Below are 55,013 nucleotides of genomic sequence, written 5' to 3'. Positions count from 1 at the left end.
TCGCGGACCACGACGGCGTCGCCGCCGTCCCGGGAGAGCCGCACCAGGGCCCGGTCGTACGCGGGGCGGCGCACCCGGGCCCCGTCCCACACCCACTTCTCGCCCTCCGCGGCGGCGAGCGCGTCGACGTCGAGGAGGACCTCCCAGGCGGGTTCGTCCTTGCGGTACTGCTCCAGGGTCGTGCGCCGCCACACCCCGCGGACGTGCTCGGCGTCGCGCCAGAAGTTGTAGAGGTACGCGCCGCGCCGCACGGTGTACGGGATGCGGTCCGAGGCGTCGAGCACCTCCCTCAGGCGTGCCTTCAGCGGGGCGAACCCGTCGTCGGCGGCCAGCACGTCCGCCGTCTCGGCGTTCCGCTCGGCCACCCACGCGAGGGCGGCCTCGCCGGAGATGTCTTCCAGCCACAGGTACGGGTCGTCATCGGTCATCCCCGTATTGTGCAGGTCCGGCCGGGCCGGGGTCCGGCGCGCCCCTCAGGACGGTCCGGAGCACCACGGCGGCGAGGACCCCGGCCGCCAGGCCGCAGGTCAGGGCGGCCGGGATGCCGTTGCCGAGGCCGGCGGAGAAGTACGGAAGGCCTTGCTCGGGGCCCGCCTGGACCACCGCGATCCGCAGGACCTGGCCCGCGAGGAGGCCGAGGACGGTGGCGCAGACCGCGCCGGCCGCCATGGCCGGGAGCGTGGCCCGGGTCAGGAGCCCGGGGAGCCGGCGCAGGGTCCACCAGACGACGGCGAGGAGGAGGACGTCGGAGGCCCGGTGGAGGAGCCATTCGAGGACCGGGCCGCCCGCCGGGACGTCCCAGGCGCCGAGCAGCAGCCACTGGCGCAGCAGGTCGCCGGGTTCGGAGAGGAGGCCGCCGGCCGGGGAGTACGCCTGGAGGGCGGCGGCGACCGGCTGGTACGAGAGGACCACCACGGACAGCGCGATCACGGCGGTCCCCGCGGTGGCGGCCAGGCGCGCGGCGCGGACCGGAACGTCCGTGCGGGGCGGCGGTTCCGCGCCCTCGGCGGTGATCCGTGCGACGAGGACGGACGCTCCCGCCGCGACGAGTCCGACGGCCACCGGGAGCTGCCGTCCGCCGGCGATCACGTTCGCCAGCTGCGGCAGGAAGCGGTAGCTCCCGTGCCCCGACGAGGCGATGAACCAGGGCGCGGACACGGTGACCGCCAGGGTCCCGGCCACCGCGCCCCACGCCCACAGGGCGAGGAACGCAGCGGTGGCGCGTCCGCGCACCGGCGGGAGCCTGCGGATCAGGAGGAGGGTGCCGAGGACGAAGAACACGAACACGGCTCCGTACCGGATCTGGAGCCCGGTCGTGTACAGGCCGTTGTAGCGGTCGCGGTCGTCGCCGCCGTCGAGGGGCACGTAGCCGGAGACCTGCGCGCCGGAGTCGAGGAAGACGGGCGGGTCGTACGCCCAGGGGGCCAGCCAGCGCTGGAGCTCGGCGACCGGATCGGTGCCGAGCGTCCCGCCGCTGCCCGGCAGGTGCAGCGCGTCGGCGCTCGCCCCCGCCCACCACAGGAGTGCGGTGAGCAGCAGCCCGCCGATCAGTGCGGGTATCGCCGCGCGCCGGTACGTCATGTCCTGTCCCCCGTCGTGAACGTGCTGTCCGAGTGCCCCCGTCGCAGCCTAGGATCCGCCGATCACGCGCCGGCCACGGGGACGCGTCGGTTCGACGGGCGGGACGGTCCGGGGACCGCGCGTCCAGGGGCCGAGACGCCGTTGACCCGGGGCGTGTCGGCCGCTACGTTCACGCCATGTTGCGTACAGCCCTGCTCACCACGCGCGGTCACATCGACCTGCTGCGGGTGGCCTCCGCCGCGTGTCGCCGCGGCCGCTGACGCCCTTTCACCCCCATCACACCTCTGACGCCCTGATCGTCGTGCGCGCGTGCCCGCTCCGCGCCCACGGCCGCTGAGGCGTACCTTCCCCTCCCTCTCCCCCGGAGTCCGTCATGACGGTCGACCATGCCCCTCCCGCTTCCCCGCCCGACATATCGCCTTTGCCGGATGTCGAGGCCCTGACTCCCGCCCGGAGGCCGGGCCGTGGCCCGGCCGTCCCGCGCTGGCTGCGCCGGGCCGTGGGCCCGGTGCTGCTGCTCGTCCTCTGGCAGTCGTGCAGCGCGACGGGGGTGCTGCCGGCGGACGTACTGGCCTCGCCGGGGACCATCGCCCGGGCCGCCGGCGAGCTGGTCGGCGACGGGACGCTGCCGACCGCGATGGGCGTCTCGCTGCGCCGGGTCGCCGTGGGGCTGCTGCTCGGCGGGGTGGTGGGGATCTCGCTCGCCCTGCTGTCCGGGCTCTCGCGGCTCGGCGAGGACCTGGTCGACGCTCCCGTGCAGATGCTGCGGACGGTGCCGTGGGTGGGACTCATCCCGCTGTTCATCATCTGGCTGGGGATCGGCGAGGCGCCCAAGGTGGCGCTGATCGCCCTCGGCGTCGCCTTCCACCTGTACCTGAACGTGTACGCCGGGATCCGGGGCGTCGACGCGGGGCTCGTCGAGGCGGGCGAGTCCCTGGGGCTCGGCCGGTGGGGGCTGGTCCGGCACGTCGTCCTGCCGGGCGCGCTGCCCGGGGCGATGACCGGGCTGCGCTACTCCCTGGCCACGGCCTGGCTCGCGCTGGTCTTCGGCGAGTCCATCAACGCCGACGCCGGGATCGGCTTCCTGATGAACCAGGCGCGGGAGTTCTTCCGCACAGACGTGATCGTCGTCTGCCTGGTCGTCTACGCCTTCCTCGGCCTGCTCGCCGACGCCCTCGTCCGTACTCTCGAAAGGCTGCTGCTGCAATGGCGACCGACCTTCACGGGGCAGTGACCGTCCAGGGGCTCACCCGCTCCTTCGACGGGCGCCCCGTCGTCGACGGGCTCGACCTGACCCTGCGTGCGGGTCAGTTCACCGCACTGCTCGGGCACAGCGGCTGCGGCAAGTCGACCCTCCTGCGGATCCTCGCCGGCCTCGACCGGGAGGTCTCCGGCACGGTCCTCGTGCCGCGCCGCCGCGCGGTCGCCTTCCAGGCGCCGCGCCTGATGCCCTGGAAGAAGGTCTGGCGGAACGTGCTGCTCGGGCTGCCGGGCAGGCCGGACCGGGCGGTGGCGGAGAGGGCGCTCGCGGAGGTGGGGCTCGCCCACCGCTCGGGGGCGTGGCCGAAGACCCTGTCGGGCGGCGAGGCCCAACGCGCCTCGCTCGCAAGGGCGTTGGTACGGGATCCGGATCTGCTGCTGCTCGACGAGCCGTTCGGCGCGCTCGACGCGCTGACCCGGATCAAGGCCCAGCGGCTCGTGGCCGAGCTGTGGCAGCGGCGCGGCTGCACGGTCCTGCTCGTCACGCACGACGTCGACGAGGCGCTGCTGCTCGCGGACCGGGCGCTGGTGATGCGGGACGGCGCGATCGCGTACGACACCGCCGTCGACCTCGACCGCCCCCGCTCCCCCGGCGATCCCGCGCTCGCCGCGCTCCGCACCCGACTGCTCGCCGAACTCGGCGTCACCGACGGTGGGTTCGCCGTAAGCACGACGGCGTGATCACCCCTACCCCTGAGGAGAAAACCGTGAAGTCCTTCCGTCTGTCCGCCGCGGCGCTGCTCGTGCCGCTCGCCCTGCTCGCCTCCGCCTGCTCCGGCGCCTCCGCCGCCGGTGACGTCTCGAACTCCGACGGCAAGGGCTCCCTGGTCCTGAACGTCGGCGACCAGAAGGGCGGTTCCGAGGCCCTGCTGCGTGCCGCCGGTGAGCTCGACGACCTCCCGTACCGGATCAAGTGGTCGACGTTCACCTCCGGTCCACCGCTCCTGGAGGCGATCAACGCCAAGGCCGTCGACTTCGGCTCCGTCGGCAACACCCCGCCCGTCTTCGCGGCCGGCGCCGGCTCGAAGATCACCGTGGTCGCGTCGACGCACGGCGACTCCGCGGGCGAGGCCGTCCTCGTGCCGAAAGACTCGCCGCTGCACACCGCGCGGGACCTGAAGGGGAAGCGGATCGCCGTCGCCCAGGGGAGCTCCGCCCACTTCCAGCTGATCTCCTCGCTCCGGCAGGCCGGCCTGGGGCTGGACGACGTCCAGGTCAGCCTGCTGCAGCCGGCCGACGCCCTGGCCGCGTTCACCAGCGGCAAGGTCGACGCCTGGGCGGTCTGGGACCCGTACACCTCCCAGGTCCTGCTGAGCGGCAAGGGCCGGGTGCTGACCGACGGGCGCGGCCTCGTCAACGGCCTCGGCTTCCAGGTCGCGGCCCCCTCGGCGCTGGCCGACCGGGAGAAGGCGAAGGCGATCGGCGACCTCGTCGAGCGGCTGCGCCGCGCCCAGGGCTGGGTGTTCGACCACCCCGAGGACTGGGCGAAGGCCTGGGCGAAGGAGACCGGGCTGCCGTACGAGGTGGCGCTGGCCGCCGTGAAGCGCAGCAACGGGACCCGTATCCCCGTCGCCCTCGACGACGCGGCGATCGCCTCCGAGCAGAAGATCGCCGACACCTTCGCCGAACTCAAGCTGATCCCCCGCACGTTCCGCTTCGCCGACTACGTCGACACCCGCTTCAACAAGGACCTGCCGCCGTCCACGACCCCGGCGCGCAGCTTCGGAAAGGCCTCCTGATGACCGTCCATCTGCACTGGTTCCTGCCGACCGGCGGTGACGGCCGGACCCTCGTCGACCGGCACGCCTACACGGACGGCGGGATCACCCGGGACCGGGCCGTGTCCGGGGTGCGCGCGCCCGACATCGACTATCTCGCCCAGATCGTCAAGGCGGCCGAACGGCTCGGCTTCGAGGCCGTGCTGACCCCGACCGGCACGTGGTGCGAGGACGCCTGGCTGACGACGGTCGCGCTGGCCCAGCACACCGAGCGGCTGAAGTTCCTGGTGGCGTTCCGGCCGGGGGTGGTCTCGCCGGTGCTCGCGGCGCAGATGGCGGCCACGTACCAGCGGATCACCCGGGGCCGGCTGCTGCTCAACGTCGTGACCGGCGGCGATTCGGCCGAGCAGCGCCGCTTCGGCGACCATCTCGACCACGACCGGCGGTACGCGCGCACGGCCGAGTTCCTCTCGGTGGTGCGGGGCGTGTGGGGCGGGCGGCCGTTCGACTTCGACGGCGAGCACTTCCGGATCGAGGGCGGGCTCACCGCGCTGCCGCCGGACCCGCTGCCCGAGATCTTCTTCGGCGGCTCGTCCGCGGCGGCCGGTCCGGTCGCCGCGGAGCACGCGGACGTGTACCTGACGTGGGGCGAGCCCCCGTGGCAGGTGAAGGAGAAGATCGACTGGATCCGACGGCTGGCGGAGGAGCGCGGCCGGCGTGTCCGGTTCGGGATCCGGCTGCACACGATCTCGCGGGACTCGGCGCGCGAGGCCTGGGCGACGGCCGACCGGCTGCTCTCGGACCTCGACGCGGAGACCGTGGCCGCGGCGCAGAAGGCGCTCGGCCGGAGCGAGTCGGTCGGCCAGCAGCGGATGCTGGCGCTGCACGGCGGCGGCTCGCTCGACCGCGACCGGCTGGAGATCTCGCCGAACCTGTGGGCGGGCGTCGGCCTGGTACGGGGCGGGGCGGGGACCGCGCTGGTCGGCAGCCACGCCGATGTGGCGGACCGGATCGAGGAGTACCACGACCTGGGGGTGGAGCACTTCGTGCTGTCGGGCTACCCGCACCTGGAGGAGGCGTACTGGTTCGGCGAGGGCGTGACGCCCGAGCTGGCGGCGCGCGGGCTGCTGCCGTCGGTGCCCGCCTCCCCGCTGCTCGGCGTCCCGGCGGCGAACGGGCGGCCCGCCTCGGCCCCGGGCGGTGCGCCGCTGCTGGTGTCCGGCGGGCGGTAGACGCCACCGCGGGGCGGGGGACGCGCGGGAAGAACCCCGCCCCCGCCCCGGTTGGTGGAAGCGTGAACGGTTTCGGGTTCGAAGAGGTCAGGACGGTGGACGTCGTCGTCATCGGCGCCGGACAGGCGGGGCTCTCCGCCGCCTTCCACCTGCGGCGCACCGGCCTGGAGCCGGACCGGGACTTCGTCGTCCTGGACCACGCCCCCGCCCCGGGCGGCGCCTGGCAGTTCCGGTGGCCCTCGCTCACCTACGGCAAGGTGCACGGGATGCACGCGCTGCCCGGCATGGAGCTGACCGGGGCCGATCCCTCGCGCCCCTCCTCGGAGGTGATCGGCGCGTACTTCGACACGTACGAGCGGACGTTCGACCTGCGGATCCACCGGCCCGTCGACGTCACGGCCGTCCGGGAGGGCGAGGGCGGCCGGCTCCGGGTCGAGACCTCGGAGGGCGTGTACGCGGCCCGGGCCCTGATCAACGCGACGGGCACCTGGGACCGTCCGTTCTGGCCGCGCTACCCCGGGCAGGAGACCTTCCGGGGCCGTCAGCTGCACACCTCCGGCTATCCGGGTCCCGGGGAGTTCGCCGGGAAGCGGGTGCTGGTCGTGGGCGGCGGGGCCTCCGGCACCCAGCACCTCATGGAGATCGCCGAGGTCGCCGCGGAGACGTTCTGGGTGACCCGGCGCGAGCCCGTCTGGCGCGAGGGCCCCTTCGGCGAGGCGGAGGGCCGCGCGGCCGTCGCGCTGGTCGAGGACCGGGTACGGCGCGGGCTGCCGCCGCAGAGCGTGGTCTCGGTCACCGGGCTTCCGCTCAACGACGCGATCCGCGACGCACGCGCGCGCGGGATCCTGGACCGGCTGCCGATGTTCGACCGGATCACCCCGACCGGGGTGGCCTGGGGCGACGGCCGGACCGTCGACGTGGACGTCATCCTGTGGGCGACCGGGTTCCGGGCGGCGATCGACCATCTGGCGCCGCTGCGGCTGCGTGAGCCGGGCGGCGGCATCCAGGTGGAGGGCACGCGCGCGGTCCGCGACGCACGCGTCCACCTCGTCGGCTACGGCCCCTCTGCTTCGACGATCGGCGCCAACCGGGCCGGCCGCGCGGCCGTCTCCGACATCCGCCGCCTCCTCGACCGCGACCGGGTCGCCGCGCCGACCGCCTGAACCGCGCGGCATCCCTTCCCCGCGCACGCGGCGGCGCCGCCGACCCCCTGGGACGGGGGGCCGACGGCGCCGGGCACTGCGATCGTCAGACGAGCCAGCCCAGGAAGTGGAGGACGCCGGCGAGCAGGTTGGTGATGACGTTCATGGTGGTGCTTCTCCTCGTACAGGTACATCAGTGGGACGTGTGCGGTCGCGGTCTGCAGCCCGTCGCTCGCACTCCGTAATCATCCGGTGCCGTAAGGGAGTTGAGCAACGAATCCCGGAACGATCACACGTTCTGGGGAACAACCGCTCCCACGTTCGCCTGTTCGGTACGGGCGTCCCGGCGGACCAGGGCCGCGTACCGCCCGTCCCGGGCGAGCAGCTCCTCGTGCGTCCCGCGCTCGGCGATCCCGCCCGCCTCCAGGACGACGATCTGGTCGGCGTCGCGGACGGTGGAGAGCCGGTGCGCGATGGTGATGGTGGTGCGTCCGGCCGACAGGGCGTCGATGGCGCGCTGCACCGCGTGCTCGGTCCGGGTGTCGAGGGCGCTGGTCGCCTCGTCGAGGATGAGCACCGGCGGATCGCGCAGGATGGTGCGCGCGATGGCGAGGCGCTGCTTCTCGCCGCCCGAGAAGCGGTAGCCGCGCTCGCCGACGAGGGTGTCGTACCCCTCGGGGAGCGAGGCGATGTGCTCGTGGATCTGGGCGGCGCGCGCGGCCGCCTCTATCTCCTCGTCGGTGGCGTCCGGCTTGGCGAAGCGGAGGTTGTCGGCGACGGAGGCGTGGAAGAGGTACGTCTCCTGGGAGACGACGCCGACGGCGCGGGCGAGGGTGTCGAAGTCCAGGTCCCGCACGTCGACCCCGTCGAGGGTGACGCGGCCGCCGGTGACGTCGTACAGCCGGGGCACCAGGTAGCTGAGGGTGGACTTGCCGGAGCCGGTGGGGCCGACGACGGCGAGGCTGCCGCCGGCGGGGACGGTCAGGTCGATGCCGGCCAGGGTCGGGCGCTCCTGGCCCTCGGGGTCGTAGTGGAACTCGACCTTCTCGAAGGAGACCTCGCCCCGGATCTCCGGGAGCCGGACCGGCTCGTCGGGCTCGGTGATGTCGACGGGCAGGTCGAGGTACTCGAAGATGCGCTGGAAGAGCGCGAGGGAGGTCTGCACCTGCACGCCGGTGGAGAGCAGGCTGACGGCGGGCCGGAAGAGGCCCTGCTGGAGCGAGACGAAGGCGACGAGCGTGCCGAGCGAGATCTCCGAGCCGCCCGAGCCGAGGGCGATGCCGGCGGCCCAGTAGATCAGGGCGGGCATGGCGGCCATGACGATGCCGATGGTGGACATCCGCCACCGTCCGGCCATGGAGGAGCGCACTTCGAGGTCGACGAGGCGCTCGGACTCCTCGGCGAAGGACCGGGTGAGCGAGTCGGCGCGGCCCATGGTGCGGCCGAGCAGGATGCCGCTGACCGAGAGGGACTCGGTGACGGTCGCGGCCATGGCGGCCATCTGCTTCTGGCGCTGGGTGGTGATCTTCTTCCGCTCGCGGCCGACGCGCCGGCTGATCCAGACGAAGACCGGCAGCAGGAGCAGCGAGACGAGGGTGAGGCGCCAGTCGAGGGCGAGCATGGCGACGACGGTCGCGACGACGGCGGTGAGGTTGGAGACCAGGGAGGTGGCCGTGGAGGTCACGGTCGCCTGCATGCCGCCGATGTCGTTGGCGATGCGGGACTGGACCTCGCCGGTGCGGGTGCGCGTGAAGAAGGCGAGCGGCATCCGCTGGAGCTGCTCGTAGACCCCGGTGCGCAGGTCGTGCATGACGCGCTGGCCGACGGTGGTCGAGATGAGGGTCTGGAGCACGCCGAAGACGCTGGTCAGGACGGCGGTGGCGATCATGCCGAGGGCGAGCAGGCTGAGCAGCCCGGTGCGCCCCTGGGGGATCGCGGTGTCCAGGATCTCCCGGAGGAGGAACGGCGAGGCGACCGACACGAGCGAGGCGGCGCCGACCAGGAGGCCGACGAGCGCGAGGCGCGCGCGGTAGGGACGGAAGAGCCGCAGGATCCGCCGCACCTGGGCGGGCTCCCTGGGCTGGCCGGGGTCGCGGGGCGGGGGCGTCCAGTCGGACTGGTCGTGGGGGCGCATAGGCTCCTTCGAAGAGGGGTGATCCATCGGAGCATAGCTCACTGTTACCTATACTCACAATGAAGATGGTCCTGATATTGTTCCCCCATGAGCACCCCCGGCCGTCCGAGCACCTCCGAGCGCCCGAGCACCCCCGACCGCCCGGGCGGGGCCGACGCCGACGGGCTCCTCGCCGAGCAGCTGCTGCGGCTCACCCGGCGCCTGCACCGCATCCAGAAGCGCCATCTGGAGCCGGTGGGCATCACCCCCGCCCAGTCGCGGCTCCTGCGCACGGTCGCGCACTTCGGGGAGCCGCCCCGGATGGCGGACCTCGCGGCCCGCCTGGAGGTCGTCCCGAGGGCCGTGACCAGTCTCGTCGACGGCCTGGAGGCGGGCGACCGGGTGCGCCGGGTGCCCGACCCGAGCAACCGCCGGGTGGTGCGGATCGAGCTCACCGACGCGGGGCGCGCCACGCTGCGCGAGCTGCGCAGCGCGCGCCGGGCCGCCGCAGAGGACATCCTTGCTCCATTGACCGTCGAACAGCGCGAGGTGCTCGAGGGTCTGCTGTCCGCCCTGGTCGACCCCGGTCCGGAGCGCGGCTGCTGACCCGCCGGGCGCGGGGCCGCGCCGAAGGGGAGCCGTGACATGCCGCTGCTTGAGCCGAACCCGCAGGCCCTGCGTCCCGGTACGAAGCGGACCCCCGCCCCGGACCGCGTGCCGGAGCTCCAGGCGCGGGGCACACCGCGGCGGCTGCGCGAGGAGCTCACCGAGCTCCTGGGGCCGGGGAAGGTCCTGTCGAAGATCTCCGACCTGGTGCGCTACGCCTCGGACGCGAGCCCGTACCGCTTCGTCCCCCAGGTCGTCGTGGTCGCCGAGGACCTCGACGACATCTCCGCCGTCCTGTCGTACGCCCACGGCAAGGGCCGCGAGGTGGTCTTCCGGGCCGCCGGGACCAGCCTCAACGGACAGGCGCAGGGCGAGGACGTCCTCGTCGACGTGCGCCGCCACTGGGCGGGCGTCGAGGTCCTGGACGACGGGGCCCGGGCGCGGATCCGGCCCGGCACCACGGTGGTCCGGGCGAACGCCGCGCTCGCCCCGTACGGGCGGGTCCTGGGGCCCGATCCGGCCAGCGCGGTCGCCTGCACGATCGGCGGCGTCGTCGCCAACAACGCCTCGGGGATGACGGCCGGCACCACCCGGAACTCGTACCGGACCGTCGCCTCCCTGACCGTGGTGCTGCCGAGCGGGACCGTGGTCGACACGGCGGCCCCGGACGCCGACGAGGAGCTCGCGCGGGCCGAGCCGAGGCTGTGCGCGGAGCTGATGGCGCTGAAGGCGGAGATCGAGGCGGACCCCGAGCTGACCGCGCGGATCCGCGCCAAGCACACCCTCAAGAACACCAACGGCTACCGGCTCGACGCCTTCCTCGACGGCGACACGCCGGTGCGGATCCTGCGCGGCCTGATGGTCGGCTCCGAGGGCACCCTCGGCTTCATCTCCGAGGTCGTCTTCGACACCCTGCCGCTGGACCGGGAGGTGTCCACGGCCCTGCTGTTCTTCCCCTCGCTGCCGGCCGCCGCCGCGGCCGTGCCCCTGTTCGACGAGGCCGGGGCGCTCGCCGTCGAGCTGATGGACGGCAACACGCTGCGGGCCTCGGTGCGGGTGGCGGGCGTGCCCGCCGACTGGGCGGAGCTGCCGAAGGAGACGGCGGCGCTCCTGGTCGAGTTCCGGGCCCCGGACACGTCGGCCCTGGAGGCGTACGAGCGGGCGGCGCGGGCCGTGCTCGCCGGTCTCGACCCGGTCGCCCCGGTGGCCTCCGTGGAGAACGCCTTCACCCGGGACCCGAAGCGGATCTCCGGCTACTGGAGGGCCCGGAGGGCCTTCGTGACGGCGGTCGGCGGCTCCCGCCCCTCCGGCACGACCCTGGTCACGGAGGACTTCGCGGTGCCGCCGGAGCGGCTCGCGGAGGCCTGCGAGTCGCTGCTCGGCCTCCAGGCCCGGCACGGCTTCGACGCGGCCGTGGCCGGCCACGCGGCCCACGGCAACCTCCACTTCCTGCTCGCCTTCGACGCGGCCGACCCCGCCGACGTCCAGCGGTACGCGGCCTTCATGGACGAGTTCTGCAAGCTGACCGTGGAGCGCTTCGACGGCTCGCTGAAGGCGGAGCACGCCACCGGCCGCAACATCGCGCCCTTCCTGGAGCTGGAGTGGGGGACGCGGGCGACCGATCTGATGTGGCGGGTCAAGGAGGCCCTCGACCCGGCCGGGGTGCTCGCCCCGCGGATCGTCCTGGACCGCGACCCGCAGGCCCATCTGCGCGGCCTGAAGACGATCCCCACCGTGGAGCGGACCGCCGACCCCTGCATCGAGTGCGGCTTCTGCGAACCGACCTGCCCCAGCAACGACCTGACGACCACTCCGCGCCAGCGGATCGTGCTGCGCCGGGAGATGATGCGCCAGTCCGACGGCTCCCCCGTCGAGGCCCGGCTCCTGGAGTCGTACGGCTACGACGCCGTGGACACCTGTGCCGGCGACTCCACCTGCGGGCTGGCCTGCCCGGTCGGGATCGACACGGGGGCACTCATGAAGGACTTCCGGCACGAACGGCACTCGGCGCGCGAGGAGCGGATCGCCGCCCTGGCTGCGCGGAACTTCCGGGCGGTGGAGGCCTCCGCGCGGCTCGCGGTCGCCGCCGCGGACCGGATCGGCGACCGGGTCCTGGGCTCGCTGACGGGCCTCGCCCGTCGGGCCGTCCGCCCCGACCTCGTACCGGAGTGGCTGCCGGAGATCCCAGGCGCGGCGGCGCGGCGGCTGCCCCGCACCCACCGGCCGGCGGCGGTCGCCGTCTACTACCCGGCCTGTGTGAACCGCGTCTTCGGCGGTCCGGAGGGCGAGCGCGGGCCCTCGCTCCCGGAGGCGGTCGTCGCGGTGTCGGCGCGGGCCGGGCGGCCGGTGTGGATCCCGGACGACGTGGCGGGCACGTGCTGCGCGACGATCTGGCACTCCAAGGGGTACGAGCGGGGCAACGTGGTGATGGCGAACCGGATCGTCGAGGCCGCCTGGGGGTGGACGGCCGGCGGGCGGCTGCCGCTCGTGGTGGACGCCTCCTCGTGCGCCCTCGGGATCGCGCACGAGGTGGTGCCGTACCTGACGGAGGACAACCGGGCGCTGCACGCCGAACTGACCGTCCTCGACTCGGTCGTGTGGGCGGCCGACGAGCTGCTCCCCCGGCTGGAGGTGCGGCGGCGCGTCGCCTCGGCCGTGGTCCATCCGACGTGCTCGATGCGGCACCTGGGCGACGCGGAGAAGCTCACCGAACTCGCCGGGGCCTGCGCGGAGGAGGTCGTCGTCCCGGCCGACGCGGGCTGCTGCGCCTTCGCCGGGGACCGGGGCATGCTGCATCCGGAGCTGACGGCCTCGGCGACGGCCCGCGAGGCGGCCGAGGTCACGGCCAGGCCGTTCGACGCGCACCTCTCGGCCAACCGGATGTGCGAGATCGGGATGGACCGGGCGACGGGCCGCAGCTACGGATCGGTGCTCCTCGCACTGGAACGCGCCACTCGACCCTGACTATCCGTCAATCTTCCCGCGGCCCCGGGCGGCCAGGGCCCCTCACCCCGTACGGTGAGGGGCCCTTCGTATGTTCGGGTGATCATCCGCGGCCGGTGCGGCTCGACGGAGGAGCCCGAACAGTACAGTCCAACCACCCGTCAGCAGGGAGGTTCCATGGACGACCAGACACCTCGCCCCCCGAGCCGTCGCACGGTCCTCAGGACCACCGCGGGAGCGGCCGGGGCCGGGCTCGGCATCGCCGCCGTGGGCGGGCAGACCGCCCGGGCCGCCACCGGATCCGCTCCCGCCGCCCGACCGGAGGCCCCGGCCGTGCCACGGCGCCGGGGCGCCACCATGGCCGGGGTCCCGTTCCAGCGCCGTTCCACCGTCCGGGTCGCCCTCGTCGGGCTCGGCAACCGGGGCGGCAGCATGATCCGCCTGTACCTCGCCCTCCCCTGGGTCCGGGTGACCGCCGTCTGCGACCCGGTGCGCGAGAAGGCCGAGCGGGCCGCCGCGGCCGTCGTCGCCGCCGGACAGCCCGCCCCCGCCCTGTACACCCACGGCGAGGACGACTACGAGAACCTCCTCGCCCGCACGGACATCGACTTCGTGCACGTGGCGACCCCCTGGGACAGCCACTTCGCGATCGCCAGGTCGGCGATGCTGAACGGCAAGCACGTCGGCGTGGAGTGCCCGGTCGCGATGGAGCTCGCCGAGCTGTGGGAGCTGGTCGACCTGTCGGAGCAGACCCGCCGCCACTGCATGCAGTTGGAGAACTGCTGCTACGGGCGGAACGAGATGCGGGTGCTGCGGATGGCGCACGCCGGCAAGTTCGGGGAGCTGCTGCACGGCGCGGGGGCGTACAACCACGACCTGCGCGCCCTGATGTTCTCGCCGACGTACTACGAGGGGCCCTGGCGCCGGCTGTGGCACACGCGGCTGCGCGGGGACCTCTACCCGAACCACGGCTTCGGCCCGGTCGCCAACTACATGGACGTCAACCGGGGCGACCGGGCGGTGAGCATCAGCAGCTTCGGCACCCCGGCGCTCGGCCTCGCCGAGTACCGCGCGGCGCACATGCCGCCCGGCGACCCGAGCTGGAAGGAGACGTACGTCGAGAGCGACCGGACGGTCAGCATGGTCCGGACGGCCAAGGGGCGGCTGATCCGCCTGGAGCACGACGTCTCCACCCCGCACCCGTACAGCAGGATCAACAGCCTGGGCGGCACGCGGGGGGTCTTCGAGGACTACCCGGCCCGGATCTACCTGGAGCCGGACCACAAGGACGACGTGTGGGGCGACTTCTCGGCGTACGCGGCCGAGTTCGACCACTGGCTGTGGAAGGAGCACGCCAATCCGCCGGGCGGCCACGGCGGCATGGACTACATCATGGTCCACCGCCTGATGCAGTGTCTCCAGCTGGGGCTTCCCCCGGACTTCGACGTGTACGACGCCGCCACCTGGACGGCTCCGGTACCGCTGAGCCACGCCTCGATCAAGGCGAACGGCGCGCCGCAGGAGATCCCCGACTTCACGCGCGGCGAGTGGCGCAGGGCCCGCCCGGGCGTGGACTCCGCGAAGCCGGCCTGACCGGCCGGTGCCCGGCCCCGGTGCCTCCGGGGCCGGGCACCGTCGTGTTCAGCAGCGGCGCAGGTCCTCGGTGACCGTGCCCTGGACGGACGTCAGGCTGCGGTCGTAGCAGCCGTCGGAGCCGTACAGGCGGTAGCGCTCGGTGCCGGTGCCGAGCGCGTGCCGCTGTTCGCGCGGGACGCCGAGGTTGAAGGAGGCGTCGCCGGTGTACGTGTCGTCCAGGCGCGACCAGGAGAGTCGCTTGCCTCCCCGGACGACGTCGACGGCGGCGCGGTCGCCGACGGTGAGGACGGTCCGCAGCCGGTTCGCGGCGTCGACGGAGATCTCGCCATCCATGGTGTACGTGCGCCGGGTGTGGGTCGCGGTCCGGCCGACGGTCACGGTCTCGTCGTCGGTCCAGCGGGCGGTCAGCCCGTCGGGGTTCTCGTCGGCGCCCCAGCGGTGGGTGGAGCGGTGGTCGACGGTGCGGGTGACGGTGGTCGCGACGCGGCCGTGCGAGGTGTTCAGATGACCGGCGACGGTGAGCGTGTCGCCGCCCGTGGTCTCCAGGACGTCCGGCGAGCCGGCGGTGTACACGGCGGAGTTGCGCGGGGTGCCGAGCTCGTGCCGGTCCAGGGCGCCGGTGACGACCTCGCTGCCCTCGTCCTGCCAGAGGAGCACGTTGGTGGGGACGCTCCAGCCGGACTGCCCGGCGGGGACGCCGGCGACGGAGACCTCGACGCGATGGGCCGCGCCGTCGTTGAGCAGGGCCGCGAACGGCGTGAGGTCGTAGGTGATCGGCTGCACGTCGAAGGCGCGCGGCGCGGGCGTCACGTACCAGAGGAAGGGGTTGGACCAGCCGCCGGTCCACACGTGCGGGAAGGGGGCCGCGATGCCGGCGGGCTTCCCGTCGACGGAGATCCGCACCTCCCGGTAGGGGCCGTCGGCGGCCTTGCAGGAGTAGGGGGCGGCATCGGGGACGGTGAGGTACCAGAACTCCTCGCAGCCGCCGCCGGAGCCGGTGGCGTACACCTCGGCGAGGACGCGCTCGGTGTTGCGCGGGGTGGTGAGGGTGGCGCCGGTGAGCGGCACGACCCGGTCGGGGGTGTCGGCGGCGGGCTTCACCCGGCCCTCGGCGGTGTGGAAGGTGAGGGTCACGCGGACGTCGATGACACCGGTGTACGTCTCGTTGACGACGTTGCCGATGAGCATCTCGACGGGCTGCGGACGGCTGAGGGTGTCGCGGTAGCGGGTGACGTCCTTCTCGACGGACCAGGTGATGCCGTCGGGAGAGGGCTCGGGGGTGGAGGTCCGCAGGAGCTCGACGCCGCCGAGGGTGAGGTACCCGAGGCGGTCGTACTGGCGGCCCTTGACCTGTCCGTCGAGGCGCAGGACGACCCTGTTCCAGCGGGTGTCCTTGCCGCACTCCTTCGGCGGGGCGTAGCTCCCGCGGTACGGGGTGAAGTCGCGGAACCGCGCGGCGGCGAGGGTGACCTCGCAGGTGCGGGTGCCGGGGGTGGCGACGGGCGGGGCGGCGGTGACCGGGTCGTGCCAGTCGGTGGTGAACTCGGCCGGGGGCGTCGGGCCGGTCGGGCCGTCGGCGGCGGCCGGGTGGGCGGTGAACAGCGCGCCGGCGGCGAGCACCAGACCGCCGATCACGCTCGTGATCTTGAGTGATCTCATGGGGCGGAAGTGAAGCGCGGTCCCGCAGCGCGGTCCAGAGGGCGATGAGCGGACATGGCGCGATCTGTTCCCCGATGGGAGAAATCGATGACGCGCCCGGGCGCTCCCCCGCCGGACGCCGCCCGGGACGCGTACCGGAAACGGATCCGGGGCCCTCCCGACGCTCGTGCGGACGGGGCCCGGTGGCGGCGCCTGTCGCGCGGTTCCCGGCGCGATCAGGTAATCAGGAAGGGTGAACGAGGACGCGACCGACCCCTTCGTGCACGTCCGGGGCGCCGGCGAGAACAACCTGCGGAACGTCGATGTCGACGTTCCGCGGAACGCGATGGTCGCCTTCACCGGCGTCTCCGGTTCGGGCAAGTCCTCACTCGCGTTCGGCACCCTCTACGCGGAGGCCCAGCGACGCTACTTCGAGTCCGTGGCACCGTACGCCCGAAGACTGCTGCAACAGGTCGGCGCACCGCACGTGCGGGAGATCACCGGCCTGCCGCCGGCCGTGGCCCTGCAGCAGCGGCGCGGGTCGCCCGGCTCGCGCTCGACGGTCGGCACCCTCACCACGCTGTCCAATCTGCTGCGCATGCTGTACTCCCGCGCCGGCACCTATCCGCCCCGGGCCGCACGGCTGGAAGCCGAGTCGTTCTCGCCCAACACCGCGGCCGGCGCCTGCCCGGAATGCCACGGGCTGGGCATCGTGCACGACGTCGCCGAGGACCTGCTCGTCCCGGATCCCTCCCTGAGCATCCGCGAGGGGGCGATCGCCGCCTGGCCGGGCGCCTGGCAGGGCGCCAACCTGCGCAGTGTCGTGAACGCCCTGGGGATCGACATCGACCGGCCGTGGCGCAGGCTCAGGAAGAAGGACCGGGACTGGCTGCTGTACACGGACGAGCAGCCCTCCGTGTACATCGAGCCGGAGGAGGACCGCGTCGACTACGGCTACCAGGGCAGGTTCTGGAGCGCCCGCAAGCACGTCATGCACGTCCTCGCCGACTCCAAGAGCGAGAGGATGCGAGAACGGGCGCTCCGGTTCGTCAGGAGCGTGCCCTGCCCCGAGTGCCACGGCAGCGGACTGCGGCCCGAGGCGCTCGCCGTGACCTTCGCCGGACGTTCCATCGCCGAGGTCAACGCCATGCCGCTCACCGAGGTCGTGACGCTGCTGCGGCCCGTCGCGGGGCGGTCCGAGGCCGACGCCACCACGTCGACCGCCCGATCCGGGGAGACGACCGAGGTCGCGGTCCGCATCTGCGGCGATCTGGTCGCGCGGATCGACGTCCTGCTCGACCTGGGCCTCGGATATCTCGGCCTCGGGCGCCGCTCGACGACCCTGTCGCCGGGCGAGGCGCAGCGCCTGCGGATCGCCACCCAGCTGCGCTCGGGGCTGTTCGGCGTCGTCTACGTCCTCGACGAACCCTCCGCGGGCCTGCACCCGGCTGACGCGGAACCGCTGCTGGACGTACTGGACCGCCTCAAGGCGGCGGGCAACTCGCTGTTCGTCGTGGAGCACGACATGGACGTCGTACGGCGGGCGGACTGGGTGGTCGACATCGGTCCCGGTGCGGGCGAGGGCGGCGGACGCGTGCTGTACAGCGGCCCGGCCGCCGGTCTCGAGCGGGTCGGGGAGTCGGCCACGAGCCGGCACCTGTTCGGGCGCGCCCGGCCGCTCGAACACCGCCCGCGCGCGCCGCAGGGCTGGCTGCGCCTGCGCGGCGTCTCCCGCCACAATCTGCGCGACGTGTCCGTCGACGTACCGCTCCGCGTCCTGACGGCGGTGACGGGCGTGTCCGGTTCCGGAAAGTCGACGCTGGTGACGCAGGTGCTCGCCGAGGTCGTCCGCGGCCACCTCGGACTCGTGCCCGAGGAACCCGACGAGGCGCAGCTGGAGGTCGACGTCCAGGGCGCGTCGGGGGTCGAGTCGTTCGACCGGCTGGTCCGGGTCGACCAACGGCCCATCGGCCGGACTCCCCGGTCCAACCTGGCCACGTACACCGGGATGTTCGACGCGGTGCGCAAGCTGTACGCGGCGACGGACGAAGCCAGGGCGCGCGGCTACTCGGCCGGGCGGTTCTCCTTCAACGTGCCCGAAGGCCGGTGCGAGACCTGCCAGGGCGAAGGGTTCGTCGCGGTGGAACTGCTGTTCCTGCCCGGCACCTACGCGCCGTGCCCGACCTGCGAAGGCGCCCGGTACAACGCCGAGACGCTGGAGGTCACCTACCGCGGCAAGAACGTCGCGGAAGTACTGGCGCTGTCCGTCGACGCCGCCGCCGAGTTCCTGTCGGCCGTCCCGGCCGCCTCCCGCAGTCTGGAGACGTTGCGCGAGGTGGGACTGGGGTACCTGCGGCTGGGCCAGCCCGCGACGGAACTCAGCGGCGGCGAGGCGCAACGCATCAAACTGGCCACCGAACTGCAGCGGGCCCGGCGCGGGCACGCGCTCTACCTGCTCGACGAGCCGACGGCGGGGCTGCACCCCTCGGACATCGCGCTGCTGCTGCGACAGTTGCACCGGCTCGTCGACGCCGGCAACACAGTCGTCCTCGTCGAGCACGACCTGGACACGATCGCCACCGCCGACTGGGTCGTCGACCTCGGCCCGGGCGGCGGCGACGCGGGCGGACGAGTGGTCGCGGCGGGCCCGCCGGCCAAGGTGGCGAGGGCCCGCCGCAGCGCCACCGCGCCCTATCTCAGGGCCCGGCTCGCACGCTCCTGACGGCAGCGCGGGGGGACTCGACGTGCGGTTCCCCCCGTGATCGCGCCCCTCGCGCCGGTCGCCGCCTACTGCCGACGAATCTCTGACTCAGATCACTAGCCGGCGACCGGCTGCTGCTGCGTGTTGACCTGGGGGGCGGCGACGTGCTGCTGCGGGTCGGCCTGCTGTTGGGCGGCGGTCCGCTCCGTCTCGCTGTGGACGAGCAGGGACAGGAGGGAGGCCAGCGGAAGGTTGGCTTCCGCGGGATGACGCAGAGCCTTGCCCGGCGCTATGCGGTACGTGTTCGTCCGCCCCTCCCGCGTATGGGAGAGATAGCCGTCCTGTTCGAGGTCGGCGATGATCCGCGACACGGCCCGCTCGGTCAGCCGGCAGCGGGCGGCGATGTCACGGATGCGGGCGTTCGGATTGTCCGCAATAGAAGCCAGGACGCGGGCGTGGTTCGTGATGAACGTCCATCCGGTGTGGGACTCAGGAGCTTCCAGCATGGTCCCGCATTCTACGTGACCCGGTTTGCCGGAACGGAAAACCATGACATAGTTTTCCTGCATTCGACGTCGCTTCCCCCTCGCGCGAGGGGCGCCGGAGGGAGTACACGCATGCCCAGGGACGATGCCGCCATCCTCGATCTCCCGTCCAGGTCCGAAGGCGAGCCGCCGCCGGTGGAGCGAGCCGAGGGCGCGGCGCCGCGCCCGGCCCAGGACGCGACGCTGCAGAACGCGGTCCTCCGGTACGAATACCGCGGGGCACAAGTCGTCGAGGCCCAGGGCGAGTACGACCTCCACTCCGTCGGGCCCCTGGCCGACGCGCTGTGGGGGGCGGTCGAGACGCACCCGATGGTGATTCTGGACGCCTCCCGGATCACCTTCGCGGACTCGTCCGCCCTGAACCTGATGCTCCTCGTCCACCGGACGGGAAAGCTGCGCGTGACGGCGCCGTCAGCGCAGGTCCAGCGCCTGTGCGCGATCACCGGCGCCGACGGCGTCCTCCAGATCCGGGACACGATCGCCGACGCCGTCGCCGGCTAGGACTTGTCCGGCCGATCATGCGGCTACTGCGCAGCCGTGTCGTTGATGTGGACATGGGGCGGGGCGATCTGACGGATGCCGAGTGGGAACGGCTGCGGCCGTTCCTTCCGGTCAGCAACGGGCGTTGTGGCCGGTGGCGGGACCACCGGCAGGTGATCGACGGCATTCTGCACCGGGTGCGGACCGGGGTGCAGGGCGTGACCTGCCCGAAAGGTTCGGCTCGTGGAAGACCGTCTACGAACGCCACCGCCTGTGGTCGGCGGACGGTACCTGGGAGCGCCTGCTCCAGCAGGTCCAGGCCGCGGCCGACGCCGCAGGCGAGATCGCCTGGGACATCTCGGTCGACTCCACCCTCGTGCGGGCCCATCGACACGCCGCCGGCGCCCGCACCGAACCGCCACCGGCGCCCGCCCCAAAGGGGGACGCAGCGGCAGAACACCAGGGCGAAGCACCGTGGCAGAGCCTCGTCGCCCGCCTCGACAAGCGCCGCTACGTCTACTTGGGCACTGCCACCGCCGCGGCTCTCGCCGTCTGGCTCCGCACATGATCGGTCGGACAAGTCCTAGAGGAAGCCCAGCGCCGAGGCCCCGCCGACGCCGCCCAGGACCATGAAGGCGGGCATCAGGACCTTGAGCTCGACCCAGCTGCCGGCCCGGAAGCGCATGCCCTTGGGCGGGCCGAGCGGGTACCAGCGCTTGCGGCCGACGGGGATGGGCCACAGGATCGGGCAGCCCGAGACGGTCAGGGCGTCGCCGACGTCGTGCACGAGGGCACCGAGGACGATGGGCAGGCCCAGCCACAGGTACTCCTGGCCGGATCCGGTGAAGAGCCAGGCCGCGCCGTTGCCGGGCTGGTCGAGGACGCCCGCCAGGATCCAGGCGCCGGCGGCGCCGAGCAGCCAGACCAGGACGTCGCTGGACATCCGGGCGGCCCGCCACAGCAGGCCTTCCACGGCGAGGACCAGGTGCACGAAGAGGATCGCGAGGACGGCCCAGCGGCCGCCGGTGACCGCCGCGGCGGAGGCCCCGGCGCCGATCAGGACCGCCCAGAGCCAGGTGTGGGTCAGGGTCCGGTGCCCGCCGGACCTGCGCGGGTCGGCGGAGGAGCGGGTCGCCTTGTAGACGGCGTACGACAGCTTGTCGACGATCTCGCAGAGGCCCCGGGAGACCGGTCCGAAGGCGCGGGAGATGGTCGCCGACTTGTGGTCGAGGTCGGGTGCGAGGGCCGCGCCCGCGCAGATGAGCGCGCCGGCGACGAGAACGGGCCAGGGCATCGGGTGGTCGAAGGCGGCCGCGGCCGCTCCGACGCCCAGCCAGGCCGCCGCTCCGGACAGCGAGTGCGCCGGTCCCATCATGGTTGACCCGCCCCGTTTCTCCCCTGCCGGTGCTCAGTTGACGACCGGTCGACGGACGAGCCTACCGTCCGTGATCAAGGCAGCTGACGGCCGGTTCCCTCATCCGAGCGGAATGCGGGCAAGATGGGGGCGTGACCCTTATCGATCAGCTGCCGCCGACCGCCGACCCCGACGCCCTCTTCGAGGCCTTCTCCTCCTGGGCCGAGGACCGGGGCATCACGCTCTACCCGGCCCAGGAAGAGGCGCTGATCGAGGTCGTCTCCGGGGCCAACGTGATCCTCTCCACCCCCACCGGATCGGGAAAGTCGCTGGTCGCGGCGGGGGCGCACTTCACCGCGCTCGCCCATGACCAGGTGACCTTCTACACCGCGCCGATCAAGGCGCTGGTGTCGGAGAAGTTCTTCGACCTGTGCAAGCTCTTCGGCACCGAGAACGTCGGCATGCTGACCGGCGACGCCTCCGTGAACGCGGACGCGCCGGTGATCTGCTGCACGGCGGAGGTGCTCGCCTCGATCGCGCTGCGGGACGGCAAGGACGCCGACATCGGCCAGGTCGTCATGGACGAGTTCCACTTCTACGCCGAGCAGGACCGCGGCTGGGCCTGGCAGATCCCGCTGCTCGAACTGCCCCAGGCGCAGTTCGTCCTGATGTCGGCGACGCTCGGCGACGTGTCGATGTTCGAGAAGGACCTGACCCGGCGGACCGGGCGGCCGACCTCGGTGGTCCGTTCGGCGACCCGGCCGGTGCCACTGTCGTACGAGTACCGGCTCACGCCCATCACGGACACCCTGACCGAGCTCCTGGAGACCAAGCAGGCGCCCGTCTACATCGTGCACTTCACGCAGGCGCAGGCCGTCGAGCGCGCGCAGTCGCTGATGAGCATCAACATGTGCACGCGCGAGGAGAAGGACCGGATCGCCGAACTGATCGGCAACTTCCGCTTCACCACCAAGTTCGGCCAGAACCTCTCCCGGTACGTGCGGCACGGCATCGGCGTGCACCACGCGGGCATGCTGCCGAAGTACCGGCGGCTCGTGGAGAAGCTGGCCCAGGCGGGCCTCCTGAAGGTGATCTGCGGGACCGACACCCTCGGCGTCGGCGTGAACGTGCCGATCCGCACGGTGCTCTTCACGGCCCTCACCAAGTACGACGGCAACCGGGTGCGCACGCTGCGTGCCCGTGAGTTCCACCAGATCGCGGGCCGGGCCGGCCGGGCCGGCTTCGACACGGCCGGCCTCGTGGTGGCGCAGGCCCCCGAGCACGTCATCGAGAACGAGAAGGCGCTCGCGAAGGCCGGCGACGACCCGAAGAAGCGCCGCAAGGTGGTCCGCAAGAAGGCCCCCGAGGGCTTCGTCGCCTGGAGCGAGACCACCTTCGAGAAGCTGATCGAGGCCGAGCCGGAGCCGCTGACCTCCCGCTTCAAGGTCACCAACATCATGCTGCTCTCGGTGATCGCCCGGCCGGGCAACGCCTTCGAGGCGATGCGCAAGCTCCTGGAGGACAACCACGAGCCGCGCAAGGCGCAGCTGCGGCACATCCGCCGGGCCATCGCGATCTACCGCTCGCTGCTCGACGGCGGTGTGGTGGAGCAGCTGGACGAGCCGGACGCCGAGGGCCGCACGATCCGGCTGACGGTCGACCTCCAGCAGGACTTCGCGCTCAACCAGCCGCTGTCGACGTTCGCGCTGGCCGCGTTCGACCTGCTGGACCCGGAGTCCCCCTCGTACGCCCTGGACATGGTGTCCGTCGTGGAGTCGACGCTGGACGACCCGCGTCAGATCCTCGCCGCGATGCAGAACAAGGCGCGCGGGGAGGCCGTCGGGCGGATGAAGGCGGACGGCGTCGAGTACGAGGAGCGGATGGAGCGGCTCCAGGACATCTCGTACCCGAAGCCGCTGGAGGAGCTGCTCTGGCACGCGTACAACGTCTACCGGAAGTCGCACCCGTGGGTCGGCGACCACCCGGTGTCGCCGAAGTCGGTCATCCGCGACATGTACGAACGGGCGCTGACCTTCACGGAGTTCACCTCCTGGTACGAGCTGGCGCGGACCGAGGGCATCGTGCTGCGGTACCTGGCGAGCGCGTACAAGGCGCTGGACCACACGATCCCGGACGACCTGAAGACCGAGGACCTGGAGGACCTGATCGCCTGGCTGGGCGAGATGGTGCGGCAGGTGGACTCCTCGCTGCTCGACGAGTGGGAGCAGCTGGCCAATCCGGAGGTCCAGACGGCCGAGGAGGCCCAGGAGAAGGCCGACCAGGTCAAGCCGGTCACGTCGAACGCCCGCGCGTTCCGGGTTCTGGTGCGCAACGCCATGTTCCGCCGGGTGGAGCTGGCCGCCCTCGACAACGTCGACGCGCTCGGCGAGCTGGACGCCGAGTCCGGCTGGGACGCGGACGCGTGGGGCGAGGCGATGGACGCGTACTGGGACGAGTACGACGACCTGGGGACGGGCCCGGACGCGCGCGGTCCGAAGCTGCTCGCGATCGAGGAGGACGCGGCGCACGGGCTGTGGCGCGTCCGGCAGACCTTCGCCGACCCGAACGGCGACCATGACTGGGGCATCAGCGCGGAGGTGGACCTCGCGGCCTCCGACGAGGAGGGCCGTGCGGTGGTCCGCGTGACGTCCGTCGGACAGCTGTAGAGGAGACCTGTGGTGACCAACCCCGCCGAGAGGCTCGTGGATCTGCTCGACCTGGAGCGGATCGAGGTGAACATCTTCCGCGGGTGCAGCCCGCAGGAGTCGCTGCAACGGGTCTTCGGCGGCCAGGTCGCCGGGCAGGCCCTGGTGGCGGCCGGCCGCACCACGGAGGGCGACCGGCCGGTGCACTCGCTGCACGCCTATTTCCTGCGGCCGGGCAGGCCCGGGGTGCCGATCGTGTACCAGGTGGAGCGGGTGCGGGACGGCCGGTCGTTCACGACCCGCCGGGTCACCGCGGTCCAGGAGGGCCGGACGATCTTCAACCTCACCGCCTCCTTCCACAAGCCGGAGGAGGGCGCCTTCGAGCACCAGCTGCCGCCGAGGCACCTGACGGATCCGGAGACCCTGCCGAACCTGGCGGACGAGGTCCGCGAACACCTGGGGGAGCTGCCGGAGGCCCTGGACCGGATGGCCCGCCGGATGCCCTTCGACATCAGGTACGTGGACCGGCTGCGCTGGACCCGGGACGAGGTCAAGGACGCGGACCCGCGCTCCGCGGTGTGGATGCGGGCCGTCGGTCCGCTGGGCGACGACCCGCTGGTCCACACCTGCGCCCTGACGTACGCCTCGGACATGACCCTCCTGGACGCGGTCCGGATCCCGGTCGAGCCGCTGTGGGGTCCGCGCGGCTTCGACATGGCCTCGCTGGACCACGCGATGTGGTTCCACCGGCCCTTCCGGGCGGACGAGTGGTTCCTGTACGACCAGGAGTCCCCGGTCGCCACGGGCGGCCGGGGACTCGCGCGGGGCCGGATCTACGACCGCGAGGGCCGGCTCCTGGTGTCGGTGGTCCAGGAGGGCCTGTTCAGGAAGCTCTGATCCTCGTGGGGCACGGGTGGCTCCGGCCCTCCCCAGGTCACTCGAACTCGGTGCCGCCCTTGCGCGTGAGGTAGGCCGGGCTGACCGCCTTGGCGATGGCCCGGCCGCCGGTGACCGGGCTGTACCGCTCGGTCGCGGGCCGGATGACGACGCCCTCCCGCAGATGGGCCTCCCGGCCGGAGACGGTCTCCCGGCCGCTCGCGTGCGCGAGGACGGTGTCGAGGTCGTACGGCCCGGAGTACAGCCGCGGTACGAGCGGGACCTCGCCGGCCTCCAGGACCTCGGCCGGGTCCAGCCAGCGGACCTCTCCCCCGATCTCGGCGGACACGTCGAAGAGGGCGTAGCCGACGGTCTCGGAGCGGGCGTCGGCGCCGTAGGCGAGGTCCTGCACCCCGGAGCCGTACACCTCGCCGAAGAGCCCGACCCTGCGGGCGCCGAGCCGTTCGGCCAGCCGCTCGGCGACGCCGGCCAGCCCGTGCCCGTGGACGGCGCGCCAGTACAGGTTGCGCGGGTCCTCCTGGAGGGCGAGGCCCTTGGCCCCGAACCCCTTGGAGGAGACCTGCGTGCGGCCCTCCTCGGCGTGGAAGGTCAGCAGGCACGCGGTCCCGTGGAGCTTCTCCGTCAGGACGACGGGCTCACCGGGCGCGAACAGGTCCGGGTAGCGCTGGAGGTTCTCGATGTCGACCCACGGCAGCAGGTCGGGCGCCGCCTCCACGTCCCCGCTCATCGTCGGCGGTATCGGCGGCACCCACTTGGTGATCCCGAGCGCCTCCGCGAAGTCGGTCCCCTCGGCCGCGGCCCGCGCCAGGTCGACGCCGGCGAGCGCGGCGGGGCGGCACACGATCCCCTGCGACAGCTCCCCGCGCAGCCGTACGGCCTTCACCCGGTCCGCGTTCCCTCCGGCGAGCCGCCCGGTCAGCCCCAGCTCATCGACGAGCGCGAGGGGGAGCACGGCCTGCTCGGGGATGTACACGGCGGCGTCGCCCGTCCGGTAGGCCCCCTTGGCGACGACGGCCCGGTAGAGCCCGACCTGGGCGAGTTCCAGGGCGTCGGCGTTCGGATGCGGATGGACGGTGAGGACTTCGGCGGTGACGCGCAGGGTGGACATGGTTCAGGACTCCGGATGCTCGGGTTTCGATCTCATCGCGGCCCACTGTGGCCGACCCGAATTCCCGTGGGCGATCGATTTGCCGTCTGGTAGCGTCGCCGGGTCCGGGCCTACGACCGGTCGTCCAGCCCCGGGAGGGCGTCCTGTTCCACCTCGTGGCGGCGGGTGCGGATGTCCGGGGGCGCCGGGTGGAGTTTGGCGTCGCAGGTGGGGCCCAGGCCCGTGCGGCGGGAGTCGGCGCCGGTGAGGGGGCGGCCGCAGAGGCGGCAGTACACCCGGCGCGGTCCTGCCTGAGCTGCGGAATCGATCGCGATTGCCAGTGGTTCGTCTGCCATGTTGAGATCAAACCTCATTCCGACGAGGAGCAGTCCATGAGCCTGTACGACATCCCCCTGAAAACCCTGGCCGGCGAGCCGCTCTCCCTGGCCGACTACCGCGACCGGGCCGTGCTGGTGGTGAACGTGGCCTCCAAGTGCGGGCTCACCCCGCAGTACGCGGGCCTGGAGAGGCTGCAGAAGGAGTACGGGGAGCGCGGCCTCACCGTGCTCGGGGTGCCCTGCAACCAGTTCGCGGGGCAGGAGCCCGGCAGCGCCGAGGAGATCGCGACCTTCTGTTCGGCGACGTACGGGGTGTCCTTCCCTCTCCTGGAGAAGACGGACGTGAACGGCGAGGGGCGCCACCCGCTCTATGCCGAGCTGGTGAAGGTCGCCGACGCCGAGGGCGAGGCCGGTGACGTGCAGTGGAACTTCGAGAAGTTCCTCATCGGCCGTGACGGCGCGGTCACCCGCTTCCGTCCGCGCACCGAGCCGGAGGCCCCCGAGGTCGTGGCGGCGATCGAGGCGCAGCTTGTCTGACCCGGGGGTGGTCGAACGGCTGCGGGCCGCCGGGTGCGTCTTCGCCGAGGAGGAGGCGGAGATGCTCCTCGCGTCCGCCGCCGGGCCCGCCGAGCTGGACCTGATGGTCGAGCGGCGGGCCTCGGGCCTGCCCCTTGAGCACGTCGTGGGCTGGGCCGGGTTCGCCGGGCTGCGGATCGAGGTCGACGGCGGGGTCTTCGTGCCCCGGCGGCGTACGGAGTTCCTCGTCGGCCGCGCGGTGGAGCTGGCCCGGCCCGGCGCCGTCTGCGTCGACCTGTGCTGCGGCTCCGGGGCGGCGGGCGCCGTGCTGCTCGCCGAGGTCGAGGGCGCCGAGGTGCACGCCTCGGACGTCGAGCCGGCGGCGGTGCGCTGCGCCCGGCGGAACGTGGAGCCGCGCGGCGGCCGGGTGTACGAGGGGGACCTGTTCGCGCCGCTGCCGCGGGAGCTGCGGGGCCGGGTCGAGGTGCTGGTCGCGAACGTGCCGTACGTGCCGACCGAGGAGATCGGGCTGCTGCCGCCCGAGGCCCGCGACCACGAGCCGCACGTGACGCTCGACGGCGGTGCGGACGGGCTCGACGTCATGCGGCGGGTCGCCGCCGAGGCGCCGGAGTGGCTGGCGCCGGGCGGGCACCTGCTGGTGGAGACCAGCGAGCGGCAGGCGGAGTCGGCGCTCGCGGTGATGTCCGCGGCCGGTCTGGTGCCGCGGGTCGTCGCCTCCGAGGAGTGGTGGGCGACGATCGTGGTCGCGACCCGGCCGTAGAAGCCGTGGAACAGGGGGAGCGGCCCGGCCGCTCCCCCGCGCGGTCCGGTTACGCCGTCCTCGGCACCAGTCGGCAGCGGGCCGGGCCCTGCGTGGTGAGGGTGATGGCGGAGCCCACGGGCACCTCCGTGTCGACGGCTTCGAAGCCGTACTTCTGGAGGATCATCGCCAGCGCGATCACCGACTCCAGCATCGAGAAGTGCTGGCCGATGCAGGCGCGGGGGCCGCCGCCGAAGGGGAACCAGGCGTACCGGGGGCGGCCCGCCTCCGCCTCGGGCGTGAAGCGGTCCGGGTCGAAACGCTCGGCGTCCTCCCAGTAGGCGGGGTGCCGGTGGGTGACCCAGGAGGAGACGATGACGTCCGCGCCCGCCGGGATGGTGACGCCGTCGATCACGGTGGCGGCGACGGCGCGGCGGCCGATGGCCGGGGCGGCGGGGAAGAGGCGCATGGTCTCTTTGAGGACCCGGGTGACGTACGGCAGCGCGTCGAGGTCGCCGGCGTCGGGGGTGCGGCCGTCGAGGACCCGGTCGACCTCCTCGTGGGCCCGCTTCAGCACCTCGGGGTGGCGGCCGAGGAGGTGCAGGGCGAAGCCGAGGGAGGTGGCGGTGGTCTCGTGCCCGGCGAGCAGGAAGACGAGGACCTGCTCGCGCAGCTCGGTGGCGTCGAAGCTGCCGTCCTCGGCGCTCTCGGCCTCGACGAGCAGGGTGAGGAGGTCGTCGCCCCCGGCGGGGGCCCGGCCGGAGCCGCGCCGCTCGGCGATGATCCGGTCGCAGACCTCGTACAGCGCCTGGTGGACGGCGGCGGCCTTGCGGTTGCCGGGGGTGGGCCAGTGGCGCGGGACCTTGACCGGGGAGTAGCCGCGGCGGAGCACGTAGGCGCCGAGTTCGGGGAAGCAGCGCTCGACGATCTCGACGGCCGCGTCGACGTCGGTGCCGAAGAGGATGCGGGCGACGGCGCGCAGGGCGAGGCGGGTCATCTCGTGGAGGACGTCGACGGTCCCGGCGCCGCCTTCCTCCCACTCGCCGACGAGGGTGGTGACCTCGGCGGCGATGGCCGCCGCGTAGCCGTCGACGCGGCGCTTGGTGAAGAGGGGCTGGACGAGCCGGCGCTGGCGGAGGTAGTCCTCGTCCTGGCTGGTCAGCAGGCCGTTGCCGAAGGACTCGCGGATCTCCTGGTAGAAGGCGTTGTCCTTGCGGAAGTTGGCGGATTCCCCGGCGAGGACCTGCTGGGCTCCCTCGGCGGAGAAGACGCCGTAGAAGGCGGCGCCGACCCCGGGCGGGCCCGCGGTCATCCGCACGACGTCCCCGTGCTCGCGCCGGGCGCGCAGGAAGGTGCCCAGCGAGTCCTTCTTGAGGTCGAGCATGGAGCCGAGCAGCGGAAGTCCCGCGAGTTCGGGTGCTTCGGCACCTGTGGTGGTGGCCATGAACGGTTCCCCCTCGATCGTCGCCTGCGAGTTGATTCTCCCTCAGGAGGTGACTCGCCGGTAGGGAGGGCCGAACTGCGGGCCGGATCTGGCCGGTTGGCTCGAAAGGGGTCCCTCACGCGGTTGCCCTCCGGGACCCGGAGGGCAACGGGTTCTGCTTGGTGCGAGCGGCGGCTACTTCGCGATCGCGCGGCTGATGACCATCCGCTGGATCTCGCTCGTGCCCTCGAAGATCGTGTAGATGGCGGCGTCGCGGTGCATGCGCTCCACCGGGTACTCACGGGTGTAGCCGTTGCCGCCGAGGATCTGGACGGCCTGGGCGGTGACCTTCTTGGCGACCTCGCTCGCGTACAGCTTGGACATGGAGCCCTCGGCCGCGGTGAAGGGCTTGCCGGCGGTGGCCATCCAGGAGGCGCGCCAGACGAGCAGACGGGCGGCGTCGATCTGGGTGGCCATGTCGGCGAGCTGGAAGGCGACGCCCTGGTTCTCGATGATCGGGCGGCCGAACTGGACCCGGGTCTTGGCGTAGTCGAGGGCGACCTCGTACGCGGCGCGGGCGGTGCCGACGGCCATGGCGCCGACGGCCGGGCGGGAGGCCTCGAAGGTGGCCATGGCGGCGTTCTTCACGCGCTCGCCGCCCGCCTTGGCCTTCTCGCGGGCGCGGGCGAGCCGCTCGTCCAGCTTGTCCTTGCCGCCGAGGAGGCAGGAGCCGGGGACGCGGACGTCCTCCAGGACGACCTCGGCGGTGTGGGAGGCGCGGATGCCGTGCTTCTGGAACTTCTGGCCCTGGGAGAGCCCGGGGGTGTTCGGCGGCACGATGAAGGAGGCGTGCCCCTTGGAGCCGAGCTCGGGGTCGACGACGGCGACGACGACGTGGACGTTGGCGATGCCGCCGTTGGTCGCCCAGGTCTTGGTGCCGTTGAGGACCCACTCGTCCTTGGCCTCGTCGTACACGGCGCGGGTGCGCATGGAGGCGACGTCCGAGCCGGCGTCGGGCTCGGAGGAGCAGAAGGCGGCGACCTTGACGTCGTTCGCGTCGCCGTACATCTGCGGGACCCAGGTGCCGATCTGCTCCTCGGTGCCGTTGGCGAGGACGCCGACGGCGGCGAGACCGGTGCCGACGATGGAGAGGGCGATGCCGGCGTCGCCCCAGAAGAGCTCCTCCATCGCCATCGGGATGCCGAGGCCGGTCGGGTCGAAGAACTGCTGGGCGTAGAAGTCGAGGGAGTATATGCCGAGCTTGGCCGCTTCCTGGATGATCGGCCAGGGGGTCTCCTCACGCTCGTCCCACTCGGCGGCCGCGGGGCGCATCACATCGGCGGCGAAGCCGTGGAGCCAGTCGCGGACCTGCTTCTGGTCCTCGTTGAGTTCGAGCGTGAACTCGCCCATGTTCCCTCCCAGCATGACGTTACTTGCGGTAACACCAGTCTGTTACCGGCGGGTAGAGGCTGTCAACCTGCGGTGGAGCGGTTCGGCCCGACCGACGCCGGATCCCGGCCGGGTGTTACGTTGCGAGAGCCTCACGAATCGCACGGGCGGGGAGACACGCACATGGACATCGCACACCGGGCCACCGACCAGCAGACGACCGCCGAGCAGCGGCGCCGCGAGCTGCTGGAGGCGGCGGACCGGGTGGTGCTCCGGGACGGCCCCAAGGCGTCCATGAACGCGATCGCGGCCGAGGCCGGCATCACCAAGCCGATCCTCTACCGCCACTTCGGCGACAAGGGCGGCCTCTACCGCGCCCTCGCCACCCGGCACACGGACGCGCTGCTCGCCTCGCTCCGGGCCTCGCTCGACGCGCCCGCCGACCGGCGCCGCCGCGTCGAGGCCACCCTCGACACGTACCTGGCGTCCATCGAGGCGATGCCCCAGGTCTACCGCTTCCTCATGCACCCGGCGGAGGAGCCGCACCAGACCGAGCAGGGCTTCGACGTCGGCCGCCACTCGGCCCCGCTGCTGCGCCGCATGGGCGAGGAGCTCGGCCAGGTCATCGCCGAGCGCGTCGACCTGGGACCGGCCGCCGAGGCCCAGGCCCGGATCTGGGGCCACGGCATCGTCGGCATGATGCACGCGGCCGGCGACTGGTGGCTCGGCGAGCGCCCCTGCTCCCGCGCGGACCTGGTCAAGAGCCTGGCCGACCTCCTGTGGGGCCGCCTCGCGGCGGCCGACGACCTCCCGGGCGGGCCGGGCTTCTAGGGCCTGAGCGGCGGGACGCCCCCTAGGGGGCTTCCAGGGTCCGCCCGGCAGGACGCCCCCTAGGCGATCCGGTCCGCCCCGGTCCCCCACGGCTGCTTCCGGATCGCGCGCAGCAGGCGTGACTTGCGCCACCCCGTGACGTGGTCCGCGTAGACCCCGCCCTCCAGGTGATCGGTCTCGTGCTGGAGGCAGCGGGCGAAGAAACCCGTCCCCTCGATCCGTATCGGGGTGCCGTCCAGGCGTACGCCCTCCACCACCGCGCGGTCGAAGCGGGGGGTCGGCGCCTCCAGGCCCGGCAGGGAGAGACAGCCCTCGGGGCCCCGGATCACGTCGCCGTCCGCCTCCACCAGCCGCGGGTTCACCACATGGCCCAGGTGGCGGTTCTCCTCGTCGTCGGGGCAGTCGTACACGAACACCCGCAGGCCCGTGCCGACCTGGTTCGCCGCCAGGCCCACGCCGTGCGCCGCGTACATCGTGGCGAACATGTCCTCGACGAGCCGGGCCAGTTCGGGTCCGAAGTCGGTGACGGGCGCGCAGGGGGTGTGCAGCACGGGGTCGCCGAGGAGGGTCATCGCTCGGACGAGGCCGGAACTGCCGGGGATGGGGCGGTTTCGCATGGCCGTAAGGGTACGGTCCGCCGTGACCTCCCCGTTTCGCGCGGCCGCTCGCCGGTGCCGCTGTTCGGGCTGCTGGCCGGATCTCGATAGGCTGAGCCCGGACCGACGCAAGGAGGAACAAGAACGATGTCAGGACACCCCGGTAATCCAGAGCCGCTGTCGCCGCGCGCCAAGCTGGCCGTGACGGCGGGCAAGGCCGCGGCCGCGGTGTCGCGTGCGGCGGGGCGCGGCAGCGGATCGGTGATCGGCGGCCGGGTGGCGCTGAAGCTCGACCCCGACCTGCTCGGCCGGCTCGCGCAGCATCTGGACGTCGTCCTGGTGTCGGCGACCAACGGCAAGACCACCACGACCCGGCTGATCGCGGAGGCCCTGCGCGCCGCCGGTCCCGTGGTCTCCAACGCCCTCGGCGCCAACATGCCCGCCGGCATCACCTCGGCGCTGGCCGGCGGCACGGACTCCAAGTTCGGTGTGATCGAGGTCGACGAGAAGTACCTCGCGGGCGTCGCCCGGGACACCACGCCCAAGGCGATCGCGCTGCTCAACCTCTCCCGCGACCAGCTCGACCGCGCGGCCGAGACCCGGATGCTCGCCGAGAAGTGGCGCGAGGGCCTCAACGGCACCAAGGCCGTGGTCATCGCCAACGCCGACGACCCGCTCATCGTGTGGGCCGCCTCCTCCTCCCCCAACGTGGTGTGGGTCGCCGCCGGCCAGGAGTGGAAGGACGACGCCTGGTCGTGCCCCGCCTGCGGCGGTGTGATGCAGCGTCCGGGCGACGACTGGTTCTGCGGCGAGTGCGGCTTCCGCCGTCCCGCGCCGAGCTGGGCGCTCAGCGGCGACCACGTGCTCGACCCGCACGGTTCGGCCTGGCCGATCCGCCTCCAGCTGCCCGGCCGCGCCAACAAGGCGAACGCCGCCACCTCGGCCGCCGTCGCCGCGGTCTTCGGGGTGCCGCCGCAGGTGGCCCTGGAGCGCATGTACCAGGTGCAGGCCGTCGCCGGACGCTACGACGTGGTCTCCTTCCAGAACCGCGACCTGCGTCTGCTCCTCGCGAAGAACCCGGCCGGCTGGCTCGAAACGTTTTCCCTCATCGACGGGCCGCCCGCTCCGGTGATCCTCTCGGTCAACGCGCGGGGCGCCGACGGCACGGACACCTCCTGGCTGTGGGACGTGGACTACGGCCGGCTCGCCGGCCACCCGATCATGGTGATCGGCGACCGGAAGCTGGACCTGGCGGTCCGCCTGGAGGTCGCGGGCGTGGACTTCCGCGTCTGCGAGACGCTGGACGAGGCCGTCTCGATGGCCCCGCCCGGGCAGATCGAGCTGATCGCCAACTACACCGCCTTCCAGGACGTCCGCCGCCGCGTCGGCAACTGACCCGTAGAGGACTTGCAGCATGAGTGACAGCAGCCTGCGCCTGGTCTGGGTCTACCCGGACCTGCTCAGCACCTACGGCGACCAGGGCAACGTCCTCGTCGTCCAGCGCCGTGCCGAACAGCGCGGCCTCAGCGTCGAGCGCGTCGACGTCCGCAGCGACCAGCCGGTGCCCACCTCGGGCGACATCTACCTGATCGGCGGCGGCGAGGACCGTCCGCAGCGGCTCGCGGCCGAGCGGCTGCGACGGGACGGCGGCCTGAGCCGCGCCGCCTCCAACGGCGCGATCATCTTCTCGGTCTGCGCCGGGTACCAGATCCTGGGCCACGAGTTCATCAACGACCTCGGCGAGCGCGAGGCCGGCCTCGGCCTCATCGACGTGATCTCGACCCGTGGCGAGGGCGCCCGCTGCGTCGGCGACGTCCTCGCGGACATCGACCCGCGCCTGGGCCTCCCCCAGCTGACCGGGTTCGAGAACCACCAGGGCATCACCCATCTCGGCCCGACGGCCCGGCCGTTCGCCCGGACCGTCTTCGGCAACGGCAACGGGACCGGCGACGGCACCGAGGGCGCGTACAACGACACCGTCTTCGGCACGTACATGCACGGTCCCGTCATGGCCCGGAACCCGCAGATCGCGGACCTGCTCCTGAAGCTGGCCCTCGACGTGAACGCGCTGCCGCCGACCGACGACCGCTGGTACGAGGCGCTGCGCGCCGAGCGCATCGCGGCGGCCACGCAGCCCTCCTGAGTCACCCCGGGGCCGCCGCAGGTCCCTCGTACGAACGTACGTTGTCCACTGTGCGGACATCCGGTTCGGTCCCGCCACCCCTGCGGCGATAGGGTGGCGGGGATCCAGCCGGACGACGTGGTCCGGGAGTCGGCCCACGTTGCAAAGGTTTTTGGGCTATGCGCATTGGCGTGCTCACCTCCGGCGGAGACTGCCCCGGTCTGAACGCTGTCATCCGTTCCGTCGTGCACCGCGCCGTCGTCGACCACGGCGACGAGGTCATCGGCTTCCACGACGGGTGGAAGGGTCTCCTGGACTGCGACTACCGCAAGCTCGACCTCGACGCGGTGGGCGGCATCCTGGCCCGGGGCGGCACCATCCTCGGCTCCTCCCGGGTCCAGCCCGCGCACCTCGTCGACGGCGTCGAGCGTGCCAAGGGCCACGTCGCCGACCTCGGTCTCGACGCCGTCATCCCGATCGGCGGCGAGGGCACCCTGAAGGCGGCGAACCTGCTCTCCCAGGCGGGACTCCCGATCGTCGGCGTCCCGAAGACGATCGACAACGACATCGCCTCCACCGACGTCACCTTCGGCTTCGACACGGCCGTCACCGTCGCCACCGAGGCCCTCGACCGGCTGAAGACCACCGCCGAGTCGCACCAGCGGGTCCTCGTCGTCGAGGTGATGGGCCGCCACACCGGCTGGATAGCGCTGCACTCCGGCATGGCCGCCGGCGCGCACGCCGTGGTCGTCCCCGAGCGCCCCTTCGACATCGACGAGCTGACCTCCCGGGTCGGCGAGCGCTTCGAGGCCGGCAAGCGGTTCGCGATCGTGGTCGTCGCCGAGGGCGCGAAGCCGCGCGAGGGCTCGATGGACTTCAAGACCGCCGGCACCGACATCTACGGCCACGAGCGCTTCACCGGCATCGCCAACCAGCTCTCCGCCGAGCTGGAGCGGCGCCTCGGCAAGGAGGCCCGTCCGGTCATCCTCGGCCACGTCCAGCGCGGCGGCACGCCGACCGCGTACGACCGCGTCCTCGCCACCCGCTTCGGCTGGCACGCCGTCGAGGCGGCGCACCGCGGCGAGTTCGGCATGCTGACCGCGCTGCGCGGCACGGAGATCACGATGGTCCCGCTGGCGCAGGCCGTGGAGACCCTCAAGACGGTCCCGGCCGACCGGTACGCCGAGGCGGAGTGCGTGCTCTGACGACTCCCGTGCGTGACAACCGCCCCCGGTCGCCGTCGCGGCCGGGGGCGGTTCTAGTCTGGTGCGGACAACAAGCGCGAATCGGGCTCCAGGAGTGTACGGATGGATCACAGCGGACACGGCATGACCATGGATCTGCCGCCGTTCACGCTGGGACGGGGCCTGGAGTTCTCCCCGGACCTCTTCTTCCTGATCGGATGCCTGGCGGCGCTCGGTCTGTACGGCTGGGGCGTGGCGCGGCTGCGGCGGCGCGGTGACGCGTGGCCGGTCGGCCGGACGGTGCTCTTCGCCGTCGGCGTGCTGACGATCGCGCTGGTGATGTGCACCAAGCTCAACGACTACGGCATGGTCATGTTCAGCGTGCACATGGTGCAGCACATGGTGATCTCCATGCTGTCGCCGATCCTGCTGCTGCTCGGCGCGCCGGTGACCCTCGCGCTGCGGGCGCTGCCGGTGGCGGGCCGCGGCTCCCTGGGGCCGCGCGAGCTGCTCCTGAAGCTGCTGCACAGCCGGTACATGCGGGTGATCACGCACCCGGCGTTCACCATCTCCATGTTCATCGCAAGCCTGTACGCGCTCTACTTCTCGCCGCTCTTCGACTTCCTGATGGGGTCGAAGGCCGGGCACATCGGGATGATGGTGCACTTCCTGATGGTGGGTCTGATCTTCTTCTGGCCGATCATGGGCGTGGACCCGGGCCCGCACCGGCCGGGGTACGTGATGCGGATGCTGGAGCTGTTCGCGGGGATGCCGTTCCACGCGTTCTTCGGCATCGCGATGATGATGGCGACCCAGCCGCTGGTGAAGGCGTACGAGAACCCGCCGGCCTCGCTCGGCATCGACGCCCTCGCCGACCAGAACGCCGCGGGCGGCATCGCCTGGGCCTTCAGCGAGATCCCGTCCGTGCTCGTGCTGATCGCGCTGGTCTACCAGTGGTACCACTCCGAGCAGCGGCAGGCCGTCCGCAAGGACCGGGCGGCCGACCGGGACGGCGACAAGGAGCTGGAGGCGTACAACGCGTATCTGGCTTCGCTGCGGGCGCGGAGTCGCTGACGCTCGGATCCACGCCCCCTTTCCGGGCCCGGTGCCGCTTCCGGCGCCGGGCCCGTTCGCGTTCCGGCGCACGCCGGAGCGTCCGGGGAGTAGCGCGCGCCCCTCTTCCGGGGTCACGATGGGCTGGATGGACGGCTTGCGCGGCCCCGGTCGGGAGGAGGGCGGGCTGATGTCCGGTCCCACGAAGACGATGACGGTGCTCACCTGCGCGGCGCTGGTGCTGACCACGGCCTACACGGTGGCGCTCGGCAGCAGCGGCTGGCTCTGGTTCGGTCTGGTGATCCTGGTCGTGGCGACGATCGGGATGGCGGCGGCGGACAGCTCCGTACCACCGTCTCCCGGATCCCGCCCGCCGGGCACCACGTCCTGACCGACGGGGCCCGCCCTACGCGCGCGGGGCCAGGACGATCCAGGTCTGGCCCGGGGCGAAGGGCAGGGGCGCCCCGGCCGGGGTGGTGAAGGTGGTGCCGGAGCCGGCGGAGGGGCGGGACCAGCGGGCCTCGTGGGCGCGCCCGTCGCGCAGGACGAGGGCGGTGCCGCTGCCGACGGTCTCGCTGTACGGGGAGACCGAGCCGAAGCGGTCGTGGAAGCGGGAGGGGCGGATCGTGACGTGCTGGACGACGACCGTCTTCGGAGCGAGCGGGCCCGTGTCGGTGGCGCGGGCCTCGCGGCCGTCCATGGCCACGCGCCAGGCGTGGTCGGCGGCGGACCAGGTGAAGGCGTAGCGGGCCGCCGGGTAGCGGACGGTCGAGGTGGTGACCGGGGTGCCGCCCGGTGGGGCGGGCCCGAAGCGGAGGCCGATGTCCCGGGCGTCGTCGGCCCTCGGCGCGGCGGCGAGGGCGCGGTCGGGGCGCAGATAGAGGTTGTGCGGGGCGGGTCGGTCCGGTGAGCGCAGGAAGGCCCGGGGCGCGGTGGTCTCCGTGACGAGGTCGAGGGGCGCGGCCCGGAGGAGCGGGGTGAGGGCGGACTGGGCGCCGGAGTAGGCGAGGACCGGCCGGCCGTAGTCGGCGAGCAGGGCGATGTCGGACTCCCGGGCGCTGCGGACGGGGCCGGTGAGGTCGGGGAGGTGTGAGGAGTAGACGGCCAGGAGGCGGGTGACTCCGCCCTCGACCTGTTCGACGTAGACGAGGTCAGCGGCGCCGAGGCCGGTGTGGGGGCGGGCCGCGGGCACGTTGTCGATCTTCACGGTCAGGACGGGCGCGGGCTTCGCGGGAAGTCCGGTGAAGGGCGAGAGCCCGGTGGGGGTGGCGGGCGCGGTCGTCGGCGTGGGGCGCGGCTGCGGCGGCGGGCCCGGGTCGGAGCAGCCGTACAACCCGGCCGCCGTCAGCGCGCACAGCAGCGCGGTGAGGACGCGGCCGGGGCGCCTGGCTCCGCGCTCGCCCGTCATGTGACGCTCCCCCACCAGTGGACCACGGGCCCGTGCGGGGATACAACGGGCGTGACGGACGACGAACGGGGGTCTCGGTGTTCTACCAGCTGATGAAGCACGTCCTGCTCGGGCCGCTCCTCAGGCTGCTGTTCCGCCCGAGGATCGAGGGGCTCGAGCACGTCCCGGAGGAGGGGGCCGCGATCGTCGCGGGCAATCACCTCTCCTTCTCCGACCACTTCCTGATGCCGGTCGTCCTGGACCGGCGGATCACCTTCCTGGCCAAGCAGGAGTACTTCACGGGTCCCGGTCTGAAGGGCAGGCTGACGGCGGCCTTCTTCCGGGCCGCCGGGCAGATCCCGGTCGACCGGTCGGGGAAGGAGGCCGGCCGGGCGGCGATCCGGGAGGGTCTGGGCGTCCTCGACCGGGGCGAGTTGCTCGGGATCTATCCGGAGGGGACGCGTTCGCACGACGGGCGGCTCTACAAGGGCAAGGTGGGGGTGGCGGTGATGGCGCTGACCGCGGGGGTGCCGGTGGTGCCGTGCGCGATGGTGGGGACCTTCGAGATCCAGCCGCCGGGGAAGGTCGTGCCGAGGATCTGCCGGGTCACCATCCGGTTCGGGGAGCCGCTGGACTTCTCCCGGTTCGCCGGGTCGGCGGGCGAGAGGGCGGTGGTCAGGGCGGTGACGGACGAGATCATGTACGCGATCATGCGCCTGTCGGGCCAGGAGTACGTGGACGAGTACGCGGCAGTGGTGAAGGCCGCCGGGTCGCGTGGTGACGCGCCGTCGGAATAGTTCCCGCGCGGGGAACGCCGAGGGCGGATCCGCGCACGGCGCAATCCCCTGGGCCACGGCCCGGGACACCCGTAGCGTCCCTCGTATGACCAAGGGAAACGCGTTCGTGCTGGGTGCGACGGGACAGGTGGGGCGGGCGGCCGTGCGGGCGCTCGTCGCGGACGGCTGGGAGGTGACGGCCGCCTCGCGGGGCGGCGCCGGGGACGACGGGTGGCCGGGCGGGGTCCGGTCGGTCCGGCTCGACCGGAACGAGCAGGGTGCGCTGGCGGCGGGCCTGGGCGACGGGTGCGACGTGCTCGTGGACATCGTCGCGTACGACGCCGGTCACGGCCGGCAGCTGACGGGGCTGGCCGACCGGATCGGTTCGGCGGTGGTGGTGTCGAGCGGGGCGGTGTACGAGGACGAGCGGGGGCGCAGCTTCGACACCCAGGACCGGCCGGACGGCTTCCCCGCCTACCCGGTGCCGATCGCGGAGGACTGGCGTACGGTCGCGCCCGGCGACACCACGTACAGCACGCGGAAGATCGCCCTGGAACGGGAGGTGCTCGCGGCGGGCGAGGCGCTGCCGACGACGGTGCTGAGGGCCGGCGCGATCCACGGCCCGTACTGCCCCGGACCGCGCGAGCTGTGGTTCGTGAAGCGGGCGCTCGACGGGCGGCCGGTGCGCGTGCTCGCCCACGGGGGGACGTCACGGTTCCATCCGGCCCACGTCGACAACATCGCGGAGCTGGTCCGGCTCGCGGCGGCGGCCCCCGGCAGCCGGGTGCTGAACGCGGCGGACCCGGAGGCGCCCACGGTGGCGGAGATCGGGGCGGCGATCGACGCGGTCATGGGGGCGGAGAGCGAGACGGTGCTGATGGAGGGGGCGCCGCGGGGCACCGTGGGGCTCACCCCGTGGACGTCGGAGCATCCCGTCGTCTACGACATGGCGGCGGCCGAAAGGGAGTTGGGGTACCGGCCGGTGGTGTCGTACGCGGAGTCGCTGCCGGAGACGGTCGAGTGGCTGGCCGGGCACCTGAAGGGGCGGGAGTGGCGGGAGGCCTTCCCCGGCCTCGCGAAGTACCGGGTGGACTTCTTCGACTACGCGGCGGAGGACGCCTGGCTGGCGTCCCGGGCATGACGGGAGGGGCGGCCGTCGGACGGCCGCCCCTCCCTTCACGCTGTGCGGGGTGTTACGGCTTGGGGGTGGCGTGCGGCTCGCACGTCACGTCCTGGCCGTCCACCTCGCCGGTGAGCAGGTAGGTGTCGACCCGCGAGTTGATGCACGGGTTCACCAGACCGGTGACGCCGTGCGAACCCGCGTTCTTCTCGGTGATGAGACGCGAGCCCTTGAAGCGCTTGTGCAGCTCGACCGCGCCGACGTACGGCGTCGCCGCGTCGCGCTCGGACTGGACGATGAGCACCGGCGGCAGGCCCTTGCCGGTCTTGACCTGGGTCGGCTTCTGCTGCGGCGCGGACCAGGTGGCGCACGGCAGGTTCATCCAGGCGTTCGCCCAGGTCATGAACGGGTACTGCTCGTGGAGGGCCGAGTTGTCCCGGTTCCACCGGTTCCAGTTGGTCGGCCACGCGGCGTCGGCGCACTCGACGGCGGTGTAGACGGCGTTGCCGTTCTCCGACGCGATGTTGCCGGCCGTGTCGGTGAGGTCCGCGGCGGCGCCGTCGATCAGCGGCTGCGGGTCACCCGCGGCGTACGCGCTCCAGGCCTGCGCGACCGGGGCCCACGAGGAGTCGTAGTACGGGGCGCTCTGGAAGAAGCCGATGAGCTCGGCCGGTCCGACCTTGCCGCCCAGGGGCTCCTTCTTGGCGGCGGCGCGCAGGGTCACCCACTGCTGCTGGACCTCCGCCAGGGTGTCGCCGAGGTGGTAGGTGGCGTCGTTCTGGGCCACCCAGTTCATCCAGTCCTTGAGGCGGCCCTCGAAGGCGATGTCCTGCTCCAGGTTGGCCTGGTACCAGATGTTGCTCTTCTCCGGGTTGACCACGCTGTCGACGATCATGCGACGGACGTGGTCCGGGTACAGCGTGCCGTAGACGGCGCCCAGGTAGGTGCCGTAGGAGACGCCGATGAAGTTGAGCTTCTTCTCGCCGAGCGCGGCCCGGATGACGTCGAGGTCACGGGCGGTGTTGCGCGTCGTCATGTAGGGCAGCATGTCGCCGCTCTTCTCGGCGCAGCCCTTGGCGTACTCGGCGGCCAGCTTGCGCTGGGCGAGCTTGTCCGCCTCGCTGTCCGGGACCGGGTCGAGCTTGGGGCCCTTGACGAACTCGGTCGGGTCGACGCAGGAGATGGGCGCCGAGTGGCCGACGCCGCGCGGGTCGAAGCCCACGAAGTCGTACGCCTTCGCGGTGTTCACCCAGAGCGGGCTCTTGGTGGTGACCCGGCGCGGGAAGCGCAGGCCGGAACCGCCGGGGCCGCCCGGGTTGTAGAGCAGCGCGCCCTGGTGCTCGGCGGCGGTGCCGGTGGCCACGGCGCGGTCCACGGCGAGCTTGATCTTCTTGCCGTGGGGCTTGGCGTAGTCGACCGGGACGGTGACCCAGCCGCACTGGATGGGCTTGGCGAAGCCCCAGTCGGCCGGGCAGTCCTGCCAGTCGATGCCGGCCTTGGCGGCCTCGGCGGCGGCGATGGTCGCGCCGCGCGCCTCGTCGTCCCGCTCGTGGCCGGTGACGGCACCGGCCGTCGGCGCGGCGAGCGCGGTCGCCATGAGCGTGCCCGCTATCAGAGTGCCGGCAGAGCCGAGCACTGCTGTGCGTCTCAATGGTCCTCCCCCTGAAGGAGTCTGTGTGTCCGGGGGATCCTTTCGTCACCGGGGCTCAGGATGTAAGGGCGTACACGTGTTTCTTTGCCGAACCAATAACCGGTGAGTGGTGTACCGCTGAGCGGTACGGCTCCGAGGAAGGTTCAGAACGGGGCGAGTTCGGACAAAGCCGCATCGAGGAGTCGCCGCAGCGCGAGCGCGTCGGGGGCGACGGCGGTGGCGAGGGCGGCGGGGCCGGCGAGCGGGCTGACCACGGCGTTCTCCCCGTACAGCCGCGGCCCCACCGGCTTGTCGGCGAACGCCGGGTCGACGACGAGGAGTTGCCCGGTGGCCCGGTGGCCGCCGAGGACCGCGCCGCCGTCCCAGCCACCGGACGCCCCGGGGCCGAAGGCGAGCTCCTGGTCGAACAGGGGGCGGCCGGCGCGACGGACGGTGAGGCGGCTGACGAGGGTGCCGGGCGGTTCGCCGTGCCGGCCGAGGACCTGTTCCTCCCGGAGGACGAGCCGCGCCGTGGGCGCGAGGTCGACGGTGGTGCGCATCCGCAGGTGCGAGCCGGCCGCGGAGACGAGCTGCTCGGGCAGCCAGCGGAGCACCGCCCCGTCGCCGACGGCGATCCGCACCTCGTACGCGGCGGGGTCGGCGCTCCGGCCGGGCAGGGCGAGGGTGGCGGCGGCGGAGTCGACCAGGAGCCGGGCCCCGTCCCGCACCTCGGTCTCGATCGCCAGCCGGTCGCCGCCGAGCGGGGCGCTCATCGCCCCGACGACGGTGACCCGGGTGTACGGTCCGGCGGCCCGGGTGCGGCGCAGGGCGAGGGGGCCGTCGCTCACCAGGAGCGGCAGTCCGCCGTCGGCGTCGGCGGTGATCCGGGCAGTGGCGCGCAGGCTCACGCGGTCCACGCCGCGAGCTGTGCCCGGACCCAGTCGGCGACGGGGGCGACGCCGTTCTCGCCGCGCAGGGAGGTGAAGGCGACGGGCAGGTCGCCGCGCTGCTCCTTCGCGTCGCGGGCCATCCGCTCCAGGTCGGAGCCGACGTACGGGGCGAGGTCGGTCTTGTTGATCACGAGGAGGTCGGCGGTGGTGACGCCGGGGCCGCCCTTGCGGGGGATGTCGTCGCCGCCGGCCACGTCGATGACGAAGATCTGGGCGTCGACGAGCCCCTTGGAGAAGGTGGCGGTGAGGTTGTCGCCGCCGGACTCGACGAGGACGAGGTCGAGGGGCCCGACGCCGTCCTCCAGGTCCTCGACCGCTTCGAGGTTGGCGGAGATGTCGTCGCGGATGGCGGTGTGCGGGCAGGCCCCGGTCTCCACGGCCTGGATGCGCTCGGGCGGCAGGACGGCGTTGCGGAGGAGGAACTCGGCGTCCTCGCGGGTGTAGATGTCGTTGGTGACGACCGCGAGGGAGAGGGTGTCGCGCAGCTCCCGGCAGAGGGCGGCGACGGTGGCGGTCTTTCCGGAGCCGACGGGTCCGCCGAGTCCGATGCGCAGGGCGCGGCGGGTGCCGTCGGGGCGGTGGGCGTCGGCGGAGACGGCGCCGTGGTGGGTGTGGGCGTGATCGAGGTGCATGGCGGGCTCCCGGGTGCTCGGAGGGGGTGGCTCAGGGGGTGCTCGGAGGGTGCTCAGGACGCGAAGAGGCGGACGGGCCAGGCCGCGTGCTGTTCGGCGGTGAGGTCGAGCAGCGGGGCGGAGGCGGCGGGCAGCGCGTCGACGACGCCCTGCCGGGCGGCCGCGGTGGCGCGCTCGGCCACCTGGTCCATCTCGGGTGCGAGGCGGGCGAGGACGGCGGTGGCCTGGTAGGGGTCGAGGCCGAGGAGGCGGACGGCCGCGGTCGCCGGGCCGCCGACCGTCTCGTACGCGACGCAGTGCGCCGCCTCCCCGGGGCCGAGTCCGGCGGCCCGTGCGGCGGTGCCGAGGACGACGGGCTGGTGGGCGCCGCGGGGGAACGCGGCGGCCAGCGCGTCGAGTTCGGGGCTCGGCCAGGTGGCGCGGGCGGCCCGCATCAGCTGGCGGCCGAGTCTGCGGGCGGCGGCGCGCAGGGCCGCCGAGGGCGTACGGGCGTCGGCCGCCGCGTCGAGCTCGTACGGGTCGAGTCCGTGCGCGGCTCCGGCGGCGAGCCCGGCCGAGGTGAGGCCCGTGGTGTGCAGGCGGCCCCGGCAGAAGGACTCCAGGTCGGCGGCGTCCTTGATGCGGCCCGCCTTGACGGCGGCCTCGGCGCCGCCGGAGTGGGCGTGCCCGCCGGCGGGGAAGCGCCCGTCGGCGAGCACGAGGAGTGCGGAGAGTGTCATCAGAAGAGGAAGTAACGCTGGGCCATGGGCAGTTCGGCGGCGGGCGCCGGTTCGACGGTCTCGCCGTCGATGGTCACCGAGAAGGTGTCGGCGTCGACCTCGACCCGGGGCACGGCGTCGTTCTCGCGCATGTCGGCCTTGGTCACCCGCCGGGTGGAGCCGATCGCGGTGAACTCCTTGTGCAGCCCGAGCCGCCGGGGCAGGTCGTCCTCGATCGCCGCCTGGGCGACGAAGTTGACCGAACCGGCGGCGGCGGCCCGGCCGAGCGCGCCGAACATCGGGCGGGGCAGCACGGGCTGCGGCGTGGGGATGGAGGCGTTGGCGTCGCCCATCTGCGCGTACGCGATCTGGCCGCCCTTGAGGACGACGAGCGGCTTCACGCCGAAGAAGGCGGGCTCCCAGAGGACCAGGTCGGCGAGCTTGCCGGGCTCGACGGAGCCGACGAGGTGGTCCATGCCCTGGGCGACGGCCGGGTTGATCGTGTACTTGGCGACGTAGCGGCGGGCGCGGTGGTTGTCGGCGCGGCCGTCGCCGGGCAGGGCGCCGCGGCGCTTCTTCATGACGTGGGCGGTCTGCCAGGTCCGCATGATCACCTCGCCGATCCGGCCCATGGCCTGGGAGTCGGAGGAGATGATCGAGATGGCCCCCAGGTCGTGGAGGACGTCCTCGGCGGCGATGGTGGAGGGCCGGATGCGGGACTCGGCGAAGGCGAGGTCCTCGGGGACGGCCGGGTTGAGGTGGTGACAGACCATCAGCATGTCGAGGTGTTCCTCGATGGTGTTGACGGTGTGCGGCCGGGTCGGGTTGGTGGAGCTGGGCAGGACGTACGGCTCGGAGACGACGGTGATGATGTCGGGGGCGTGCCCGCCGCCGGCGCCCTCGGTGTGGTAGGCGTGGATCGTGCGGCCGGCGATGGCGGCGAGGGTGTCGCCGACGAAGCCCGCCTCGTTCAGGGTGTCGGTGTGGATGGCGAGCTGGGCGCCGGTCTCCTCGCACACGCTCAGACAGGCGTCGATGACGGCGGGGGTGGCGCCCCAGTCCTCGTGGATCTTGAAGCCGAGGGCGCCGCCGCGCAGCTGGGAGTGCATCGCCTCCCGGGACATGGTGTTGCCCTTGCCGAGCAGGCCGATGTTGACGGGGAAGGTGTCCAGCGCCTCGAACATCCGGGCCATGTGCCAGGGGCCGGGCGTGATCGTGGTCGCCTTGGTGCCTTCGGCCGGTCCGGTGCCGCCGCCCACGAGGGTGGTGACTCCGGTGGCGAGGGCCTGCTCGACGACGGTCGGCGAGATGAAGTGGACGTGGGTGTCGACGGCGCCCGCGGTGACGATGCGGCCGTTGCCGACGATGATCTCGGTCTCGGGGCCGATGACGAGGTCGGGGTGGACGCCGTCCATGGTGTCGGGGTTGCCGGCCTTGCCGAGGGCGGTGATCCGGCCGTCCCGGATGCCGATGTCCGCCTTGACGACGCCCCAGTGGTCGATGACGACGGCGCCGGTGACGACGGTGTCGGGGGCGCCCTCGGCGCGGGTGGTGCGGGCCTGGCCCATGGACTCGCGGACGACCTTGCCGCCGCCGAAGACGGCCTCCTCGCCGGCGCGGCCGGGGCCGCCGCAGCGGTCCTCCTCGATCTCGACGAGGAGGTCGGTGTCGGCGAGGCGCACGCGGTCGCCGGTGGTGGGGCCGAACAGGTCGGCGTAGACGGCGCGGTGGAGGTCAGGCACGGTCGCCGTCCTTGTCCTGCTCGGTGGTGTCGGAGGGGCCGGTGGCGTCGAGGGGGCCGGCGGTCTCGCCGCGCAGGCCGGGCACGATCCGGCGGCCGGCGATCGGGACCAGTTCGACCTCGACGGGGATGCCGGGCTCGAAGCGGACGGCGGTCCCGGCGGCGATGTGCAGCCGCTGCCCCCGGGCGGCGGCCCGGTCGAAGTCGAGGCCGGGGTTGACCTCGGCGAAGTGGTAGTGGGAGCCGACCTGGACGGGCCGGTCGGCGGCGTTGAGCACGGTGAGACGGGTGACGGGGCGCCCCTCGTTGAGGGCGACGGGTCCGTCCGCGTACAGGATCTCTCCGGGGATCATCGGCGGCCGCCCCTTCAGATGATGGGGTCGTGGACGGTGACGAGCTTGGTGCCGTCCGGGAAGGTGGCCTCGACCTGGACGTCGTGGATCATCTCCGGGATGCCGTCCATGACCTCGTCGCGGGTGAGCACCTTGCGCCCGGAGGCCATCAGCTCGGCGACCGTCCGGCCGTCCCGGGCGCCTTCCAGGATGTGGGAGGTGATCAGCGCGACGGCCTCGGGGTGGTTGAGCCGTACGCCCCGGGCCCGGCGCTTCTCGGCCACATCGGCCGCCACATGGATGAGCAGGCGTTCCTGCTCGTGCGGGCTCAGTTGCACTCTTCCACCTCACAGTCGTCGACCGGATCTGACCCGGACAGCTGCGGACCCTACCGACCGTCAACACTCTGTTGAACTGCGGAGATGCGGTGCGCGGCCAGACATTGCACGTTAGGGCGGAAGTTTTTCCGGCTCGTTAACCACGGCTTTGCATTTTTATGATCATCAGGCCGCTGTGGCATCTCCGGGCACGGACATCGACATCAAGCCACGGAGTCCGTCCTCCAGGACCTCGGCGGTCACGTCGCCGAAGAGCGCCTGCTGGGCGATGAAGCCCTGCGCGGCGGCGATGAGGGTGCGGGCCACGTGGTCGGCGGGGACGTCGGCGCGCAGGAGGCCGCTGTCGCGGTAGGCGGTCACCAGCGTCGTCCAGGCGGCCCGCATCCCCTGGTAACCCTCCGAGAGGGTCGCGGCCAGCTTCTCGTTGCGCAGGGTCTCGGTCCACACCTGGACGATCAGCCGCGCGAAGGCCTGCCGGTCCGCGCCCTCGACCCGCTCTTCCAGGAAGAGCCGGAGCACCGCGCCGAGGAGGACGTCGGGGGTGGGCGGCGGGGTCGCGCGGGAGGCCTCCTCGAAGGCGCCCCGGATGCCGGCGAAGGCCTCGCTCGCGATGGCCCCGATCAGCTCCTCCTTGCCGCGGAAGTAGCGGTAGACCGCGCCCGCGGACAGACCCACCTCGGTGAGCACGTCCTGCATGGACGTGGCGTGGAAGCCGTTGCGGGCGAAGCAGCGCGCGGCCCCGTCGAGGATCTGGCGGCGGCGGGCGTCGAGGTGTTCCTGGGAGACACGTGCCATGGACCGAACCTAAAACGAATATTCGTTCTTGACAACTTCCGGACGGCGGCGCACGCTGAGCCCACGTAAAACGAACGATCCTTCGCTTTGAATCGAGGCCGCCATGCCCGCCGCCACCACCCCACCGGCCGCCGGACGCAGAACCCTCGCCGTGCTCCTCCTGATACCGGTCGTCGCCGCCCTCGCCCTCTCGATCTTCGCCTGGCCCGCCGCGCGCCTCGCCCCCCGCGACCTGCCCGTCGGGGTGGCCGGGCCCGCCGCCGCGGCCGACGCGGTCGCGCGGGGACTCGAACGGCACGAGGGGGCCTTCGAGATCCACCGCTACGCGGACGCCGGCGCCGCCCGGGCCGCGATCGAGGACCGCGACGTGTACGGCGCGGTGGTCGTCACCCCGGGCGGTACGGAACTCCTCACCGCCTCGGCGGCGAGCCCCGTCGTGGCCGGGCTGCTGCGCGAGGCCGTGACCGCGCAGGCCCCGGCCGGGGCGCCGGTCCGGGTCACGGACGTGGTCGCCGCGCCGGCGGGCGACCCGCGCGGCGCCGTGCTCGGCGCGAGCCTGCTGCCCCTCGCCCTGGTCGGGGCGGCCACGGGCGCCGCCACCGTCCTGCTCGGGCTGCGCGGAGCCGGGGCGGTCGCGACCCTGGTGGGCGCGGCGGCGCTCGCCGGACTCGTGGGCGCGGCGCTCGCCGACAGCTGGCTCGGCGCGCTGACCGGCGACTGGTGGGCCGAGGCCGGGGTCCTCGGTCTGACCGTCCTGGCCATCGGCGCGGCCTTCGCGGGGCTCGCGACCCTGCTCGGCAAGCCCGGCTTCGGCCTCGGGGCCGCCCTGACGATCCTCTTCGGCAACGCCTTCTCGGGGATGTCGAGCGCGCCGGAGCTGCTGCCCACGGGAGTGGGCGCGCTCGGCCAGTGGCTGCCGCCGGGCGCCGGGGGCTCGGCCCTCCGCTCGGTGTCCGCCTTCGAGGGCGCGGCGGCGGGCCGCCCGCTGCTCGTCCTCTCCCTCTGGGCCGTGGCGGGGCTGGCCGCGACCGCGTTCGGCGCACGGCGCCGCCCGGCGGAGGCGGTTCCCGCGGCGGCGCAGGCTCCGGTGCCGGTGGGCTGAGACCCCCGACCGAAGACGGCCGCGTGCCCCCGCCGTAGCGGACGGGGGCACGCGGCTTTTCGCGCTGCCCGAGCGCATGGGCCGGGCGCCACAGTGCGCACGGGCCGACGCCGGGCCGCCGCGCGCGTCGTGCGGCCCCGTGCGTCCGCCGTCAGGAGGCGCCGGGGTCGCGGTGGTGGGCGGCGATGCCGAAGCGGCGCTGTTCGCCGGGAGCGGAGTCGACCGGGTGCAGCCCGGAGAGGGAGCTGACCACCTGCTCGTCGGCGGGCTTCTCCGCCGCTTCGAGTTCTTCCAGGTCAGCGGCGGAGACCAGGGCGACGAGCGGTTTCCCGTGGCGGGTGACGACGACGCGCTCCCCTCCGTAGACGACGCGGTTGATGAGGTCGGCCAGTTCAGCCCGCGCTTGCGTCACCGGGATCTCGTAGGTCATGCTCCCCATCTTACGGCCTGTACGTCCTGTACATTTTTTACAGACAGCTGGAGGTGCTCAGCCATGGACGCCCGTCATGTCCTGCCCGAGTTCACGGAGCGGACGAGCTTCGGAACCCGGACCCTCGACCCGTACTCGAAGCTCCTCGAAGCCCGGATCGTCTTCCTCGGCACGCCGATCGACGAGACCTCGGCCAACGACGTCATCGCCCAGTTCCTGCACCTCGACCACGCGGCCCCGGGGCAGGACATCGCGCTCTACATCAACTCCCCCGGCGGCTCGATCAGCTCCATGACCGCCATCCACGACACGATGCGGACGCTCTCCTGCGACGTGGAGACCACCTGCCTGGGCCAGGCCGTGTCCACCGCCGCCGTCCTGCTCGCCGCCGGCACCCCCGGCAAGCGGCACGTCCTCCCCGGCGCCCGGATCACCCTCCGGCAGCCGGCCATGGACGAGCCCCTCCAGGGGCAGCCGAGCGACCTCGACATCCACGCGCGCGAACTGCTCCGGCTGCGCGACCTGACGGCCGGGATGCTCGCCGAGTACACCGGGCGGAGCCGGGACCGGATCGACGCCGACCTCGACCGCCCCACCGTCCTGGACGCGCCCGCGGCCGTCGCGTACGGGCTGGTGGACCACGTGATCACGAGCCGGCGCGACACCGGCGCGACGCGGTGAGCCGGCCGTGGTTCCCGAGCTGCCGCCGCTGCCCGCACTGACGCGGGCCGAGGGCGAGTTGATCGACGCCTACCTCGAAGTCGTCGACCTCCTGGGGAAGATCAACCCATCCAGGGGTACGCATACCTATGGGGCACTGCGGGCGGCACAAGCGCTGGTGGGACGCGCGGAGGCGCTGCGCGAGGCCCTGACGGTCATGCATATGCGGGGCGAGAGCGAGGTGCACGCGGACACCCTGGCGCGCGCCCTGCGGGTGCTGGACGGCGAGCGCCGCGCCGACCGCGTCACCGTCCCCCGCGCACGGGCGAGTTGACATTCCGGCATGTCGTGTCGAGGTCCGTACGGCCGACAGGGGGCGCAGGATCGCTCGCTCGTTCGGCGTAGTCGACGAGTCGACATATGCGCGGGGTGAGTTGCGCAACGGGTGTACGCATCTGGCGGAATGGGACGTTCCATCGCTGGTGCGGGGCTCGTGGGCCAAACCTCCGGCGATCACGAAAGCACCCTGTCCACCCGAATGGATCAGTCGTGAGGAGCCTCACATATGGCCGTTTCGGCTCGGATTTCAGCCCGGGTGTAGGTCAAGATCCCTGTCGACGACAAGCCCCCGCCATCCGAGGCGGGGCGGTCCGGGCGGACGCCGAGTCCTGCCGCCGTCCCGGACGTCTGGTCGACAGGAGTGGATCGGCAGGAGTGGAGGACCCGAGCAGTACGGGACGTACGCGCTGTTTCCGCAGCGGGGCCGTCCCTTGGGGTGAAGCCGCAGCCGCGGCCGGGCATCTTCGCCAGCCCGAACCCGACAGGTCATCCTTCGCAGGCGGCTGACGAAGGGTTGCGCATGACTGCGCAGAAGCACGTCCCGTTCCTGCTGTCCCGGGCCGGAGCCGTCTCGGCTCTCACCCTCGCCGCCGTCGGCGGCACGATGCTCGCACCGGGTGCGGCACCAGAGGCCCAGGCGGCGACCAGCTACGCGAACAAGGCACTGAGCGTCGCCGCGTCCAAGAAGGGAGCCCCCTATCGGTACGGGAGCGCCGGACCCACCCGGTTCGACTGCTCCGGTCTGACGCTCTACGCGTACAAGAAGGCGGGCAAGTCGCTGCCTCGCACCGCGCAGCAGCAGTACAACAAGACCCGGCACGTCTCCGCGTCCAGCAGACAGAAGGGGGACCTGGTCTTCTTCCACTCCGGCGGGAGGGTCTACCACGTGGGCATCTACGCCGGCAGCGGCAGGATCTGGCACTCGCCCAAGACGGGATCCTGGGTGAAGCTCGACAAGATCTGGTCGTCGAAGGTCTACTACGGCCGCGTCCGATGACGCCCGCCGGGCACTGACCCGGTCCCGGGCCTCGGGGGCCCGTGACCCCGCCCCAGGGGTGCGGTGGCGCCGCCGCACCCCTGCGCCGGGGAAGAAACCCCGGTGCCTGTCCTCGGATCGGCCCGTGGCCGTACGAGGACGGTCTCAGACGTACGAAGCGGCCGTCCGGGTCCACGGGAGCGTGATCCAGACCGTCTTGCCGCCCTCCTCGGTCGGGGTGACCGAGAGCCGGCCGCCCGCCTCCGCCGCCAGGGAGCGGATGATGACCATGCCCCGGCCGTTGTCCTGCTGGACCGCCGCCGGAAGACGGCGCGGCCAGCGCGGGTGACTGTCGGTGACGCCGATGTGGAGGTGCTCCTCGCGCTCCAGGCGGACGTCGACCGTGAAGGTGGGCGACTGCCCGAAGGTGTGCAGGACGGCGTTGGTGGCCAGTTCCGAGACCATCAGGCGGATCGCGTCCGCCAGGTCGTCGGCACCGTCGAGGCCCCATCCGTCGAGGACCTCCGCCACGTACCGCCGGGCGGTGGGGACCGACGCGGGATCGCTCGGCAGCGTGACGGATGCTTCCTGGTGGTCTGCCATGGCGACGCTGTCCCTTTCCCGCCGGGGCTTCGGCCCCGGATCGCGCTACGCGTCAGAGTCCCACCGATCGTGCCGCCCCTGCAGGCGTTCCACCAAGATATGTCCCCATCTGTCGCCCGAAGCGGTGAACTCTGCTGCCGGGGAACGCCCTTGGAGCTCCCGACGGGTTGTCAGACCGACGGCGCGGTCCGCAGGATCGTCTCCACCGCGCGCCCGATCTCCGCGTCCGTCAGATCGGCCCTGGCCGTGAGGCGCAGCCGCGAGATGCCGTCGGGGACGGACGGGGGCCGGAAACAGCCGACGGCGAGGCCCTGTTCCCGGCAGTCCGCCGCCCAGCGCAGCGCCGCCTCCGGGGAGGGCGCGTGGACCGAGACGACGGCCGCGTCGGGCCGGGCGGAGGTGAGCCCGGCCTCCGTGAGCAGCCGGTGCAGCGTCCCGGCGACGGCACGGGCCCGCTCGGCGAGGCCCGGTTCGGCCGCGATCAGGCGCAGGCTCGCGAGCGCTCCGCCCGCGGCGGCCGGGGCGAGCCCGGTGTCGAAGATGAAGGTGCGGGCCGCGTTCACCAGGTGCTCGACCACCCGGGCCGGGCCGAGGACGGCGCCGCCCTGGCTGCCGAGGGACTTGGAGAGGGTGAGGGTGGCGACGACGTCCTCGTCGCCCGCGAGCCCGGCCTCGTGCAGGGCGCCCCGGCCGCCGTCGCCGAGGACTCCGAAGCCGTGGGCGTCGTCGACGACCAGTCCGGCGCCGTGCGCGCGGCAGGCCTCGGCGAGCCCGGCGAGCGGGGCCTTGTCGCCGTCGACGGAGAAGACGGAGTCGCTGACGACCAGGGCCCGGCGCCCCGGGTGCGCGTCCAGGGTCTTAACGACGGCCTCGGCGTCGGTGTGCGGGACGACGGCGGTCTCGGCGCGCGCGAGGCGGCAGCCGTCCACGATCGAGGCGTGGTTGGAGGCGTCGGAGACGATCAGGGAGCCCCGGCCGCCGAGCGCGGTGAGCGCGGCGAGGTTCGCGGTGTAGCCGGAGGAGAAGACGAGGGCCGCCTCGAAGCCGCAGAACTCGGCGAGTTCGCGCTCCAGGCGGGTGTGCAGCCGGGTGGTGCCGGTGACGAGCCGCGAGCCGGTGGAGCCGGCGCCCCAGCGCCTGGCCGCCTCGGCCGCCGCCTCCGTGACCTCGGCGCGGCGGGTGAGGCCGAGGTAGTCGTTGCTCGCCAGGTCCAGGAGGTCCGACTCGGCCGCCCGGGGCCGCAGCGTCCGGACGAGACCCGCCCCGGCCCGGCGGCGCGCCTCGGCGTCGGTCCAGTCGAAGGCGGTACGGCGCGGGCCCGCGGCCCGCGCGTCGTCGGCGCCCGCGGCGCGTGCGTCCTCGTCCCGTGGCATGCGGCGATCCTTTTGTAGGCAGCGCACAGACCCTAACCGCAGGACGCCGAGGTCGGGATGTGGCCATCCACACACCTCGATCGGGGGCGTTTGTTCGGTTCCTCCTTGGCCCGGGGGCGGGCGGTAGGCAAGGATCTGCGGTTATGGACCTGCTGAACACGCTGGTGGAGAAGGGGCTGCGGCGCGAGCTGCCGACCCGTGAAGAAGCGCTCGCCGTGCTGGCGACCTCCGACGACGAACTGCTCGAGGTGGTGGCGGCGGCCGGCAAGGTGCGCCGTCAGTGGTTCGGGCGCCGGGTGAAGCTGAACTACCTGGTCAACCTGAAGTCCGGTCTCTGTCCCGAGGACTGCTCGTACTGCTCGCAGCGGCTCGGCTCGAAGGCCGAGATCCTCAAGTACACCTGGCTGAAGCCGGACGAGGCCTCGCAGGCCGCGGCGGCGGGTGTCGCGGGCGGCGCCAAGCGGGTCTGCCTGGTGGCCAGCGGCCGCGGTCCGACGGACCGGGACGTGGAGCGCGTCGGCAAGACGATCGAGGCGATCAAGGAGCAGAACGAGGGCGTCGAGGTGTGCGCCTGCCTCGGTCTGCTCTCGGACGGCCAGGCGGAGCGGCTGCGGGAGGCCGGCGCCGACGCGTACAACCACAACCTGAACACGTCCGAGGCGACGTACGGGGACATCACCAAGACCCACACCTACGCGGACCGCGTGGACACCGTGCAGAAGGCGCACGCCGCCGGCCTGTCAGCCTGTTCGGGCCTGATCGCGGGCATGGGCGAGAGCGACGAGGACCTGGTCGACGTCGTCTACGCGCTGCGCGAGCTGGACTCGGACTCGGTGCCGGTCAACTTCCTGATCCCCTTCGAGGGCACGCCGCTCGCCAAGGAGTGGAACCTCACCCCGCAGCGCTGCCTGCGGATCCTCGCGATGGTCCGGTTCGTCTGCCCCGACGTCGAGGTGCGGATCGCCGGCGGCCGCGAGGTGCACCTGCGGTCGATGCAGCCGCTGGCGCTGCACATCGCGAACTCGATCTTCCTCGGCGACTACCTGACCAGCGAGGGCCAGGCCGGCCAGGCCGACCTGGACATGATCGCGGACGCGGGCTTCGAGGTGGAGGGCGCGGGCACGACCACCCTGCCGAAGCACCGCGCGGACGCGCTCGCGGCGGCGGGCGCGGCGGGCGGCTGCGGCTCGGAGGCCTCCGCGGAAGGCTCGGGCTGCGGCTCGCACGCGGAGGAGGGCGGCGGCTGCGGCCCGTGCGGCGGCCACGCGGCCCCCGTGCGCACCTCGGACGAGGCCCGCACCGACCTGGTGGCCGTGCGTCGCCGCGGCGCCGGAACGGACCTCGCGCCGAATGCGTAACGACGAACTCCTCGCCCTGGACCGGGCGCACGTCTGGCATCCGTACGGCCCCATGCCGGGCCGTACGGAGCCGCTGGTCGTCGCGTCCGCGTCCGGTGTGCGGCTCCGACTCGCCGAACCCGTGCACGGCCAGGCCGAGTTGATCGACGGCATGTCCTCGTGGTGGTCGGCGCTGCACGGCTACAACCACCCCGTGCTCAACGAGGCGGCGCACGACCAGCTGGGCCGGATGAGCCACGTCATGTTCGGCGGGCTCACCCACGAGCCGGCCGTCCGGCTCGCCACCCGCCTGGTCGAGATCACCCCGGAACCGCTCCAGCACGTCTTCCTCAGCGACTCCGGCTCGGTCTCCGTCGAGGTCGCGGCCAAGATGTGCCTGCAGTACTGGCGCTCGGTGGGCAGGCCTGGCAAGCAGCTCCTAATGACCTGGCGCGGCGGCTACCACGGCGACACCTGGCAGCCGATGTCCCTGTGCGACCCCGAGGGCGGGATGCACGAGCTGTGGTCGGGCGTGCTCCAGCGCCAGGTCTTCGTCGACGCGCCGCCGGTCACGTACGAGGAGTCGTACACCCGAATGCTGCGGGAGCAGATCGCTCTCCACGCGGACGAGGTCGCCGCGGTGATCGTGGAGCCGGTGGTGCAGAACGCGGGCGGGATGCGGTTCCACCCGCCCGAGTACCTGCGCGTCCTCCGCGAGGCGTGCGACGAGCACGGCGTGCTCCTGATCTTCGACGAGATCGCGACCGGTTTCGGCCGTACGGGCACGCTGTTCGGCGCCGACCAGGCCGGCGTCTCACCCGATGTGATGTGCGTGGGCAAGGCGCTGACGGGCGGTTACCTGTCGATGGCGGCCACGCTCTGCACGACGGAGATCGCCGAGGGCATCTCGCGCGGCGAGGTTCCCGTCCTGGCGCACGGGCCGACCTTCATGGGCAATCCGCTGGCCTCCGCGGTGGCCTGCGCCTCGATCGACCTGCTGATGTCCCAGGACTGGGCACTGGAGGTCAAGCGCATCGAGACGGGACTCCGCGAGGGGCTCGCCCCCGCCGCGGAACTCCCCGGTGTCCGCGAGGTGCGGGTGCTCGGCGCCATCGGCGTCGTCCAGCTCGACCACGACGTCGACATGGCCGCCGCCACGGAGGCCGCGGTCCGGTCGGGCGTCTGGCTGCGCCCCTTCCGCGACCTGATCTACACGATGCCGCCGTACGTGACGAGCGACGAGGACCTGGCCAGCATCTGCGCGGCGGTGAGGGCGGCGGCGCAGGCGGGCTGACGCCGTGGTGGCAGAGACGCCGCCCCCGTTGTGGGCAATCGTTCCGCTGGGGCAAGGGGTCCCCCCTGCTCGAGCGAAGCCGAGAGCTTGGGGGAGGGTGGGCACAACGGAACGGCGCGCTCAGCCGCGCCTAGGCTCCCGCGTCTGAACCCGCACCCCGTACAAGCCGCACCGAACAAGGAAGGACGCCCCATGGGCATCATCATCGTGACCGGCACCGGCACGGAGATCGGCAAGACCATCGTCACCGCGGCCGTGGCGGCCGTCGCCATGGCCGCGGGACGGTCGGTGGCGGTACTCAAGCCCGCCCAGACCGGCGTCGGCCCCGACGAGCAGGGCGACGCCGACGAGGTCGTGCGCCTCTCCGGCGCCACGACCTCCGCCGAACTCGCCCGTTTTCCGGAGCCCCTGGCCCCCGGAACGGCCGCCCGGCGGGCCGGGCTCACCCCGGTCGGGCCCCGGGAGGTCGCGGAGGCCGCCCGGAAGCTGGCCGCCGACCACGACCTGGTGCTCGTGGAGGGGGCGGGCGGACTGCTCGTCCGCTTCGACGAGGAGGGCAGCACGCTCGCCGACGCGGCCGCGTTGCTCGGCGCGCCGGTCCTGGTGGTGGTCCCGGCCGGTCTGGGGACGCTCAACCCGACGGCCCTGACGGCCGAGGCGCTGCGGGCGCGCGGGATCGAGCAGCTCGGCGTGGTCGTCGGCAGCTGGCCGGAGGCGCCGGACCTGGCGGCGCGCTGCAACCTCGCGGAC

General features: G+C 72.9%; 52 protein-coding genes, 1 pseudogene and 1 riboswitch (2 of these 54 only partly in view). Of the genes and pseudogenes, 30 read left to right on the top strand and 23 right to left on the bottom strand.

The genetic code is table 11. The features are described 5' to 3' along the window. Together ACIGW4_RS06440 and ACIGW4_RS06435 are read right to left on the bottom strand one after the other, a co-directional pair. Window positions 1-428 carry the 5' portion of a prolyl oligopeptidase family protein gene (locus tag ACIGW4_RS06440; RefSeq protein WP_399578817.1) on the bottom strand. 1,585 nt of this gene lie to the left of the window's left edge, so the window shows 428 of its 2,013 coding nt (coding positions 1-428); its start codon is at window positions 426-428; its stop codon lies off the left edge, out of view. Beyond that, window positions 418-1,581, bottom strand: a complete 1,164-nt coding sequence (locus ACIGW4_RS06435) for a hypothetical protein (protein WP_399578816.1) — start codon at window positions 1,579-1,581, stop codon at window positions 418-420. Before ACIGW4_RS06435 ends, ACIGW4_RS06440 begins: the two co-directional genes overlap by 11 nt. A gap of 373 nt (window positions 1,582-1,954) precedes the next feature. On the opposite strand from ACIGW4_RS06435, the gene ACIGW4_RS06430 reads away from it, so the two are divergent. The 5 genes from ACIGW4_RS06430 to ACIGW4_RS06410 all read left to right on the top strand — a co-directional run bounded on the left by ACIGW4_RS06430 (window position 1,955) and on the right by ACIGW4_RS06410 (window position 6,954). Then, window positions 1,955-2,815 (top strand): ABC transporter permease, encoded by an 861-nt coding sequence (locus tag ACIGW4_RS06430; protein WP_185094897.1) that lies wholly within the window; start codon window positions 1,955-1,957, stop codon window positions 2,813-2,815. Beyond that, the gene (locus ACIGW4_RS06425; RefSeq protein WP_398710993.1) at window positions 2,788-3,522 is read left to right on the top strand and encodes an ABC transporter ATP-binding protein; all 735 of its coding nucleotides are present in this window, start codon (window positions 2,788-2,790) and stop codon (window positions 3,520-3,522) included. The genes ACIGW4_RS06430 and ACIGW4_RS06425 overlap by 28 nt, the downstream gene beginning before the upstream one ends. Window positions 3,523-3,548: 26 nt before the next feature. Continuing rightward, the gene (locus ACIGW4_RS06420; RefSeq protein WP_123458694.1) at window positions 3,549-4,580 is read left to right on the top strand and encodes an ABC transporter substrate-binding protein; all 1,032 of its coding nucleotides are present in this window, start codon (window positions 3,549-3,551) and stop codon (window positions 4,578-4,580) included. Further along, window positions 4,580-5,791, top strand: coding sequence for an LLM class flavin-dependent oxidoreductase (locus tag ACIGW4_RS06415; RefSeq protein ID WP_399578813.1), 1,212 nt, complete (start codon window positions 4,580-4,582; stop codon window positions 5,789-5,791). Before ACIGW4_RS06420 ends, ACIGW4_RS06415 begins: the two co-directional genes overlap by 1 nt. A gap of 62 nt (window positions 5,792-5,853) precedes the next feature. Continuing rightward, a complete protein-coding gene (locus tag ACIGW4_RS06410) occupies window positions 5,854-6,954 on the top strand; it encodes an NAD(P)-binding domain-containing protein (protein ID WP_398710994.1) in 1,101 nt (366 codons plus the stop codon). A 268-nt stretch (window positions 6,955-7,222) separates the two neighbouring features. On the opposite strand, the gene ACIGW4_RS06405 is transcribed toward ACIGW4_RS06410, so the two are convergent. Then, window positions 7,223-9,067 carry an ABC transporter ATP-binding protein gene (locus ACIGW4_RS06405; RefSeq protein WP_123458697.1) on the bottom strand — a complete coding sequence of 615 codons (1,845 nt, stop codon included), beginning with the start codon at window positions 9,065-9,067 and terminating at the stop codon, window positions 7,223-7,225. Window positions 9,068-9,154: 87 nt separating this feature from the next. On the opposite strand from ACIGW4_RS06405, the gene ACIGW4_RS06400 reads away from it, so the two are divergent. The 3 genes from ACIGW4_RS06400 (at window position 9,155) to ACIGW4_RS06390 (ending at window position 14,188) form a co-directional block, all read left to right on the top strand. Next, on the top strand, window positions 9,155-9,652 hold the full coding sequence (locus tag ACIGW4_RS06400) for a MarR family winged helix-turn-helix transcriptional regulator (RefSeq protein WP_185094898.1): 498 nt from the start codon (window positions 9,155-9,157) through the stop codon (window positions 9,650-9,652). A gap of 39 nt (window positions 9,653-9,691) precedes the next feature. Continuing rightward, window positions 9,692-12,616: an FAD-binding and (Fe-S)-binding domain-containing protein gene (locus ACIGW4_RS06395; RefSeq protein ID WP_399578811.1), complete on the top strand. Its 2,925-nt coding sequence runs from the start codon at window positions 9,692-9,694 to the stop codon at window positions 12,614-12,616. Window positions 12,617-12,772: 156 nt separating this feature from the next. Then, window positions 12,773-14,188 (top strand): Gfo/Idh/MocA family protein, encoded by a 1,416-nt coding sequence (locus ACIGW4_RS06390; RefSeq protein ID WP_123458699.1) that lies wholly within the window; start codon window positions 12,773-12,775, stop codon window positions 14,186-14,188. 48 nt (window positions 14,189-14,236) lie between these two features. Here the strand turns inward: ACIGW4_RS06390 and ACIGW4_RS06385 are convergent, their stop codons facing one another. Beyond that, window positions 14,237-15,850 (bottom strand): peptide-N4-asparagine amidase, encoded by a 1,614-nt coding sequence (locus tag ACIGW4_RS06385; protein ID WP_399578810.1) that lies wholly within the window; start codon window positions 15,848-15,850, stop codon window positions 14,237-14,239. 232 nt (window positions 15,851-16,082) lie between these two features. Between ACIGW4_RS06385 and uvrA the strand changes: the two genes are divergently transcribed. Further along, window positions 16,083-18,551 carry an excinuclease ABC subunit UvrA gene (gene uvrA, locus ACIGW4_RS06380; protein WP_399578809.1) on the top strand — a complete coding sequence of 823 codons (2,469 nt, stop codon included), beginning with the start codon at window positions 16,083-16,085 and terminating at the stop codon, window positions 18,549-18,551. A gap of 95 nt (window positions 18,552-18,646) precedes the next feature. Here the strand turns inward: uvrA and ACIGW4_RS06375 are convergent, their stop codons facing one another. Continuing rightward, the gene (locus ACIGW4_RS06375) at window positions 18,647-19,036 is read right to left on the bottom strand and encodes a helix-turn-helix transcriptional regulator (protein ID WP_398710999.1); all 390 of its coding nucleotides are present in this window, start codon (window positions 19,034-19,036) and stop codon (window positions 18,647-18,649) included. A gap of 111 nt (window positions 19,037-19,147) precedes the next feature. Between ACIGW4_RS06375 and ACIGW4_RS06370 the strand changes: the two genes are divergently transcribed. Together ACIGW4_RS06370 and ACIGW4_RS06365 are read left to right on the top strand one after the other, a co-directional pair. Next, complete coding sequence (locus ACIGW4_RS06370; protein WP_359589500.1) at window positions 19,148-19,576, top strand: STAS domain-containing protein; 429 nt, start codon at window positions 19,148-19,150, stop codon at window positions 19,574-19,576. A 53-nt stretch (window positions 19,577-19,629) separates the two neighbouring features. Next, a pseudogene (locus tag ACIGW4_RS06365) lies at window positions 19,630-19,985 on the top strand (IS5 family transposase); the annotation flags it as partial. Between the two features lie 153 nt (window positions 19,986-20,138). Here ACIGW4_RS06365 and ACIGW4_RS06360 read toward each other — a convergent pair. Beyond that, window positions 20,139-20,930, bottom strand: coding sequence for a metal-dependent hydrolase (locus ACIGW4_RS06360; protein WP_123458703.1), 792 nt, complete (start codon window positions 20,928-20,930; stop codon window positions 20,139-20,141). A 131-nt stretch (window positions 20,931-21,061) separates the two neighbouring features. Between ACIGW4_RS06360 and ACIGW4_RS06355 the strand changes: the two genes are divergently transcribed. Next, a complete protein-coding gene (locus tag ACIGW4_RS06355) occupies window positions 21,062-23,575 on the top strand; it encodes an RNA helicase (protein WP_123458704.1) in 2,514 nt (837 codons plus the stop codon). A gap of 12 nt (window positions 23,576-23,587) precedes the next feature. After that, window positions 23,588-24,451 carry an acyl-CoA thioesterase II gene (locus ACIGW4_RS06350; protein WP_123458705.1) on the top strand — a complete coding sequence of 288 codons (864 nt, stop codon included), beginning with the start codon at window positions 23,588-23,590 and terminating at the stop codon, window positions 24,449-24,451. 37 nt (window positions 24,452-24,488) lie between these two features. Here the strand turns inward: ACIGW4_RS06350 and ACIGW4_RS06345 are convergent, their stop codons facing one another. Next, window positions 24,489-25,559: an RNA ligase (ATP) gene (locus ACIGW4_RS06345; protein ID WP_123458706.1), complete on the bottom strand. Its 1,071-nt coding sequence runs from the start codon at window positions 25,557-25,559 to the stop codon at window positions 24,489-24,491. A 110-nt stretch (window positions 25,560-25,669) separates the two neighbouring features. Then, window positions 25,670-25,894, bottom strand: a complete 225-nt coding sequence (locus tag ACIGW4_RS06340; protein WP_359589502.1) for a DUF6011 domain-containing protein — start codon at window positions 25,892-25,894, stop codon at window positions 25,670-25,672. 36 nt (window positions 25,895-25,930) lie between these two features. On the opposite strand from ACIGW4_RS06340, the gene ACIGW4_RS06335 reads away from it, so the two are divergent. Both ACIGW4_RS06335 and ACIGW4_RS06330 read left to right on the top strand, forming a co-directional pair. Further along, window positions 25,931-26,413: a glutathione peroxidase gene (locus tag ACIGW4_RS06335; RefSeq protein ID WP_359589503.1), complete on the top strand. Its 483-nt coding sequence runs from the start codon at window positions 25,931-25,933 to the stop codon at window positions 26,411-26,413. Beyond that, window positions 26,406-27,173, top strand: coding sequence for a putative protein N(5)-glutamine methyltransferase (locus ACIGW4_RS06330; protein ID WP_399578805.1), 768 nt, complete (start codon window positions 26,406-26,408; stop codon window positions 27,171-27,173). Before ACIGW4_RS06335 ends, ACIGW4_RS06330 begins: the two co-directional genes overlap by 8 nt. 49 nt (window positions 27,174-27,222) lie before the next feature. Here ACIGW4_RS06330 and ACIGW4_RS06325 read toward each other — a convergent pair whose 3' ends face one another. Continuing rightward, window positions 27,223-28,596, bottom strand: coding sequence for a cytochrome P450 (locus ACIGW4_RS06325; protein WP_123458710.1), 1,374 nt, complete (start codon window positions 28,594-28,596; stop codon window positions 27,223-27,225). A gap of 174 nt (window positions 28,597-28,770) precedes the next feature. Further along, window positions 28,771-29,985 (bottom strand): acyl-CoA dehydrogenase family protein, encoded by a 1,215-nt coding sequence (locus ACIGW4_RS06320; RefSeq protein ID WP_123458711.1) that lies wholly within the window; start codon window positions 29,983-29,985, stop codon window positions 28,771-28,773. A gap of 162 nt (window positions 29,986-30,147) precedes the next feature. Here ACIGW4_RS06320 and ACIGW4_RS06315 point away from each other — a divergent pair, with 162 nt between their 5' ends. Then, window positions 30,148-30,795: a TetR family transcriptional regulator gene (locus ACIGW4_RS06315; protein ID WP_123458712.1), complete on the top strand. Its 648-nt coding sequence runs from the start codon at window positions 30,148-30,150 to the stop codon at window positions 30,793-30,795. Window positions 30,796-30,854: 59 nt separating this feature from the next. On the opposite strand, the gene def is transcribed toward ACIGW4_RS06315, so the two are convergent. Continuing rightward, window positions 30,855-31,412 (bottom strand): peptide deformylase, encoded by a 558-nt coding sequence (gene def / locus ACIGW4_RS06310; RefSeq protein ID WP_123458713.1) that lies wholly within the window; start codon window positions 31,410-31,412, stop codon window positions 30,855-30,857. A gap of 126 nt (window positions 31,413-31,538) precedes the next feature. Between def and ACIGW4_RS06305 the strand changes: the two genes are divergently transcribed. From ACIGW4_RS06305 to ACIGW4_RS06285, 5 genes are all read left to right on the top strand, one after another. Continuing rightward, complete coding sequence (locus tag ACIGW4_RS06305; protein WP_116162279.1) at window positions 31,539-32,786, top strand: MurT ligase domain-containing protein; 1,248 nt, start codon at window positions 31,539-31,541, stop codon at window positions 32,784-32,786. 19 nt (window positions 32,787-32,805) lie between these two features. Beyond that, window positions 32,806-33,534: a type 1 glutamine amidotransferase gene (locus tag ACIGW4_RS06300; RefSeq protein WP_123458714.1), complete on the top strand. Its 729-nt coding sequence runs from the start codon at window positions 32,806-32,808 to the stop codon at window positions 33,532-33,534. 158 nt (window positions 33,535-33,692) lie between these two features. Continuing rightward, a complete protein-coding gene (locus ACIGW4_RS06295; RefSeq protein ID WP_398711004.1) occupies window positions 33,693-34,718 on the top strand; it encodes a 6-phosphofructokinase in 1,026 nt (341 codons plus the stop codon). A gap of 102 nt (window positions 34,719-34,820) precedes the next feature. Next, a complete protein-coding gene (locus tag ACIGW4_RS06290; protein ID WP_123458716.1) occupies window positions 34,821-35,771 on the top strand; it encodes a cytochrome c oxidase assembly protein in 951 nt (316 codons plus the stop codon). 169 nt (window positions 35,772-35,940) lie between these two features. After that, entirely contained in the window at window positions 35,941-36,141 is a 201-nt protein-coding gene (locus ACIGW4_RS06285) for a hypothetical protein (RefSeq protein ID WP_123458717.1), read from the top strand. A gap of 15 nt (window positions 36,142-36,156) precedes the next feature. Here the strand turns inward: ACIGW4_RS06285 and ACIGW4_RS06280 are convergent, their stop codons facing one another. Then, window positions 36,157-37,158, bottom strand: coding sequence for a DUF3048 domain-containing protein (locus ACIGW4_RS06280; protein ID WP_123458718.1), 1,002 nt, complete (start codon window positions 37,156-37,158; stop codon window positions 36,157-36,159). Window positions 37,159-37,235: 77 nt separating this feature from the next. On the opposite strand from ACIGW4_RS06280, the gene ACIGW4_RS06275 reads away from it, so the two are divergent. After that, complete coding sequence (locus ACIGW4_RS06275) at window positions 37,236-37,934, top strand: lysophospholipid acyltransferase family protein (protein WP_399578798.1); 699 nt, start codon at window positions 37,236-37,238, stop codon at window positions 37,932-37,934. A gap of 85 nt (window positions 37,935-38,019) precedes the next feature. Beyond that, window positions 38,020-39,054, top strand: a complete 1,035-nt coding sequence (locus ACIGW4_RS06270; RefSeq protein WP_185094899.1) for an NAD(P)-dependent oxidoreductase — start codon at window positions 38,020-38,022, stop codon at window positions 39,052-39,054. Window positions 39,055-39,106: 52 nt separating this feature from the next. Here ACIGW4_RS06270 and ACIGW4_RS06265 read toward each other — a convergent pair whose 3' ends face one another. The 8 genes from ACIGW4_RS06265 to ACIGW4_RS06230 all read right to left on the bottom strand — a co-directional run bounded on the left by ACIGW4_RS06265 (window position 39,107) and on the right by ACIGW4_RS06230 (window position 46,149). Then, a complete protein-coding gene (locus tag ACIGW4_RS06265; protein WP_398711006.1) occupies window positions 39,107-40,684 on the bottom strand; it encodes an alpha/beta hydrolase in 1,578 nt (525 codons plus the stop codon). 143 nt (window positions 40,685-40,827) lie between these two features. Further along, window positions 40,828-41,571, bottom strand: coding sequence for an urease accessory protein UreD (locus tag ACIGW4_RS06260; RefSeq protein WP_359589535.1), 744 nt, complete (start codon window positions 41,569-41,571; stop codon window positions 40,828-40,830). Further along, window positions 41,568-42,245 carry an urease accessory protein UreG gene (gene ureG, locus ACIGW4_RS06255; RefSeq protein ID WP_123458721.1) on the bottom strand — a complete coding sequence of 226 codons (678 nt, stop codon included), beginning with the start codon at window positions 42,243-42,245 and terminating at the stop codon, window positions 41,568-41,570. The genes ACIGW4_RS06260 and ureG overlap by 4 nt, the downstream gene beginning before the upstream one ends. A gap of 53 nt (window positions 42,246-42,298) precedes the next feature. Beyond that, window positions 42,299-42,964, bottom strand: a complete 666-nt coding sequence (locus ACIGW4_RS06250) for an urease accessory protein UreF (protein ID WP_123458722.1) — start codon at window positions 42,962-42,964, stop codon at window positions 42,299-42,301. Then, window positions 42,964-44,685 (bottom strand): urease subunit alpha, encoded by a 1,722-nt coding sequence (locus ACIGW4_RS06245; RefSeq protein ID WP_398711007.1) that lies wholly within the window; start codon window positions 44,683-44,685, stop codon window positions 42,964-42,966. Before ACIGW4_RS06245 ends, ACIGW4_RS06250 begins: the two co-directional genes overlap by 1 nt. Beyond that, entirely contained in the window at window positions 44,678-45,037 is a 360-nt protein-coding gene (locus tag ACIGW4_RS06240) for an urease subunit beta (RefSeq protein ID WP_123458724.1), read from the bottom strand. Before ACIGW4_RS06240 ends, ACIGW4_RS06245 begins: the two co-directional genes overlap by 8 nt. Before the next feature lie 14 nt (window positions 45,038-45,051). Beyond that, window positions 45,052-45,354, bottom strand: coding sequence for an urease subunit gamma (locus ACIGW4_RS06235; RefSeq protein WP_041128049.1), 303 nt, complete (start codon window positions 45,352-45,354; stop codon window positions 45,052-45,054). A 165-nt stretch (window positions 45,355-45,519) separates the two neighbouring features. Further along, window positions 45,520-46,149, bottom strand: coding sequence for a TetR/AcrR family transcriptional regulator (locus tag ACIGW4_RS06230; protein WP_359589507.1), 630 nt, complete (start codon window positions 46,147-46,149; stop codon window positions 45,520-45,522). A gap of 103 nt (window positions 46,150-46,252) precedes the next feature. Between ACIGW4_RS06230 and ACIGW4_RS06225 the strand changes: the two genes are divergently transcribed. Further along, on the top strand, window positions 46,253-47,251 hold the full coding sequence (locus ACIGW4_RS06225; RefSeq protein ID WP_359589508.1) for an ABC transporter permease: 999 nt from the start codon (window positions 46,253-46,255) through the stop codon (window positions 47,249-47,251). A gap of 151 nt (window positions 47,252-47,402) precedes the next feature. Here ACIGW4_RS06225 and ACIGW4_RS06220 read toward each other — a convergent pair whose 3' ends face one another. Continuing rightward, the gene (locus tag ACIGW4_RS06220) at window positions 47,403-47,681 is read right to left on the bottom strand and encodes a type II toxin-antitoxin system Phd/YefM family antitoxin (RefSeq protein ID WP_123458727.1); all 279 of its coding nucleotides are present in this window, start codon (window positions 47,679-47,681) and stop codon (window positions 47,403-47,405) included. A 63-nt stretch (window positions 47,682-47,744) separates the two neighbouring features. Here ACIGW4_RS06220 and ACIGW4_RS06215 point away from each other — a divergent pair, with 63 nt between their 5' ends. The 3 genes from ACIGW4_RS06215 (at window position 47,745) to ACIGW4_RS06205 (ending at window position 49,677) form a co-directional block, all read left to right on the top strand. Beyond that, window positions 47,745-48,362, top strand: a complete 618-nt coding sequence (locus tag ACIGW4_RS06215) for an ATP-dependent Clp protease proteolytic subunit (RefSeq protein WP_398711008.1) — start codon at window positions 47,745-47,747, stop codon at window positions 48,360-48,362. 7 nt (window positions 48,363-48,369) lie between these two features. Continuing rightward, window positions 48,370-48,675, top strand: coding sequence for a hypothetical protein (locus ACIGW4_RS06210; RefSeq protein ID WP_093877274.1), 306 nt, complete (start codon window positions 48,370-48,372; stop codon window positions 48,673-48,675). 400 nt (window positions 48,676-49,075) lie between these two features. Beyond that, window positions 49,076-49,197, top strand: a riboswitch (cyclic di-AMP (ydaO/yuaA leader). Between the two features lie 3 nt (window positions 49,198-49,200). After that, window positions 49,201-49,677: a C40 family peptidase gene (locus ACIGW4_RS06205; RefSeq protein ID WP_123458730.1), complete on the top strand. Its 477-nt coding sequence runs from the start codon at window positions 49,201-49,203 to the stop codon at window positions 49,675-49,677. A 144-nt stretch (window positions 49,678-49,821) separates the two neighbouring features. Here ACIGW4_RS06205 and ACIGW4_RS06200 read toward each other — a convergent pair whose 3' ends face one another. Together ACIGW4_RS06200 and ACIGW4_RS06195 are read right to left on the bottom strand one after the other, a co-directional pair. After that, the gene (locus tag ACIGW4_RS06200) at window positions 49,822-50,259 is read right to left on the bottom strand and encodes an ATP-binding protein (protein WP_123458731.1); all 438 of its coding nucleotides are present in this window, start codon (window positions 50,257-50,259) and stop codon (window positions 49,822-49,824) included. A gap of 170 nt (window positions 50,260-50,429) precedes the next feature. Continuing rightward, window positions 50,430-51,632, bottom strand: a complete 1,203-nt coding sequence (locus tag ACIGW4_RS06195; RefSeq protein ID WP_398711009.1) for an 8-amino-7-oxononanoate synthase — start codon at window positions 51,630-51,632, stop codon at window positions 50,430-50,432. A 143-nt stretch (window positions 51,633-51,775) separates the two neighbouring features. Here ACIGW4_RS06195 and bioB point away from each other — a divergent pair, with 143 nt between their 5' ends. The 3 genes from bioB to bioD form a co-directional block, all read left to right on the top strand. Then, on the top strand, window positions 51,776-52,990 hold the full coding sequence (gene bioB / locus ACIGW4_RS06190; RefSeq protein WP_399578791.1) for a biotin synthase BioB: 1,215 nt from the start codon (window positions 51,776-51,778) through the stop codon (window positions 52,988-52,990). Further along, window positions 52,983-54,263 (top strand): adenosylmethionine--8-amino-7-oxononanoate transaminase, encoded by a 1,281-nt coding sequence (locus ACIGW4_RS06185; protein ID WP_398711010.1) that lies wholly within the window; start codon window positions 52,983-52,985, stop codon window positions 54,261-54,263. Before bioB ends, ACIGW4_RS06185 begins: the two co-directional genes overlap by 8 nt. A gap of 192 nt (window positions 54,264-54,455) precedes the next feature. After that, a protein-coding gene (bioD, locus tag ACIGW4_RS06180) for a dethiobiotin synthase (RefSeq protein ID WP_398711011.1) crosses the window boundary here: on the top strand, window positions 54,456-55,013 show its 5' portion. 174 nt of this gene lie beyond the right edge of the window; 558 of the gene's 732 nt are visible here — the first part of the coding sequence; it begins with the start codon at window positions 54,456-54,458; its stop codon lies beyond the right edge, outside the window.

This window comes from Streptomyces sp. NPDC053513 (assembly GCF_044544765.1).
GTDB classification, from domain to species: domain Bacteria; phylum Actinomycetota; class Actinomycetes; order Streptomycetales; family Streptomycetaceae; genus Streptomyces; species Streptomyces litmocidini.
Note: the sequence above shows the minus strand (reverse complement) of the source record. Positions and strands in the feature narration are given on the sequence as shown.

What these genes read in the sequence shown, in the direction of transcription:
- def (WP_123458713.1), bottom strand. Translation starts at nt 31,412, where the DNA reads ATGCGAAACCGCCCCATCCCCGGCAGTTCCGGCCTCGTCCGAGCGATG.
- ACIGW4_RS06305 (WP_116162279.1), top strand. Translation starts at nt 31,539, where the DNA reads ATGTCAGGACACCCCGGTAATCCAGAGCCGCTGTCGCCGCGCGCCAAG.
- ACIGW4_RS06285 (WP_123458717.1), top strand. Translation starts at nt 35,941, where the DNA reads ATGTCCGGTCCCACGAAGACGATGACGGTGCTCACCTGCGCGGCGCTG.
- ACIGW4_RS06225 (WP_359589508.1), top strand. Translation starts at nt 46,253, where the DNA reads ATGCCCGCCGCCACCACCCCACCGGCCGCCGGACGCAGAACCCTCGCC.
- bioB (WP_399578791.1), top strand. Translation starts at nt 51,776, where the DNA reads ATGGACCTGCTGAACACGCTGGTGGAGAAGGGGCTGCGGCGCGAGCTG.
- ACIGW4_RS06295 (WP_398711004.1), top strand. Translation starts at nt 33,693, where the DNA reads ATGCGCATTGGCGTGCTCACCTCCGGCGGAGACTGCCCCGGTCTGAAC.
- ACIGW4_RS06405 (WP_123458697.1), bottom strand. Translation starts at nt 9,067, where the DNA reads ATGCGCCCCCACGACCAGTCCGACTGGACGCCCCCGCCCCGCGACCCC.
- ACIGW4_RS06385 (WP_399578810.1), bottom strand. Translation starts at nt 15,850, where the DNA reads ATGAGATCACTCAAGATCACGAGCGTGATCGGCGGTCTGGTGCTCGCC.
- ACIGW4_RS06395 (WP_399578811.1), top strand. Translation starts at nt 9,692, where the DNA reads ATGCCGCTGCTTGAGCCGAACCCGCAGGCCCTGCGTCCCGGTACGAAG.
- ACIGW4_RS06215 (WP_398711008.1), top strand. Translation starts at nt 47,745, where the DNA reads ATGGACGCCCGTCATGTCCTGCCCGAGTTCACGGAGCGGACGAGCTTC.
- ACIGW4_RS06345 (WP_123458706.1), bottom strand. Translation starts at nt 25,559, where the DNA reads ATGTCCACCCTGCGCGTCACCGCCGAAGTCCTCACCGTCCATCCGCAT.
- ACIGW4_RS06200 (WP_123458731.1), bottom strand. Translation starts at nt 50,259, where the DNA reads ATGGCAGACCACCAGGAAGCATCCGTCACGCTGCCGAGCGATCCCGCG.
- ACIGW4_RS06240 (WP_123458724.1), bottom strand. Translation starts at nt 45,037, where the DNA reads ATGATCCCCGGAGAGATCCTGTACGCGGACGGACCCGTCGCCCTCAAC.
- ACIGW4_RS06270 (WP_185094899.1), top strand. Translation starts at nt 38,020, where the DNA reads ATGACCAAGGGAAACGCGTTCGTGCTGGGTGCGACGGGACAGGTGGGG.
- ACIGW4_RS06290 (WP_123458716.1), top strand. Translation starts at nt 34,821, where the DNA reads ATGGATCACAGCGGACACGGCATGACCATGGATCTGCCGCCGTTCACG.
- ACIGW4_RS06415 (WP_399578813.1), top strand. Translation starts at nt 4,580, where the DNA reads ATGACCGTCCATCTGCACTGGTTCCTGCCGACCGGCGGTGACGGCCGG.
- ACIGW4_RS06185 (WP_398711010.1), top strand. Translation starts at nt 52,983, where the DNA reads ATGCGTAACGACGAACTCCTCGCCCTGGACCGGGCGCACGTCTGGCAT.
- ACIGW4_RS06335 (WP_359589503.1), top strand. Translation starts at nt 25,931, where the DNA reads ATGAGCCTGTACGACATCCCCCTGAAAACCCTGGCCGGCGAGCCGCTC.
- ACIGW4_RS06250 (WP_123458722.1), bottom strand. Translation starts at nt 42,964, where the DNA reads ATGACACTCTCCGCACTCCTCGTGCTCGCCGACGGGCGCTTCCCCGCC.
- ACIGW4_RS06300 (WP_123458714.1), top strand. Translation starts at nt 32,806, where the DNA reads ATGAGTGACAGCAGCCTGCGCCTGGTCTGGGTCTACCCGGACCTGCTC.
- ACIGW4_RS06320 (WP_123458711.1), bottom strand. Translation starts at nt 29,985, where the DNA reads ATGGGCGAGTTCACGCTCGAACTCAACGAGGACCAGAAGCAGGTCCGC.
- ACIGW4_RS06205 (WP_123458730.1), top strand. Translation starts at nt 49,201, where the DNA reads ATGACTGCGCAGAAGCACGTCCCGTTCCTGCTGTCCCGGGCCGGAGCC.
- ACIGW4_RS06400 (WP_185094898.1), top strand. Translation starts at nt 9,155, where the DNA reads ATGAGCACCCCCGGCCGTCCGAGCACCTCCGAGCGCCCGAGCACCCCC.
- ACIGW4_RS06360 (WP_123458703.1), bottom strand. Translation starts at nt 20,930, where the DNA reads ATGATGGGACCGGCGCACTCGCTGTCCGGAGCGGCGGCCTGGCTGGGC.
- ACIGW4_RS06230 (WP_359589507.1), bottom strand. Translation starts at nt 46,149, where the DNA reads ATGGCACGTGTCTCCCAGGAACACCTCGACGCCCGCCGCCGCCAGATC.
- ACIGW4_RS06425 (WP_398710993.1), top strand. Translation starts at nt 2,788, where the DNA reads ATGGCGACCGACCTTCACGGGGCAGTGACCGTCCAGGGGCTCACCCGC.
- ACIGW4_RS06430 (WP_185094897.1), top strand. Translation starts at nt 1,955, where the DNA reads ATGACGGTCGACCATGCCCCTCCCGCTTCCCCGCCCGACATATCGCCT.
- ACIGW4_RS06325 (WP_123458710.1), bottom strand. Translation starts at nt 28,596, where the DNA reads ATGGCCACCACCACAGGTGCCGAAGCACCCGAACTCGCGGGACTTCCG.
- ACIGW4_RS06435 (WP_399578816.1), bottom strand. Translation starts at nt 1,581, where the DNA reads ATGACGTACCGGCGCGCGGCGATACCCGCACTGATCGGCGGGCTGCTG.
- ACIGW4_RS06280 (WP_123458718.1), bottom strand. Translation starts at nt 37,158, where the DNA reads ATGACGGGCGAGCGCGGAGCCAGGCGCCCCGGCCGCGTCCTCACCGCG.
- ACIGW4_RS06220 (WP_123458727.1), bottom strand. Translation starts at nt 47,681, where the DNA reads ATGACCTACGAGATCCCGGTGACGCAAGCGCGGGCTGAACTGGCCGAC.
- ACIGW4_RS06315 (WP_123458712.1), top strand. Translation starts at nt 30,148, where the DNA reads ATGGACATCGCACACCGGGCCACCGACCAGCAGACGACCGCCGAGCAG.
- ACIGW4_RS06390 (WP_123458699.1), top strand. Translation starts at nt 12,773, where the DNA reads ATGGACGACCAGACACCTCGCCCCCCGAGCCGTCGCACGGTCCTCAGG.
- ACIGW4_RS06340 (WP_359589502.1), bottom strand. Translation starts at nt 25,894, where the DNA reads ATGGCAGACGAACCACTGGCAATCGCGATCGATTCCGCAGCTCAGGCA.
- ACIGW4_RS06370 (WP_359589500.1), top strand. Translation starts at nt 19,148, where the DNA reads ATGCCCAGGGACGATGCCGCCATCCTCGATCTCCCGTCCAGGTCCGAA.
- ACIGW4_RS06195 (WP_398711009.1), bottom strand. Translation starts at nt 51,632, where the DNA reads ATGCCACGGGACGAGGACGCACGCGCCGCGGGCGCCGACGACGCGCGG.
- ureG (WP_123458721.1), bottom strand. Translation starts at nt 42,245, where the DNA reads ATGCACCTCGATCACGCCCACACCCACCACGGCGCCGTCTCCGCCGAC.
- ACIGW4_RS06375 (WP_398710999.1), bottom strand. Translation starts at nt 19,036, where the DNA reads ATGCTGGAAGCTCCTGAGTCCCACACCGGATGGACGTTCATCACGAAC.